Annotated in this window: 56 protein-coding genes, 8 tRNA genes and 2 pseudogenes (1 of these 66 running past the window's edge); 21 read left to right on the top strand and 45 right to left on the bottom strand. The window is 42.6% G+C overall.

Features of this window, described 5'->3' with window-relative positions; genetic code table 11:
- Both GPK88_RS05185 and GPK88_RS05180 read right to left on the bottom strand, forming a co-directional pair.
- Nucleotides 1–480, bottom strand: partial view of an AraC family transcriptional regulator gene (locus GPK88_RS05185; protein WP_173762702.1) — the 5' portion only. It extends 387 nt beyond the left edge of the window; the window shows 480 of its 867 coding nt (coding positions 1–480); its start codon is at nt 478–480; its stop codon lies beyond the left edge, outside the window.
- Nucleotides 464–1444: a bile acid:sodium symporter family protein gene (locus GPK88_RS05180; protein WP_148445061.1), complete on the bottom strand. Its 981-nt coding sequence runs from the start codon at nt 1442–1444 to the stop codon at nt 464–466. The genes GPK88_RS05185 and GPK88_RS05180 overlap by 17 nt, the downstream gene beginning before the upstream one ends.
- 217 nt (nt 1445–1661) lie before the next feature.
- Between GPK88_RS05180 and GPK88_RS05175 the strand changes: the two genes are divergently transcribed.
- The gene (locus GPK88_RS05175) at nt 1662–2603 is read left to right on the top strand and encodes a glycosyltransferase family 2 protein (RefSeq protein WP_148445062.1); all 942 of its coding nucleotides are present in this window, start codon (nt 1662–1664) and stop codon (nt 2601–2603) included.
- A 6-nt stretch (nt 2604–2609) separates the two neighbouring features.
- Here the strand turns inward: GPK88_RS05175 and GPK88_RS05170 are convergent, their stop codons facing one another.
- Together GPK88_RS05170 and crcB are read right to left on the bottom strand one after the other, a co-directional pair.
- A complete protein-coding gene (locus tag GPK88_RS05170; RefSeq protein WP_173771097.1) occupies nt 2610–3173 on the bottom strand; it encodes a prolyl-tRNA synthetase associated domain-containing protein in 564 nt (187 codons plus the stop codon).
- 47 nt (nt 3174–3220) lie between these two features.
- Nucleotides 3221–3586, bottom strand: a complete 366-nt coding sequence (crcB, locus tag GPK88_RS05165; RefSeq protein WP_148445064.1) for a fluoride efflux transporter CrcB — start codon at nt 3584–3586, stop codon at nt 3221–3223.
- A gap of 176 nt (nt 3587–3762) precedes the next feature.
- On the opposite strand from crcB, the gene GPK88_RS05160 reads away from it, so the two are divergent.
- Complete coding sequence (locus GPK88_RS05160; RefSeq protein WP_173771096.1) at nt 3763–4842, top strand: acyltransferase family protein; 1080 nt, start codon at nt 3763–3765, stop codon at nt 4840–4842.
- 6 nt (nt 4843–4848) lie between these two features.
- Complete coding sequence (locus GPK88_RS05155) at nt 4849–5295, top strand: transporter (protein ID WP_215707577.1); 447 nt, start codon at nt 4849–4851, stop codon at nt 5293–5295.
- A gap of 86 nt (nt 5296–5381) precedes the next feature.
- Here the strand turns inward: GPK88_RS05155 and GPK88_RS05150 are convergent, their stop codons facing one another.
- Nucleotides 5382–6947 (bottom strand): alpha-L-rhamnosidase-related protein, encoded by a 1566-nt coding sequence (locus GPK88_RS05150; protein WP_215707576.1) that lies wholly within the window; start codon nt 6945–6947, stop codon nt 5382–5384.
- Between the two features lie 216 nt (nt 6948–7163).
- On the opposite strand from GPK88_RS05150, the gene GPK88_RS05145 reads away from it, so the two are divergent.
- On the top strand, nt 7164–8219 hold the full coding sequence (locus GPK88_RS05145) for an AraC family transcriptional regulator (protein ID WP_173762696.1): 1056 nt from the start codon (nt 7164–7166) through the stop codon (nt 8217–8219).
- A gap of 12 nt (nt 8220–8231) precedes the next feature.
- On the opposite strand, the gene GPK88_RS05140 is transcribed toward GPK88_RS05145, so the two are convergent.
- The 9 genes from GPK88_RS05140 to GPK88_RS05100 all read right to left on the bottom strand — a co-directional run bounded on the left by GPK88_RS05140 (nt 8232) and on the right by GPK88_RS05100 (nt 15427).
- Complete coding sequence (locus GPK88_RS05140) at nt 8232–8975, bottom strand: copper homeostasis protein CutC (protein ID WP_173771088.1); 744 nt, start codon at nt 8973–8975, stop codon at nt 8232–8234.
- Between the two features lie 181 nt (nt 8976–9156).
- Nucleotides 9157–9369 carry a hypothetical protein gene (locus GPK88_RS05135; RefSeq protein WP_215707575.1) on the bottom strand — a complete coding sequence of 71 codons (213 nt, stop codon included), beginning with the start codon at nt 9367–9369 and terminating at the stop codon, nt 9157–9159.
- A 205-nt stretch (nt 9370–9574) separates the two neighbouring features.
- Nucleotides 9575–10582, bottom strand: coding sequence for a calcium/sodium antiporter (locus GPK88_RS05130; protein WP_022427049.1), 1008 nt, complete (start codon nt 10580–10582; stop codon nt 9575–9577).
- Between the two features lie 340 nt (nt 10583–10922).
- Nucleotides 10923–11732: a Cof-type HAD-IIB family hydrolase gene (locus GPK88_RS05125; protein ID WP_215707574.1), complete on the bottom strand. Its 810-nt coding sequence runs from the start codon at nt 11730–11732 to the stop codon at nt 10923–10925.
- Nucleotides 11733–11739: 7 nt separating this feature from the next.
- On the bottom strand, nt 11740–12342 hold the full coding sequence (locus GPK88_RS05120; RefSeq protein WP_022427051.1) for a class I SAM-dependent methyltransferase: 603 nt from the start codon (nt 12340–12342) through the stop codon (nt 11740–11742).
- Nucleotides 12343–12363: 21 nt separating this feature from the next.
- The gene (locus GPK88_RS05115) at nt 12364–12594 is read right to left on the bottom strand and encodes a purine biosynthesis protein PurH (protein ID WP_118062052.1); all 231 of its coding nucleotides are present in this window, start codon (nt 12592–12594) and stop codon (nt 12364–12366) included.
- A gap of 286 nt (nt 12595–12880) precedes the next feature.
- Nucleotides 12881–13435, bottom strand: a complete 555-nt coding sequence (locus GPK88_RS05110) for a Type 1 glutamine amidotransferase-like domain-containing protein (RefSeq protein ID WP_148445073.1) — start codon at nt 13433–13435, stop codon at nt 12881–12883.
- A 26-nt stretch (nt 13436–13461) separates the two neighbouring features.
- Entirely contained in the window at nt 13462–13815 is a 354-nt protein-coding gene (locus GPK88_RS05105; RefSeq protein WP_173762693.1) for a TatD family hydrolase, read from the bottom strand.
- Between the two features lie 310 nt (nt 13816–14125).
- Nucleotides 14126–15427, bottom strand: a complete 1302-nt coding sequence (locus GPK88_RS05100; protein ID WP_173762692.1) for a PBECR4 domain-containing protein — start codon at nt 15425–15427, stop codon at nt 14126–14128.
- 331 nt (nt 15428–15758) lie between these two features.
- On the opposite strand from GPK88_RS05100, the gene GPK88_RS05095 reads away from it, so the two are divergent.
- Nucleotides 15759–16925, top strand: coding sequence for a hypothetical protein (locus tag GPK88_RS05095; protein WP_174095522.1), 1167 nt, complete (start codon nt 15759–15761; stop codon nt 16923–16925).
- A 112-nt stretch (nt 16926–17037) separates the two neighbouring features.
- On the opposite strand, the gene GPK88_RS05090 is transcribed toward GPK88_RS05095, so the two are convergent.
- Nucleotides 17038–17475 (bottom strand): RNA-guided endonuclease InsQ/TnpB family protein, encoded by a 438-nt coding sequence (locus GPK88_RS05090; RefSeq protein WP_005424217.1) that lies wholly within the window; start codon nt 17473–17475, stop codon nt 17038–17040.
- Between the two features lie 24 nt (nt 17476–17499).
- Between GPK88_RS05090 and GPK88_RS05085 the strand changes: the two are divergent.
- A pseudogene (locus tag GPK88_RS05085) lies at nt 17500–17838 on the top strand (PTS sugar transporter subunit IIB); the annotation flags it as partial.
- A 105-nt stretch (nt 17839–17943) separates the two neighbouring features.
- Here the strand turns inward: GPK88_RS05085 and GPK88_RS05080 are convergent.
- The 8 genes from GPK88_RS05080 to GPK88_RS05045 all read right to left on the bottom strand — a co-directional run bounded on the left by GPK88_RS05080 (nt 17944) and on the right by GPK88_RS05045 (nt 27128).
- Nucleotides 17944–19152: a DVU_1553 family AMP-dependent CoA ligase gene (locus GPK88_RS05080; protein WP_294411302.1), complete on the bottom strand. Its 1209-nt coding sequence runs from the start codon at nt 19150–19152 to the stop codon at nt 17944–17946.
- Nucleotides 19149–20474 carry a radical SAM (seleno)protein TrsS gene (trsS, locus tag GPK88_RS05075; protein WP_118699511.1) on the bottom strand — a complete coding sequence of 442 codons (1326 nt, stop codon included), beginning with the start codon at nt 20472–20474 and terminating at the stop codon, nt 19149–19151. The genes GPK88_RS05080 and trsS overlap by 4 nt, the downstream gene beginning before the upstream one ends.
- Nucleotides 20471–20902 carry a DVU_1555 family C-GCAxxG-C-C protein gene (locus tag GPK88_RS05070; protein ID WP_173762690.1) on the bottom strand — a complete coding sequence of 144 codons (432 nt, stop codon included), beginning with the start codon at nt 20900–20902 and terminating at the stop codon, nt 20471–20473. The genes trsS and GPK88_RS05070 overlap by 4 nt, the downstream gene beginning before the upstream one ends.
- 3 nt (nt 20903–20905) lie before the next feature.
- The gene (locus GPK88_RS05065) at nt 20906–21439 is read right to left on the bottom strand and encodes a class I SAM-dependent methyltransferase (protein ID WP_118699509.1); all 534 of its coding nucleotides are present in this window, start codon (nt 21437–21439) and stop codon (nt 20906–20908) included.
- Complete coding sequence (locus GPK88_RS05060) at nt 21440–21661, bottom strand: DVU_1557 family redox protein (protein WP_148445077.1); 222 nt, start codon at nt 21659–21661, stop codon at nt 21440–21442. It abuts the gene before it with no gap.
- Nucleotides 21661–23952 carry a pyridine nucleotide-disulfide oxidoreductase/dicluster-binding protein gene (locus GPK88_RS05055; RefSeq protein ID WP_215707573.1) on the bottom strand — a complete coding sequence of 764 codons (2292 nt, stop codon included), beginning with the start codon at nt 23950–23952 and terminating at the stop codon, nt 21661–21663. Before GPK88_RS05055 ends, GPK88_RS05060 begins: the two co-directional genes overlap by 1 nt.
- Nucleotides 23953–24067: 115 nt before the next feature.
- Complete coding sequence (locus tag GPK88_RS05050) at nt 24068–26830, bottom strand: molybdopterin-dependent aldehyde oxidoreductase (RefSeq protein WP_118699506.1); 2763 nt, start codon at nt 26828–26830, stop codon at nt 24068–24070.
- A 37-nt stretch (nt 26831–26867) separates the two neighbouring features.
- Nucleotides 26868–27128 carry a hypothetical protein gene (locus GPK88_RS05045; RefSeq protein ID WP_173762689.1) on the bottom strand — a complete coding sequence of 87 codons (261 nt, stop codon included), beginning with the start codon at nt 27126–27128 and terminating at the stop codon, nt 26868–26870.
- A gap of 167 nt (nt 27129–27295) precedes the next feature.
- On the opposite strand from GPK88_RS05045, the gene GPK88_RS05040 reads away from it, so the two are divergent.
- From GPK88_RS05040 to GPK88_RS05025, 4 genes are read left to right on the top strand one after another with little or no spacing between them, the layout of a single operon-like run.
- Nucleotides 27296–28225: an NTP transferase domain-containing protein gene (locus GPK88_RS05040; protein ID WP_173762688.1), complete on the top strand. Its 930-nt coding sequence runs from the start codon at nt 27296–27298 to the stop codon at nt 28223–28225.
- Nucleotides 28218–29291: a histidine phosphatase family protein gene (locus tag GPK88_RS05035; RefSeq protein WP_148445079.1), complete on the top strand. Its 1074-nt coding sequence runs from the start codon at nt 28218–28220 to the stop codon at nt 29289–29291. The genes GPK88_RS05040 and GPK88_RS05035 overlap by 8 nt, the downstream gene beginning before the upstream one ends.
- Before the next feature lie 27 nt (nt 29292–29318).
- Nucleotides 29319–30344, top strand: coding sequence for an XdhC family protein (locus GPK88_RS05030; protein ID WP_118699502.1), 1026 nt, complete (start codon nt 29319–29321; stop codon nt 30342–30344).
- Nucleotides 30341–31201: a TylF/MycF/NovP-related O-methyltransferase gene (locus GPK88_RS05025; RefSeq protein WP_118699501.1), complete on the top strand. Its 861-nt coding sequence runs from the start codon at nt 30341–30343 to the stop codon at nt 31199–31201. Before GPK88_RS05030 ends, GPK88_RS05025 begins: the two co-directional genes overlap by 4 nt.
- Before the next feature lie 90 nt (nt 31202–31291).
- Here the strand turns inward: GPK88_RS05025 and GPK88_RS05020 are convergent, their stop codons facing one another.
- A complete protein-coding gene (locus GPK88_RS05020; RefSeq protein WP_148445082.1) occupies nt 31292–32419 on the bottom strand; it encodes an ABC transporter substrate-binding protein in 1128 nt (375 codons plus the stop codon).
- Between the two features lie 171 nt (nt 32420–32590).
- Between GPK88_RS05020 and GPK88_RS05015 the strand changes: the two genes are divergently transcribed.
- The 5 genes from GPK88_RS05015 to GPK88_RS19575 all read left to right on the top strand — a co-directional run bounded on the left by GPK88_RS05015 (nt 32591) and on the right by GPK88_RS19575 (nt 36239).
- A complete protein-coding gene (locus GPK88_RS05015; protein ID WP_148445083.1) occupies nt 32591–33634 on the top strand; it encodes a FecCD family ABC transporter permease in 1044 nt (347 codons plus the stop codon).
- Between the two features lie 3 nt (nt 33635–33637).
- Entirely contained in the window at nt 33638–34423 is a 786-nt protein-coding gene (locus tag GPK88_RS05010) for an ABC transporter ATP-binding protein (RefSeq protein WP_118699498.1), read from the top strand.
- A 24-nt stretch (nt 34424–34447) separates the two neighbouring features.
- The gene (locus GPK88_RS05005) at nt 34448–35347 is read left to right on the top strand and encodes a class I SAM-dependent methyltransferase (protein ID WP_173762686.1); all 900 of its coding nucleotides are present in this window, start codon (nt 34448–34450) and stop codon (nt 35345–35347) included.
- A gap of 34 nt (nt 35348–35381) precedes the next feature.
- Entirely contained in the window at nt 35382–35891 is a 510-nt protein-coding gene (locus GPK88_RS05000; RefSeq protein ID WP_227190589.1) for a nucleoside-triphosphatase, read from the top strand.
- A gap of 129 nt (nt 35892–36020) precedes the next feature.
- A complete protein-coding gene (locus GPK88_RS19575; protein ID WP_243111665.1) occupies nt 36021–36239 on the top strand; it encodes an ATP-binding protein in 219 nt (72 codons plus the stop codon).
- 58 nt (nt 36240–36297) lie between these two features.
- Here GPK88_RS19575 and GPK88_RS04990 read toward each other — a convergent pair whose 3' ends face one another.
- A complete protein-coding gene (locus GPK88_RS04990; RefSeq protein ID WP_148445085.1) occupies nt 36298–37617 on the bottom strand; it encodes a sensor histidine kinase in 1320 nt (439 codons plus the stop codon).
- Nucleotides 37618–37628: 11 nt separating this feature from the next.
- A complete protein-coding gene (locus GPK88_RS04985; protein ID WP_148445086.1) occupies nt 37629–38336 on the bottom strand; it encodes a LytR/AlgR family response regulator transcription factor in 708 nt (235 codons plus the stop codon).
- A 225-nt stretch (nt 38337–38561) separates the two neighbouring features.
- Between GPK88_RS04985 and GPK88_RS04980 the strand changes: the two genes are divergently transcribed.
- The 3 genes and pseudogenes from GPK88_RS04980 to GPK88_RS19570 all read left to right on the top strand — a co-directional run.
- Nucleotides 38562–38939 (top strand): response regulator, encoded by a 378-nt coding sequence (locus GPK88_RS04980; RefSeq protein WP_294411316.1) that lies wholly within the window; start codon nt 38562–38564, stop codon nt 38937–38939.
- A gap of 26 nt (nt 38940–38965) precedes the next feature.
- Complete coding sequence (locus GPK88_RS04975; protein ID WP_173762684.1) at nt 38966–41023, top strand: hypothetical protein; 2058 nt, start codon at nt 38966–38968, stop codon at nt 41021–41023.
- Nucleotides 41024–41048: 25 nt separating this feature from the next.
- Nucleotides 41049–41165, top strand: a pseudogene (locus tag GPK88_RS19570) (lactate utilization protein); the annotation flags it as partial.
- 105 nt (nt 41166–41270) lie between these two features.
- Here the strand turns inward: GPK88_RS19570 and GPK88_RS04970 are convergent.
- Both GPK88_RS04970 and GPK88_RS19565 read right to left on the bottom strand, forming a co-directional pair.
- On the bottom strand, nt 41271–42377 hold the full coding sequence (locus GPK88_RS04970) for a DUF4179 domain-containing protein (RefSeq protein WP_173762683.1): 1107 nt from the start codon (nt 42375–42377) through the stop codon (nt 41271–41273).
- Nucleotides 42371–42535 (bottom strand): hypothetical protein, encoded by a 165-nt coding sequence (locus tag GPK88_RS19565; protein ID WP_148445175.1) that lies wholly within the window; start codon nt 42533–42535, stop codon nt 42371–42373. The genes GPK88_RS04970 and GPK88_RS19565 overlap by 7 nt, the downstream gene beginning before the upstream one ends.
- A 121-nt stretch (nt 42536–42656) precedes the next feature.
- On the opposite strand from GPK88_RS19565, the gene GPK88_RS04960 reads away from it, so the two are divergent.
- Entirely contained in the window at nt 42657–43724 is a 1068-nt protein-coding gene (locus tag GPK88_RS04960; RefSeq protein WP_252197684.1) for a site-specific integrase, read from the top strand.
- A gap of 112 nt (nt 43725–43836) precedes the next feature.
- Here GPK88_RS04960 and GPK88_RS04955 read toward each other — a convergent pair.
- The 5 genes from GPK88_RS04955 to GPK88_RS04935 form a co-directional block, all read right to left on the bottom strand.
- Nucleotides 43837–43910 (bottom strand) — tRNA-Arg (locus GPK88_RS04955).
- A gap of 158 nt (nt 43911–44068) precedes the next feature.
- Nucleotides 44069–45301, bottom strand: a complete 1233-nt coding sequence (locus GPK88_RS04950; RefSeq protein WP_173763174.1) for an ABC transporter permease — start codon at nt 45299–45301, stop codon at nt 44069–44071.
- Complete coding sequence (locus GPK88_RS04945; protein WP_195567700.1) at nt 45294–47081, bottom strand: efflux RND transporter periplasmic adaptor subunit; 1788 nt, start codon at nt 47079–47081, stop codon at nt 45294–45296. Before GPK88_RS04945 ends, GPK88_RS04950 begins: the two co-directional genes overlap by 8 nt.
- 5 nt (nt 47082–47086) lie before the next feature.
- The gene (locus tag GPK88_RS04940; RefSeq protein ID WP_148445137.1) at nt 47087–47794 is read right to left on the bottom strand and encodes an ABC transporter ATP-binding protein; all 708 of its coding nucleotides are present in this window, start codon (nt 47792–47794) and stop codon (nt 47087–47089) included.
- A 259-nt stretch (nt 47795–48053) separates the two neighbouring features.
- The gene (locus GPK88_RS04935) at nt 48054–49448 is read right to left on the bottom strand and encodes an aminopeptidase (RefSeq protein WP_195567699.1); all 1395 of its coding nucleotides are present in this window, start codon (nt 49446–49448) and stop codon (nt 48054–48056) included.
- A 199-nt stretch (nt 49449–49647) separates the two neighbouring features.
- On the opposite strand from GPK88_RS04935, the gene GPK88_RS04930 reads away from it, so the two are divergent.
- Entirely contained in the window at nt 49648–51360 is a 1713-nt protein-coding gene (locus tag GPK88_RS04930) for an ABC-ATPase domain-containing protein (protein ID WP_195567698.1), read from the top strand.
- Nucleotides 51361–51638: 278 nt separating this feature from the next.
- Here GPK88_RS04930 and GPK88_RS04925 read toward each other — a convergent pair whose 3' ends face one another.
- From GPK88_RS04925 to GPK88_RS04875, 11 genes are all read right to left on the bottom strand, one after another.
- A complete protein-coding gene (locus GPK88_RS04925; protein WP_148445140.1) occupies nt 51639–52370 on the bottom strand; it encodes a histidine phosphatase family protein in 732 nt (243 codons plus the stop codon).
- Between the two features lie 99 nt (nt 52371–52469).
- Entirely contained in the window at nt 52470–52880 is a 411-nt protein-coding gene (locus tag GPK88_RS04920) for a metal-dependent transcriptional regulator (RefSeq protein ID WP_148445141.1), read from the bottom strand.
- 117 nt (nt 52881–52997) lie between these two features.
- The gene (locus tag GPK88_RS04915; protein WP_195567697.1) at nt 52998–53582 is read right to left on the bottom strand and encodes a TetR/AcrR family transcriptional regulator; all 585 of its coding nucleotides are present in this window, start codon (nt 53580–53582) and stop codon (nt 52998–53000) included.
- Nucleotides 53583–53751: 169 nt separating this feature from the next.
- Nucleotides 53752–54795, bottom strand: a complete 1044-nt coding sequence (gene hydE, locus GPK88_RS04910) for a [FeFe] hydrogenase H-cluster radical SAM maturase HydE (protein WP_173763169.1) — start codon at nt 54793–54795, stop codon at nt 53752–53754.
- Between the two features lie 174 nt (nt 54796–54969).
- Nucleotides 54970–55722 (bottom strand): tRNA threonylcarbamoyladenosine dehydratase, encoded by a 753-nt coding sequence (locus GPK88_RS04905; RefSeq protein ID WP_118062057.1) that lies wholly within the window; start codon nt 55720–55722, stop codon nt 54970–54972.
- Between the two features lie 217 nt (nt 55723–55939).
- Nucleotides 55940–56023 (bottom strand) — tRNA-Leu (locus tag GPK88_RS04900).
- Between the two features lie 24 nt (nt 56024–56047).
- Nucleotides 56048–56120, bottom strand: a tRNA-Val gene (locus GPK88_RS04895).
- A 9-nt stretch (nt 56121–56129) separates the two neighbouring features.
- Nucleotides 56130–56203: transfer RNA gene (locus GPK88_RS04890), tRNA-Asp, on the bottom strand.
- Between the two features lie 24 nt (nt 56204–56227).
- Nucleotides 56228–56301, bottom strand: a tRNA-Ile gene (locus GPK88_RS04885).
- Nucleotides 56302–56305: 4 nt separating this feature from the next.
- Nucleotides 56306–56378, bottom strand: a tRNA-Thr gene (locus tag GPK88_RS04880).
- Nucleotides 56379–56431: 53 nt separating this feature from the next.
- Nucleotides 56432–56503: transfer RNA gene (locus tag GPK88_RS04875), tRNA-Glu, on the bottom strand.
- Between the two features lie 314 nt (nt 56504–56817).
- Between GPK88_RS04875 and GPK88_RS04870 the strand changes: the two genes are divergently transcribed.
- Nucleotides 56818–57384 (top strand): flavodoxin family protein, encoded by a 567-nt coding sequence (locus GPK88_RS04870; RefSeq protein WP_173763168.1) that lies wholly within the window; start codon nt 56818–56820, stop codon nt 57382–57384.
- A 208-nt stretch (nt 57385–57592) separates the two neighbouring features.
- Here GPK88_RS04870 and GPK88_RS04865 read toward each other — a convergent pair.
- Nucleotides 57593–57665: transfer RNA gene (locus GPK88_RS04865), tRNA-Asn, on the bottom strand.
- Nucleotides 57666–57671 lie beyond the last annotated feature (6 nt).

The following is a 57671-nucleotide window of genomic DNA, read 5'->3' as shown; positions in this document are numbered from 1 at the left end:
GATCTCATAAAACACAGCCCGGATCCGAAATTCATATCCAGTCTCCTTCGACAGATAAATCCTGTACAGATCCTGAATCAGAGAAACCATTCTTTTATCCGTCTCTGATGGTTCTGATACCACAGGAGCATAAACGTCTTCTCTCTGCCTTGCATTTCTGCCGTGAAACCGAATAAACCGCTGTGCGGTAAAATAATCTGTAAACTGTTTCAGAGGGATCTGTAAGACAATAGTCTCATTCCGCACAGGTGCCTGAATGGAATGAACTTCATTGGAATTGATAATCAGAAACTCTCCTGCCTTCAAAGGATACTCTACCTCATCAATATAGAAGAAAAGGCTTCCTTCCATTACCGTAAAGATCTCTATAGATGTATGCCAGTGTTTTTCCCTGACATAATTCCCGTTTCTTCCTTCAAAGAGAAAAAGTTTGAAGGGAAGTCCCTCATTTGGAATGATCAGTTCATGCTGAAACTCCATAATTTTCCTCCTTTTCCCTCTTTCGCTGGGCCGTCTGCACACGGCGGACCATACTGCCGTAAAAAGCTGCCAGAATCTGCTGGAACAAAGTTCCGATCATAACCGGAAACAATACCTCCGCCGGAAAATATGCTCCCGCAATTACGGCTCCTGCACTGATATTACGCATTCCCGATCCGTAAATCATGGAAACCGTAGCCTCCTTATTCTGCTTTGTAAGAATGGCAATTACCCAGCCAATGGCATATCCCCCTGCTGCCAGAAGCAGAATTACCGCAGCTACTTCCAGCCGCTCCCCGTTAAGATGTTTCATATAGGGAGAAACCTTGGAAGAATTGGAGGTCACCACGAAGATCAGACATATCTTTGAAAAAGGTGCGAGTTTTTTTGGCCAGGTCTCCATGACTTTTCCATGACTGAACTCATTAAGACACATCGCCAGAACTGCCGGAAGTGCAATCATAAAAACCAGTTCTTTCATCATTCCCATGGTATCCATCTTCACGCTGGAACCAACCAGAATTTTCAGAGCCACCGGAATCAGAAACGGAGCCAGAATTGTGTCGATAACAACCAGTGAAAGTGACAGTGGGCTGTTTCCATTATAAATAGACACCCACATCAGACTGATCACTGCGGTAGGCACAGAAAATTCCAGAACCATCCCTGTGATATAATTCATATTCTGTGGAAATAAAAGATGTCCCAGGCCACAGGCAATCACCGGCACCAGTACATGGAGAACCAGCAGCATCAGAATCAGCGGAAGCGGCTTCTTAAATACGTCCGCAACATCCCGGAACCTGGATTTCAGCGCACCTATAAAGGTCATAAAAGCAAACGCATAAGTTACATAAGGCACGCCATGTTTTGCGATATCCGGAAACAGCACGCCCATAAGGAGGCAGGCAGGCGTTACAAATGCCATCCATTTTTCAATAAAACTGTTAAATTTCCCCAGCATATTCCACCTCTTATCCTTCTTTTTTCAATTCTTTCTATCAGTTTAACACAAAAACTTCCCCTTGCAAGAAAAATATAAGCGGTTTTATAGCCGATTTCCGTCAGATATGATATGATATGATAATACCCATCCTTAAGTAACATAAAGACAAGGCGGAATTTCTTCTCTGCCTGAACGGTCCTCCTTATGACCGTGTACTTAGAAAACGAGGTAAAAAATGATTTCTTTAATTATACCATGCTTCAATGAGGAAGAATCCCTTCCGCTTTTTTATCCGGAAGTTACTTCTGTCCTCCAGGAAATGAACTGCGATTATGAACTGATTTTTGTGAATGACGGTTCCAGAGACAGAACCCTTGAGATTTTAAAAGAACTTTCAGAAAAAGATCCCCACGTCATCTATCTTTCCTTTTCCAGAAATTTCGGAAAGGAAGCAGCCATGTATGCCGGTTTCTGTAATGCCCGTGGTGACTATGTTGCGGTCATGGATGCTGATCTTCAGGACCCGCCGGCCCTTCTTCCGGAAATGCTTCAGAAACTGGAATCCGGAGAATATGACAGTGTTGCCACCAGACGTGTCAGCCGTGATGGGGAGCCTCCCATCCGCAGCTTTTTTGCCCGGAAATTTTACCAGCTGATTAACAGAATTTCCGATGCGGATATCGTAGACGGAGCCAGAGATTTCCGTCTGATGAAACGCAGTATGGTAGACGCTATCATCTCTATGAGCGAATACAACCGTTTCTCCAAGGGAATCTTCGGATGGATCGGTTTCAAAACCCTCTGGCTTCCCTACAAAAACATCGAACGTGTTGCCGGTGAAACCAAGTGGAATTTCTGGAAGCTGTTTAAATATGCCATCAGCGGAATCATTAATTTCTCCCAGGCTCCACTGACCATTGCTTCCTGGTTTGGAACCAGCATGACTGGTGTTTCCTTCCTGGCCCTGATCGTTATCGTACTGCGTAAGCTGATCTTTGATGATCCGGTCGACGGATGGGCCTCCACTATCTGCGTGATTATTTTCATCGGCGGCCTGCAGCTTTTCTGCCTTGGCATCATGGGACAGTACATAGCAAAAACCTATATGGAAGTCAAGCACCGTCCCCATTACATTATATCAGAGTCCAATAAAAAGGACTTTAATCCCATCCGTTAATTTTATTTACTCTGTCGGCAGCTCTACCACCTGATATTCGTGGCCCAGCGCCGGCAGAATTTTTTCTTTTACATCACTGGTTTTCATTAACAAAGTGGAAGTATTGATACACGGATGGCATCCGAAGTATTCTTCATCCAGAACTTCTCTGTCGATCACCAGATGTACTTTCTTATCTTTGTCAAAGATCAGTCCCATCAGACTTAAGGATCCTGGCGTAATATTCAGATAGTCCTCCATCTGTTCTCCCTCTGCAAAGGAAAGCCTGGCTGTTCCAATCTGCTTGGACAGAAATTTCGTTTTAAACGGTTTCTCCCCCGGCATCAGCAGAAGATAAAAATCCGTTTTCTGACGGTTACAGAGAAATAGATTCTTACATATCTGAGCTCCCAGAAGCTGATCCACTGCCTCACATGCCTCCATTGTCATCAATGCCTCATGATCCGCCCTTTTATATTCCACTCCCAGACTGTCCAGAAAATCGTACACTGCAATCTCCTTCTCCAGACGGCCCGCCGGATTTTCCGGTCTTCCTGTATAGATAGTTTTGTCAATTCTTGGTTCTCCCATATTTTCCCTTTCCTCCTGATCTTTCATTTCACACTTTTATCTTATCCTTATCTCACAAGCATCTGTCCGGCAAAAACAGCCAGCACACCGAAAACAGCACTTAAAATCACATAAAGAAGTGCCAATCCAATCTGGCCTTTTTCCATCATCGCCCCTGTCTCATATGCAAAAGTAGAAAATGTGGTAAACCCGCCACAGATTCCTACTTTAAGAAACAGTACAAGCCCTGGATTCAGCGATGTATTTTTTGCCGCAGATGCAGCGATAATCCCAATTACAAATGCGCCTGTTACATTTATAATCAATGTTTTTACCGGAAAGCCCTGACTGTTTTCCACTGGCAGTAATCCCAGAAGATATCTGCATACAGAACCTATAAAGCCTCCCATTCCCACAAATAAACAGTTTATCATTGTTTTTTCCTCCCACCTGATTATATCAGTCCAAAAAAATATCCGCAACCTTGCCGTAATTGCTTTCCACCCGGTGTTTTCCCTTTGCATTCCCACCGGTTCATGATATACTGAATTTATCTCTGTCTGTCCTGTCAGATTGCGGGGCAGACGTATTTATTTTGAAAGGAATTACCATGAAACGAATCAAAAATATTGATCTGCTTCGGGCCGGAGCAATTCTCTACATTATGCTGTATCACTGTTATACGCTGTCCGGGAAGCCCTGGCATGCACACACTGCCATCCATACATTTCTTTCCTTTGGCGGAGAAGTTGGTGTAACTCTGTTTTTCCTTCTCAGTGGATATGGAATCTATCTTTCCCTGGCTTCTGCCGAGGAAAGAGGGCACCTCCCAAACTGGGGTTCTTTTATGAAAAAAAGATGCCGCCGCATTATGCCCCAGTATTACGTCTGTGTTACCGTGCTGCTGATCTTTATGTCAACCCGTCTGATTGGCAGTGATGGATTCCGGCATCTCTTTGCCTACTATACTTTTACAGAAAATCTCTCCCCGGTTACACATGGTTCCATTAACGGTGCCCTATGGACTATGGGCGTAATCTTCCAGTTTTACCTGATTGCCCCGCTTCTCTACCGTGCAGTCAAAAAAAACTGGCTTATCTCTTCCATTGCGGCGATTCTGTTTACCGTTTTCTGCAGAATCTTAATTGTCCGGTATCTCCGCGCAGGAGGGATTTCTGATACTTCCATATATTTTGTATACGAACGGCAGGTATTCTCCTCTCTGGATAATTTTGTCCTGGGAATGGCTGCTGCCGCATTTTGGAAGCATGCCGGAAAAAAGATCCAGGAACACCGTCTGAAGCTTGGTCTTCCTACTTCCATTATCAGCATCGTGCTGATTCTGATATGGATTTTTTACTACAGCAATCACAGGCTTTATGGTGCCAGTGCAGTGGGATATCCCTCCCATTCCATCCTGGCGGTTCTCCTTTCTGTTCTGCTTGTCGGGTTTTCCATACTTCCGGAAATGGACTTTCCGTTTTTCCGTCCACTGTATTTTGTGGCCAGAAACCAGTATGGAATCTATCTGTGGCATATGCCCGTTATCATGACTCTTCAGGCTGGTTCTCCATGGTTCAATGCCTTAAGTCAGCAGCGCTTCTGGCTGTTCCTGCCCTGTATGCTTGTGATCGCCTGTACATTTGGCTATTTTTCAACCCGTTTTATCGACCATCCAAAGAAAGGATAATCTCACATGAATAACCGATCCGCAGTCAACCATAAAATCCGCAAACATTTTAATGAACTGATCTATAACGTAGCTCGTTACACTGAGGTTGTTTTGTCCATTGTAATTCTTATCGTTATCGCCCTGTCTGGTCTCCGGCTGATTCTTACAACCGCCGGCACTTCTGTCATGCATATGGACACCGATTTTTTTACAACTTTTCTTGCCCAGGCACTTTCCCTTGTGGTCGGTGTTGAGTTTGTAAAAATGCTCTGCCGCCATTCCGCCCAGACAGTTGTGGAAGTTCTCCTTTTCGCCACAGCAAGACAGATGGTGGTAGAACATCTTCAGCCTACCCAGACCCTGATCGGTATTCTCGGTATTGCCATTCTTTTTGCAGTCCGGAAATATCTCATGACAGACAGCGATGATATGTCCCCGAAACACCATTCCACAGATAATTCAGAAAAATAAAAGAAGTTCGTACCAGACATTTCACTGATGTTCCGGTACGGACTTCTTTCTTTTTTATTTCTATATATTTATGGTACGATTCGTTCTCAGAAATATTTTCTCAGAAGATAAGTCGGTGTACAGCTCCATGCATGGCAGTAACTGTTTACAATGCTGGAACCATATGGGGACTCTGCCGGATTTTCCGGATTGTAAAGTTCCCAGAATGTATCTGCACCGTGGCCGATCATTCCTCCCCAGTAATATTTCATGTAATCCATTGCCTGATCTTTCTTTCCTGTAAGAAGAAGCGCTTCTACAAAATGATGGTTCATATACGGAGAAACCATGCCTTTTTCCGGCTTCAGCGCAATGACTCTGTCAAGGATGGCACTGCATGTATCCACATCTGCAACTTCGGCAAGGATCATCCATACCTGGTTTGCATAGTTAACCTGGCGCTCTTTTCCGCTTACAAAAAGTCCCTGTTTCTCATCATAGAGATACTTCCAGGAAGCTTCTGTTTTCAGACGGATTTCCTCAGAAAGTCTGGATACCTCTTCCTCATCTCCAAGGATCTCGGCAATTTTCTTTACACGTTTTGCACAGTAAATATAAACACCCTGAACTCCACACTGTTTGTCCAGTCCTTCTGTCCAGTCGATGAATCCCCAGAAGCCATCCTGCTCTTTCAGAATGTGTTTCTCATCAAACTGCTCTGCGGCAACTTCCATCTGACGATACGCACATCTGCTGAGTTCTTTCAGCGTTTCCATATCTCCGGATGCCTGATAATAGTCATACAGAGTTGCTCCGAAGAACATGGAATAATCCAGAAGGAACGTATCATCCGCAATGACCTCTGGCTCTGTAAACAAGCAGGCGCTTACCTGTCCGTTATCTTTTGTCTGACCTGCAAACAGATACAGGCAGCGTTTTACAAGGTCATAGTTTTTGAATGTTTCATAGTTTGCCAGAGCCTGCAGTCTCAGATCTCCAAGCCACAGACGGCGATCTCTCTTCGGTCCGTCCTCAAAAACATCCTGCATGCAGTTATGAAGGGTACGAAGGCTGACACGGTCCAGTTTCTTCACCATCTCATCCTCAGTCTCAACCGGTTTTACATCAGACATGCTTACAGAGGAAACGCTGCGGCATACAACATCCTCTACTACCAGCTGCCATTTCATGGAAGTATCAATGGTTTCAATCTCCAGATAACGGAAAGCATATCTTCTTGGAAGTACCAGTGTTGCAGGAAGTACATCAATGTGGAACCATTCCTCCTGAATCCAGCCACGGCTGATCCAGCCATCATAATCCTCGGATTTCTCAGTCATCTCTTTTGCGATCTCGCCGAATTTCAGTTTAAAAAATGCCGGTGCATCCTGCGGGCTTCCCACAGAGGCAAGTTTCAGTGTCACATATCCAACCTGATGATCTCCAAAATCCAGGCAAAGCTTATCGCCTTTTTTCATATGATAATTTTTCAGGTTATCCACAGAATCTCTGTGAAGCACCTCCGGATATACACCGTCATTCTCACGGATATCCACAATTTCAACCGGGCGTACCAGAGTTTCTTTTAACTGTGGCGCGCAGTCTGCTGCTTTTTTCAGAAACTCTTCATTGGAAACGCGTACCATATTTAAATCAATGCTTACTTCTGCCATGTTTTTTCTCCTCTCACACATTGATAATCTGCTGTTTTCTATTTCTCTCAGCCCCCTGTTACCGGGCCTTTGTTTCTTTCTGCTTTTTATCTTAACGTTTCGGACACCTGTTCTTCAAGTGTCATTTTTACGGAAAAATACTGACATTTTTTTCGTTCTCAGGATTTGGATATGATATACTGAACAAAAGACTTTTTAACTGGAAAGGAAAACTTTATGCAGATCTCCAAAAAAGATTTTCATCGATATCTCTCAGAATATACGGAAGATGAAATTTTTTACAGAAATACATACCTTCAAAGAACAGAACATCCGGAAACATTCCGGGAGTATCTGAAGAGTCTGGATCCTGCTTATATTCAGGACCGGCGTCTGTATGTGCCGGAACTCCAGGAGGAGCCCTGGTTTCCATCTATGGGAGAAAACGATGTTTTTGCCAATATTCCGGAAAATATCGTGATCAGCAAACATTTCCGCTACACACCGGAGTTTACACATAAACATGACTTTTTTGAGATTCTCTGTGTCTATGACGGAACTGTCAGCAATCAGATTCAGGGAATCCATCATACCCTGCACACCGGAGATATCTGTATTATCCCTCCAAATACCAGCCACAGCCTGGGTGTTTTTGATGACAGCCTGGCCTTTAATATTATTGTCCGGTCTTCCACTTTCCAGAGTACTTTCTTTCAGTCAATGGCCGCAGACAGTGCCTTGGCGAAATTTTTCTCCCATGTGCTGTATCAGAAAACAGAAGGAAATTTCCTGATCTTTCATGCCGGTGAAGATGAACGGATTCTTTCCACCCTGGAGGATCTCTACATTGAATATATGCTTCATGCCAGGTATCGTTCCGCCTTTCTCAATGCGGAACTGATGATGCTCTGGGCACAGCTGCTCCGTTATCACGAGAATGATATCGAATCCATCCTCACCAAAACCGCAGGCAACAGCAGTATTCCGGAAATCCTGAATTATCTCAGTCAGAATTACCGTACCGCTACCCTTCATGATACCGCTGCCCATTTCGGATACAGTACCTCTCACTTCAGCACCTTGATTAAGGAAGGCACCGGCCGTACTTTCCTTACCATCATAAAAGAGCTGAAACTAAGCCAGGCCAGCCGCGCACTGCGGGAGACCTCGCTCAGTATCAACTCCATCTGCGAACTGACCGGATACGAAAATCCGGAACATTTTATGCGATTGTTTAAGAAAACTTATAGTATAACACCCGGAGAATACCGGAAGGAACACAGAGGGAAATGATTTTGCCCAAAATTATCTGTCCAAAACATTTCTTGCTGCCCGCACAGCCGCTTCACTGGTTCTGTAAATGGTATATTCACTGAGAGACGGCAACCCCATGTTGACTCCCTCTTTCCGATACTCCATTTTGCTGTCCAGTTCTGTTTTTCCGGACATATGATATGCAGTTACTCCACAGAGCGGATAAAGTTTTTCGATTACTTCCGCACAGATTCCTCCGCCTGCCTGGATCTGAATTCTTCCGGTTGCCTGCTCTTTCAGTTCTTTTAACAAGGGCGCACCTTTTAACGCACTGTTTTGCTGTCCGGATGTAAGAATGGTCTGAATTCCAAGTTCCGTGGCCTGCTTAAGAGCTGCTTTCGGATCTTTGCAAACATCAAATGCCCGATGAAGAGTAACTGGCATTCCCTCTGCCGCTTCCATCAGTTTTTCCATGCGCCGGATATCAAGGGTTCCCTCCGGCAAAAGCATGCCGATTACCACACCTTCCGCTCCCAGTTTACGGTACATGGTAACTTCCTCACGGAGCATTTCAAATTCATATTGTGTATAACAGAAATCTCCGAAACGTGGCCGCAGCAGAACATGAATTGGAATTTTACTGTATCTCCGGATTGTTTCGAATAATTTCGGGCTGGGTGTTGTTCCTCCGATCACCAGATTCTGACAAAGTTCCAGCCTGTCTGCTCCGCCTCTTTCTGCCGCAAGTGCAGACTCCACAGAATCCACACAAACTTCCAGGATTTTTTGTTTCATTTCAGTACCCCTTTTCCAAATCGTACTCTCTGCTTTTTTTACTTATTCTGACATAGAAATTCATACCCGTCAATCATATTGATCTCCCATCCCTTCTTTCAGTATATTAATGATACACAGATGCATCGCCCATCTGTAACTTGTCCCGTTATAAATAATGACCTCAAACCCTGGCAGAAAATTATGCATCTACTGCAAGTCCCATAAGTGTGGAATGGAGCTTTTCAAGTCCTACATTGTATTTCTCACACAGATCGTAAAGTTCCCCCTGGATCGTTGTGATCACATGGATTCCTTCCTCCTCATTTTCCATGTAGCACGCACATTCCTGACACTTAAGTCCGCTCTTTCGATTTCGTTCTCCTGTTTTTGTATAACCTGTTACTTTCCACATAAAAGTTCTCCTTTATACCGCATCTTCCACATATAACACTTTGCATGGACTTCCTATTAAATAAATATACCCGCAAAAAAAGGAAGCTCTTCCGGATAAAAAGAGCTTCCTTTTTCTGTATTTTCTATATTTTGTGTATTCTTATCTTCTGTACCCTCTATAAAATTCCCGTACAGTCTTTCTCTCTTATCCTCGTTCCGGTATTTTATCTCCAGATAATATACCCCGCATAGATCAGGTACATACACACCATGGAAATTCCCTCTTTCCGGCTGATTCTCTGCTTTGTGGCCGCATAGATCCACACGATCAGCGAGAACACGATAAGTATGACAATATCAATAATATTTTCCCGGATCAGTGCCACCGGATTGATGGCAGATGCAACTCCGAGAACCATCAGGATATTAAAAATATTGGAGCCTACCGCATTTCCCACAGCCATATCCACTTCGTTCTTTCTGGCTGCAACCACGGAAGTCACCAGCTCCGGAAGGGAAGTTCCGATAGAAACAATGGTCAGTCCCACCAGTGTCTGGCTCATTCCAAGATCAATGGCAATGCGGCTGGCAGCATCCACAGTAAGATCTCCGCCAAAGGCAATGGCAAGTGCGCCTCCCACAATAAAAAGGATGCTCTTCGGCCAGGAAAGGATGCCAATTTCTTCTTCCAGCTCTTCCATTCCTTCCATGTCCACATTTTTTCCTGCTGCCCTGGCCTTCATGGCACTTTGGATCATTACCACAATATAGCCTGCAAAAAATCCCAGCAGGATCATTCCATCCAGATGACCAAGTCTCATTCCGATCGTATCTCCTGCTGCCAGGATCCCCAGCCCCAGAAGAAGGAGCGCACAGATCATGGAAAACGGAATATCCCTCCTGATGGTTTCCTTCTGTACAAGGATCGGCGTCAGGATGGAACAGACTCCAACAACTACCATCAGATTAAAAATATTGGAACCTACCACATTGCTGACCGCAAGCTCATTGTTATTAACCAGTGACGCTGTAACGCTGACTGCGGTTTCCGGAAGAGATGTTCCCATTGCCACAATAGTAAGACCGATGATGATCGGCGGCACCTTCAGCCTTTTTGCGATACTGGAGCTTCCTTCTACAAAGAAATCCGCACCCTTCATCAGGAACACAAAGCCGATCACAAGAAAAACTAACACAAGGATCAGCGGTGAACTGTTTACCAGATTTTCCATTTTTCTTCTCACTTTCTGTTTTTATTTCCCACAACCTGGAGATTCATTGTCGCACGCCCTGCTGAAAAAATTCTTTCCGGCATTCTTTTGTTACATAAAAAAGACCCATGTATGCCCTGCTGCAATAAAATATAACAAAGCATACATGAGTCTCATTCTTTAAGATTTGCCAGGTTTTTCAGAAAAAACCGGGTCTGTTGACAAATCACACTTACGTGCGAACTACTCCCTCATGGAATTAAAATTTTCAATTTTTTTCAATTTAACAGAATTGTTTTTAAAAGTCAACCCCTGGCCGGTGACTTTTCTTTATCGAAAGCACATATTTTATGTATCTTTATTATTTTCCGCTTTCAGAAACAATCCCTTTCAGGATCTGTAAAACTCCATCTTCACTGTATGACGGACATACTTCCCTGGCTGCTGCCTGCACTTCCGCTCTGGCGTTAGCTACCGCATAACTCCTTCCCGCTTTCTGAAGCATGGCAATATCGTTGAGGTTATCTCCGAATGTACAGGTTTCCTCCGGAGAAATTCCTAACTGTTGCTGGATAAATTCAACAGCTGTACTTTTTTCGCCCTCCGGCGGTGTACTGTCCATCCATTCTTTTCCGGCAGCCGCCAGCGTTACCTTATCCCTCCATGCCGGTGTAAAATACGGGGCACAAAGCTCCTCGCACCGTTCCGGGTGATAGACAGAGAATTTCAGCACCTGTTTTCCCTGAAGAGAAGAAAGATCATCCACTTTTCTCATATCATAGCCATAGGAATCCCGCAACCACCGGAACATCCTTCCATTCTCATTCTCCGCATAGCAGCACTCCGGTGTGGCAATAAAGCAGTCACATTCCAGCATTTTTTCTTTCACCATATGATGCATGCGTTTCCAAACCTCATCCGGAAGTGTATGTACCTTCAGGATCTTATCATTCTTCCGGATCACCGTACCGCCATCTGACACAAAATACACCAGATCCTTCACCGGCTCAAATAGCTTCCTCTCACTGTCATACTGCCGCCCGGAACACACCACAAAGGTGATTCCCAGCTCAGTCAGCTTCCGGATTACTGTCATATATTCCGGATTGATAGTCATGGTCCCGTCTTTTACAAAAGTTCCGTCTACGTCTGTTGCGATCAGTTTTATCATGTTGTTTTTACTCCTCTCCCATCTGAAATACCAATATCCTCTCCCTGGGATTTTTTCCGTCGAAAAGATCCTGACAGTCGATCTCGTCTAGGAATTCCAGTTCCTCTACGGTCATCAGATATGAAATATATTCGTCAGATGGATAATAGAAAAACAGTAGCATTTCTCTTGTTTTTTCATACCAGGATTCCCGGATGCGGCCGATGACGCTTCTCAGTATTTCCACAGAAAAGGGATTGAAAAAATAAAATCTGTCTGCGGATTCCGGTACCTGAAAAAGGGCCGCATTCTCCAGTATAAATGATGTTTTTGTCCCGGAAACAGCCCGCTGCCTGTTTTCTTCTGCGGCTTTTGTCATACGTTCATCGTACTCCACGCCTGTAGTCCGGCATCTGACCTGCCACGCCAGAAAAAAATCCACTCTGCCTTTTCCACATCCGTAGTCGATCAGATGATTCTTTTTCCCCAGATATCCACAATAAGCCAGCCGTTCCAGCACCCCGTACGGCGTTGGCTCGTATGGATAACAGTACTGATCCGATCTGGAATCGTCACGACCGGTGGTTTTGATCTTCAGCAACTTATCATATTTTACTTCATTTTGGTCCATGGTACTGTCAATCTCCGTTCCCTACATCGGGCAGCTTTTTTTCTCCTCTTTGTCCATATCTCCACGGACATATCTGGCATTGAATTCCATATTGATCTCACGGATCTCCTTCTTCCCATCAATATAATCCTGATACATATCCGCGAGTCTCGCCATACAGCCATCACAGTTCGCAGAAATATTTCCAAGAGATTCCTCCACGATCTGTTTACGTTCCTCTTTTGTTGTATCTTTGATCAGATATCCTGGCATTGTTTTTTCCTCCTGATAGGTTCACCTGTGTTTCAGGTATTCTATATTTTTGTTATTGTTCACTTTTTCTTTTGAAAAAAGCTGCTTGTATCAAACAAACAGCTTTACAAAAATTTTTCTTTTCTGTTTTTTTATTCTACTCTGGCCCACTACCAGTGTCAATACAATTTTTCGCCTATTTCCGAAGATAAAAAACCACCTCAAAACCCGTATTTAAAAAATCGGCCGTTTTCGCCAATAAACTGTGGAGCTGCATTTAAAAGTTCCACAGTTATTTAATAATAGATCATCTGGTAATAGAAAATCTCTGAAAATCAACATTTCTATTTTTTTCAAATTCACCAATCAGAGCTTCATTATCATTCACTGAATATATTTTGTCATATCCTGCAAGAACATCAGAATCTGTATTTTTAATGTAACGTCTGAGATCTGCTTTTGAATAATGAGGAATAACTGTCCCATTAAATAAGGACAATGCCCTATAATCATCAAGATCCTCCGTATCTCTGTCAAAATCCAATGCCAGGCGAACATCGATTCTGGCAAGCATTGCACCGGCGCTGCTGCCGATATAAGTTGCATTATTTTCTAACATACTTCTTTTTATTAAACCTGAAAGTTTTTTAATCCTTATCTCCTTTAAAATTTCAAATGTATTTCCTGCTGTAACATAGTAATACTCGAAAAAATCCGAAAAATCTTCTGCTTCAGCCTCTGAAGTCACAAATATGTTACTTTTTTCAAACCCCATTGATATACATGCATCTTTTAGTTTCTCAGTAATTCTATATTTCTTTATGTCCACAAGCAAAATCTTTTTGTTTTCTCTGTCTCCCATAACTTATCCTCTCTCTTCTCATCACATTACACATCACCATATCCAGTATCAAATAATCGCTCTGCATTCCTTGTCGTCAGTTCAATTATTTTTTCTGTTGTAGTTCCTCGAACAAGCGCTATCCGCTCTGCAATATCCCATAATGAAAGCGATGTATTTGGTCCTTTCATATCTGGAATCCTGATATACGGAGCATCCGTCTCAAGTACAAGGCTATCTTCCGGCATAAAACGAACTGTCTCTTTCAGCTCATTTTCATAAAATATTTTCCCACCAATTCCAAAATATTTTACTCCAACATCACAATACCTTTTTATTGTTTCAACATCTCCGCAAAAACAATGATATACAGCACCAAACTTCGGATAACTGTAATCCAATCCTGTTTTGCCAACTGCAATACACTTTTGGTTACTAAAATCACTTCAGATAAGGAAATCACAGGTTCGAACTTAAATTAACAAGCACAAAAAAGGCCGGAAACCATTGATTTTTCAAGGTTTCCAGCCTTTCGACATAGCGTGCGTTAGAGGATTCGAACTTTCACCCCTGCCCCTGAACCCGCATAGAAAGGAGGTTTCCGCTACCGTTTTTTCCCTTGTCACAGGTAAGTCACAGGTTTTTTCACGTCTAATAAAAAACAAATACGTATCAGGTCCTAATTTTTCTATTTTATTGCTTATGTAGTCATCAAAAAGATTCTTCAGGATTTACACTTGCTGCAATTTCTTCATAGACTATTTCCATCCCATCTTTGTAATTATTATAATATTCTTTAAACTTTTCTGGATTCAAGGTTTTCTGATATATTTTCTCGTCTCTAATCATTTGAGATACAATCTCATACTCTATCTTAAATTCTGGTAAATATTGTTGATATATATATTTAACTTCTTCGAATTCAAGCAATCGTAATTCTGGAAGAAACTGCTTAAATTTAGACATTTTATTCTCCAATGAGGAGGCTTTATGTTCAATTCTATCCAATTGTTCTTTTACTTTGCCTGCATCTTTCTCTATATACTCAACAATTTCTTCTTCAACTTCTGCATCTATGTCATATTCCATTAATTCTAAAATTGCATGTTCTTTTGTATCCTTTCCATTTAAATCTTTTATCAATTCTAATATGTGATATAAGCGCTGTAATTTCTTCTTTTCTTTATCATATTTCTTCAACATTTTCTGCTGCTCATCTATATTATATTCTACATCTATTGTTTGAATATGAGGACTATTAATCCAGGTTTTTAAACGACGTTGTGCTCGATAACATGGTAACTCAAGCAATTCTTTTCGGACATTCTCCCATTTAATCATAAAATCTTCAGTTTCATTGTTCGTCGTATTAATTATTCTTCTGGATAATATATATATAACTGATTGTGGAGTTCCATCCTTTTTTATCTTAAATTTGTCAGCTATCATTTCAAGAAAGAATGTAGAAATAAAATGCTGATTTTTCTGTGCATCAAAGCCCACGAATAAATTTAAGTTTCGCATTTTTTCTTTATGTAATTTAAAGAAAATTTTATCTGAATCATCAAAGTCTATTACTGGATCACTTAACAGCAATTCTAATATATTTTTTTCACTAAAAACGGCAAGACGATTTGCTTTTATCTCTCCTAAGTCTGATTTCTTTTTGGTATCACAAATATTAACTATAATATCACTATCTACAATATTCTTATCGGTCTTATCTAAACCGATTCTTCCAGATAGTACATATTCAAAAAAAGTTTCTCTTTTCATTTGATGAGTTTCCACCATTCTCACTACTGTCACATCTGTTAATTTATGAAACCCAAGTAAATGATAAAAATTTTCTTTCTTAAATTGGAAATCCACTTTCAAATTTCCCTGAAATAAATAAGAGAATTTTTTATGCAGAAGTTTTTCATACTCTTTTGCAATTTTCTGTAGATCAATATCAAGCGGCTTATTTTTTCTACTTTTGGCTAACCGCAAATATTTTTCATTTTTTGGCATAACTCCTCATATGAGAAAAGGTCTAAGGTAATATCCTCAGACCTTTCCATAATATCTTCTTTTATTGACTACGTTCTTTTTCGTTTTCACTCTCAGGTACAGGTGCAGACTTCCTGAATAAATCCCCGCTTTACGCCTCTTCTTGCATACCTGATATAACAAGCGTCTTGGGAATAATGTTTCACCACAAAACATTTATATTATTATATTAGCAAAACACTTTATATATGTCAAGAATTTTGAAAAAACATATCATTTTTTATAGATAATATTCCCCTTAAAAGCTATAATATGAATAAAAAACATGTACATATCAGGAGTGACTTTTTCTTTGAGATACTATGGCTTAAAACACAAAGAACAAATAGAAAAATATACCTATTTTTATGCATATAGCAGAGCTAAATTATTATCTTTATTACCCGGAAAGAAAGGGAAATTTCAAAAACAATATTTTGATTATGTTTTTAAAAATTATCATAACCTGGATAAACACGATAATTCAATACCACAAAATAAAATGTTCAATTTATATTTTGTCACTATTTCAGATTTGATTAGAAGAGAAGATATTCACAAATTGCAATCTGGTGTAAAATATCTTTTAAAAAATAGAACATCAAACCGTTTTTTGACTGCCCCAAATGGATTAGAAGAACTATGTAAAAAAATAGATCAAATGGATTCAACATTATTATGTTGGTACGAAACTACTGATTGTGGTATTTTTGAATTCCAAAATCACCCTCTCGAAAAAAGCATAGATTATTTTACATTGAAAATATGTAATATTAATTCAGGCTATTTGTCTCTACAATTTAATATTTATTTGTCAGAGCTCAAAATGAAAGAACTTAATTCTTTAATCTCATGTAATTATAAAGACAAACGTGGATTCGCTGTTCAATCTTTAACAAAAAAAAGTAACGCCTCCGGTGCTTACAAAAATTATTCAATAACGCATTATAACGATAACTATCTAAAGGCAGACAAAATATATGAATTTATAAGTAAAATAGAATGGGAATTCTTACAAGAATTAAGCCACTATTTTCCGCTAGTACTCCATAATAAAGAAATACTTCCTCCAAGAATCGAAGTATATCGTACTGACATTGATTATCATGACAATAATGAATTCTTTTGGGAATCTATAGGTATATCTGCTTATCAGGGACAATTCATTGATAAACGACACAAAATGTTTTTTTCCAATAACAGATCGGGACGATATGATGCCACTTTATCAAATAATAGATTAATTTATATATTTAAGGACGATGATATAGAAGTTGGGCAATTACGTTCTATAAAGGACCATGTATACTCTCATATCAATGAATATGCCAATGACTATTTTCTTTTCAAGTTTCTTGACATTCTGTCTATCGAGACTGGAAAAGTCGTAATTAAATATAAGCATAACTTGGATAAAATTAAGCTAAAACAAAATCATCTGAAGGGCTTAGTGACATGCTCCCACCACTTAAATCTCTGATTTTGAAGTGGGGGCTTCTTGCTCAATGGCTCTACAGAGCCAAGTATCTACAAGCTATCCTCGCGTGCCCCGCGATTTTTATTAGTCCGGTTACGGACTTCTTATTGTGCTGTCATGCACATTCTGCAAAGATTCTTTTTCCCTCATTCATGATATTAACTGCTGCATTTGCATCGCGGTCCATTCTGTTACCGCATTCACAGTAATAAATCCTATCAGATAAAGACAATTCTTCTTTTTTATTTCCGCATACACTGCAAATCTTACTGGATGCAAAATAACGGTCTACTTTGATCAGATATTTTCCTCGTTCCTCCAGTTTATATTCCAGCATAGACAGAAACAGGCCATATCCATTATCATGTACACCTTTTCCAAGATGAAGTCCTCCTGCCATCCCTTTCAGATTCAGATCTTCCACGCATACTGCATCGAAGCTCTCAGCAAGACTGGCAAAGTATTTTCCGGATGGCTCCCTGCTGACTGTCACAGATTTCAGTTTCCATTTTTCTGATATCGGACGGTGAAGCTTCATTCTGACAGCCGTCATCTTAGGCAGTTTCAAATATTTTCCTTCCAGTTTGCAATCAAGAAATTCGATCTGAAAACTCCTGGTAGAGAAGATGACGACGATCTTGAAGCAGAGAAAAAAGTTGAATTAGGAAGCAACGATTACACAGCAATCGCAGCAAAAATCCTCGAAGGCTGTGGCGGAAAAGAAAACATCACAAGCATTGACAACTGCATCACAAGATTAAGACTTGAAGTAAAAGATATTACTGCAGTCAGTGATAAAGTAATCAAATCTGCTGGTGTTGCTGGTGTTATCAAACCTGGCAAAACTTCCGTACAGGTAATCATTGGACCAAAAGTTCAGTTTGTAGCTGACGAATTTTCCAAACTTTGTGAATAATTAGAATTTAAAAATACCGGACTGTCCTGATGGATAGCCCGGTATTTTTTCCTTGGGAGGTAAGATGATGGAGCATACAAATAATTCCTGTTGTGGTGGTCCATATTATCCGGTATAATAGAGTATCACGCGTTTTGCAGAATATAAGGCTGTATCTTTCCATTCTGCTTTTCTGCAATTCAGAGATATGGTATCTCCGTCTGTCAGAACATTCCTGAGTGATTCCATTCCTTTGTCTGATGTGAGAAGTGCTGTAATTTCTTTTTTGTCTTCTGTGATCCTGACACTGTAATCTACCAGTTCCGGAATCTGAAACAACACATCATCCATCTCTCTGATCGTTCCGGGCTGACTGATCCGCTTCACAAAATCCAGGCGCTTTACTTCACTTCCACAGATACATCTTCCCGGAATAATACGTGTACAGTCTCCGGTCCGGTACCGGATCAGAGGCTGTGCCTCCATTCCAATGGTTGTGATCACCAGTTCTCCCCATTCTCCATCAGGAAGTACGTTTCCCTTTTCATCTATGATTTCCATAATACAATGATTTTCCCGCATATGCATGCCATCATGAGCAGCACAGCAAATGGCTCCGCCAAGCCCCATCTCTCTGGAACCATAATGCGGCCAGAGCTGTGTTTCCAGAATTTTTTCTATCGCATTCATCACTGTTTCCGGACAGGCATCGCCAGATACCAGAGCTCTTTTTATACTGCCTTTTCCACACATTCTGAGCATGGAAAGCAGTGCCACCGGCATACCGACATAAGTATCCGGCTGCTCTTTTTCCAGAATTGTTTTTAGTTCGCCGTAAGTTCTGCCAGTTCCGGTCAGGAGAGGTTTTGCGCCTATACGCCTGATGGCCTCCGCGATCAGTTCTCCAAGACCGAAGGGACCGGAAAACGGCATGGCAACCATAGTCGTACTTCCAGGATAAATAAACTCACCAAGTCCCGCCATAAAAAGCTCTATCGTATGTTCACAGTCTCTTTCTGTGTAAAATACACGTTTACCGGCACCGGTTGTTCCACTCGTCTGTTCTGAGATTACTCTCTGGACTTCTCCCTGTGAACACAGAAGCATCCTTCCACTGTTTTTCGCCAGCTCCGACTCTGTCGTAAACGGAAATGTTTTCAAAGCATCCAGATTTTCCAGTTTTTCCGGCAGATTCCTGTAAAATCCCTCTCGTTCTTTTTCTCTTTTCAGAACAGCATTCAGTTTAGCAAGCTGTATTTTATTTAGTGCTTCTCTCGTAACTTCTACAATACCTTCCTGCTTACAGATCATTTCATCAATATTGGTTCGTTTCACTTTCTGTATAAATATGTTCCTTTCGAATTAGTCAGGTTGTAGGCACAAAACGGTACCATACCATATTCCGAATCCACTTCACAGATATAGCAGCGTTTCAGACGGTCAAGTTCCAGATTCCAGGCATCCTGAAAAAGCATTCCTGATACTGCAAAGGTCTCATTATGAACCCGATTCAGAAACTCATCCAGTGCGTCTGTCTGCGTCATCTCACCCTCATCATAAGTTTTTGTACTGTAGCTCCACTGGTTCTCAACATACTGTCTGGAATCATCACTGGTTGTACAACAACATCCTTTTCCGGATTTCTTTTCAAGAAGCTTTAATTTTCTCTCACCTTTTCTCAGATAACTCGCATGAAAAGAACAGTATGGATTCTCAGCTCCGCCTCCGGCAAAATCCTCTGCTTTCATGAGTCCCTCTGTCTGTTCCTCGATCAGCTTCAACATCCTCGGTATCGTGATCGGATTTTGCGGGCGTTCCTGTGAACACCTGCCAAAATAACTGATTGGCTGAAAATGTACCCCTCGTACGAATGGCATATGATCCAGAGCAAACTTCAGGATATCCCCTGCCTGCATATCATTCACTCCGGGGGCAATGACCGGTACCAGAGCAATTCCAAGCTCCGCCTCGGAACAGTTCCGGACAGCTTTCTTCTTCACTTCCATCATATCCTGTCCACGAAGCGTCCGATAAACATCATCACTCACTCCGTCAAACTGAAGAAACACCGTGTTCAGTCCCGCTTTTTTCAGTTTTCTGGCATATTCCTCTTCCTCTGCAAGGCGGATCCCATTAGTATTCAGCTGAAAAAATGTAAAACCTTTTTCTCTTCCCATACGTATGATTTCAGGAAGATCATCTCTCATCGTCGGCTCACCGCCTGAAAGCTGTATATTAAACGGACCTCCATGCTCCATCAGAAAATCAAACTGTTTTTCTATTTCACAGATAGAAGGATCTCCTTTCTCCTGACTTTCACCTGCCGAAGCAAAACAGACCGGACAATGAAGATTGCAGCGCTTTGTAACTTCCAGAACCATACAGCAGCCTTTTCGTTCATGTTCCTCGCAGAGCCCGCAATTATTCGGACAGGCCTTTTCTTTACTCTTTGGATTTACAGGAGTCTCAGCAGACAGATTTTCTCTTCCCCAGGAGAGGTAATCTGCTACACTTCCCTCCCAGATCAGTGTCCGGAATTTCCCATGAAGATCACATTCCTTTGTCAGATAAATCCCCTCTTCACCTATACATTTTTTAGCCGGAAGTACCTTCATACATACCGGACAGACGCTTTTCGTTTTACCAATTGTAATCAAACTTCAATTATCCCCCGTTCTGTCAGTATTTCCATAACTTTCATGTATGTCTCTGCGATGAGTGCAGGACATCTCTCCATGATCACTCCCCAGTCCAGATGTGTGATATCTTTACAATAAAACACTCCGAATTCTTCTTCCGTCTTTTCACGGAACCACTGATACAGTTCCTGCACAGCCGGTTTCATCTGAACATCTTCTTTCTCCTCCGGTGCCAGGTTGCCAAGGAAATATCCTATCGCACAGGCACCTCCTGTCAGACATCCGCATATATCTCCACAATAACCGATTCCTCCGCCAAGACCACCCAGAGCTTTTACAAGCTGTGGATTTTCTTCACCTATGGTTTCCAGCGTCATGATCATCATCATCTGCGAACAATGATATCCCATGCTCCCAAGTTCCGCTATTCTTTCATAAAGGTCCATATGCTACTCCTTTCTGCCAATCACTGCCGTATAACTTAGCTTTTTTCCTTTATACTGCTTCTGCAGAAGCTTATACTCCTCGCAGCAGAATGAATCATTCCAGATTGCTTCCAGATAATATTCCCTCCAGAGAGCCGTCTGGTCTTCCTGGTGAAGAATGCAGAATCCTGTACATTTAACAACCTCTACAAGATTTCCCTGATCCAGATCTGACAACACGAGTAATCCGCCTTTTTTCAATACACGCCAACATTCTGAAACAGCTTTTTGCTGATCTCCGCTGACAAAAAATGCACACTGGCTGATGCAAAGATCCATACTCTCTGCTGTGTAGTCAAGGTTCAGAAAATCTCCTTTCTGTACATCCCTGCTCCGTGGTGAAAGATCCACTCCATGTGCATTTATTCCCAGGGATTTCAGGATTCGCACGGTCTCACCTTCACCCGCTCCAAGATCAAGGGCTTCCATTCCTTTCCTGAATTTGACATATTCCAGAAGATGGAGTGTCTGTGCCTCACCACCCGGATGTCTGTTCATTTATTTGTCCTCCAGTGCACGTTCCACTGCCAGAACTTTTCCAAGAGCCAGTTCCTCCGGAACATAGACAAAACCACACTTTGGACAGACCGGCATCTCAACCGGAAAACCGTTTTCCAGATACATGAATTTTGCTTTTCCTTTTACCAGTGGAACCTTGCATTTGTTGCAGGTCAGCTTTCCTTCCGGATCAATCGTATAATAGTTTCTCTCAACTGCCATTATTGTCCCACCCTTTTCATAATATTCATTCGATGACTGTATGCTCTGCGTACCAGATACCCTTCTTCTGTTTCTATAAAACGCACCCAGAATGTTACATTTCCAAGTCGACTTCTTGCTACCAGTTCTTTTGTTTCTTCATCAAGGACTGCTTCCTGACTTTCTCGGTAATCTGCCAGCACTCTCTCAACGTCACTCTTAAGGATCATACGTTCATCCATCATTCGGATCGCATCTTCTGTATAGGTCACGGTATAATCTTTTTTTTCCATCATCAGTTCCTCATTCCAGATATTTTTCAGAAGTTTTTCTTTCAGCATAAGCCTGTTGTATCGTTTCTCGCTGATATCCGGCATACTGCAGGCATGATCTCCATACAGTAGTTCCAGAATATGTCTGGACTCTCTTCCTTCTCTGACAAATCGATCTCTGCATGCCATGCAATATGTCACATATGGTGCATCTGAACGTTCCAGACATTTTGCTGCCATTTTGGCTGCCATATCCTTATTCGCATATGCCGTCAGGCCGCCATACCCACAACAGGGAGACAGATCTCTGGAATATTCTGTATTTTCAACTGTACATCCCATTTCGGTCAGAAGCTCTCTTATCGTATCCTGTGTATGTACATCTCCTCTGGCACCGCAGGCATCATGTATTGCAACCGGTACTTCCAGTCCCCTGGCCGTCTCGGGAAGTCCGATTTCCTTCAGAATTTCCCAGACTCCTGTGACCACTGCACCAGTACTCTCTTTTAACTGTTTCATACAGCTCGGACAACCTGCTATGATTGCAGGATCGCCAAGCTTTGCAAGCTCCTGTTTCAGCTGCTCATTTACTTTTTCTGTCATTTCATAACGACCTGCCCATTCACTGATTGCACCACAGCACCCCAGAATCAGTGCAACCCCGCCTTCAACTCTTCTGCACAGGTCTTCATATACATCCATGACTACATCCGGCGCAATCGCTCCGGCCTGACATCCTGGAAAAAACACATATCTGCAGATATCAAATCCAGGCTGAGGTTTACATAAAAAAGCTTCTGAATTTGAAAACAACATGTCCATCAACGCAAACTCATGCGGCGCCAATGGCATCTTATCCGTGGATACCATGTTTTCTCTTGCGGATCTGCAAACCTGACTCATATCAAATCCGTTCGGACATGTCACCGTACACTGTCCGCAGAGTGAACAGGAATTCATCGCTTTATTCATTGGATGATCTCCCATAATAATCTGGGTATTATTATAAATTTCACGGGCCAGAAGCCCCGGATGCTTTTTATATTCACTTAAGTAAACACAGCTTTTTATACACTCATCACAATGACACTGTATGCATCTCTTTGCTTCCTCAACAGCCTCTTCTTTCGAATATCCCTCTGCACCACAGGGGATTCTTTCTGACCCTTTGATGCCTTCTATATTCGTATAAAGCCTGGTAGTAACTGCTCCTTCACTGCCTCTGTTGCTGTACGGAGAAAGATTCTGCACGAGAAGATCTACCGTCAGGGCGGCTCTCTTTGCAGAAAAAGCAGCATCCATCACTGATTGTGTTGATCCGCTGACGATCCTGGCCTGTTCTCTCAGCATGATTTCTATATCTGCTTCTTCCTGTGGTGCCAGCTTTTGTGCAATCTCTTCTGATGCACAAACCACATCTGCCAGTTCCATCTTTTCTCTGATAAATACAGGATCAAGACTGCATCCGAATTCAAAAACAAGATCCATGGATTTCAGACGTTTCGCTTCATTCCGACAATCAGATTCCGACAGATGTGCAGCTGCTGCAATATACTCTTCATAATTTTCTTCCTGACAGTAAATAGTTGTAGGATACATTTTCCGCTCCAGTTCCCCTGCCAGAAACAGTGGAAATAATCCTGACCCGAAAATTACTGCCTTTTTCTTTTTTCTTATACGAAAAACACTGCTCCGTTTTCCGGATTCCCCATATCGGACAATTGCGCGCTCTACTTCACGTATGGATACACCGTCGCCAATTTCACAAAGCTTACATTTCTCTTCACAGGGAGCCGTGCATCCGTCGCAGAGAATCATCGGAAATGGAGTGATCTTTTCATAGATTGCCAGAGCCTTCTTAAAATTTCCTTTTGCAGCATAAAACAGCATCTCTTTTGTATCTACTTTGAAGGGACAGGCCGCAACACAGTACACCGGCTGATCATGGACGCAGAGACTGATCATATGATCCATCTCTTCCTTTGACATTCGATTTACATGATACACATGAGTAGAACCTCTTTCCTGTATATATGTCATAGCCTGCACTCCTTTCGTTGCTGTGAACCGGATCAATACAATTCTTTCGTCTCTAAAGGGGAGACAGTTTACCGTCTCCCCTCATTATATCACATGATAAAATCAGATTTATGATTTATTTCTCAAGTTCCTTCAATGCTGCAAGAACTCTTTCCGGACGGGCAGGAACACGTGTAATACGTGCACCTGTCGCGTTGTAGATTGCATTCAGGATTGCAGGATGCGGAGCATCCAGTGGAGCCTCACCACAGCCGGCAGCGCCATAAGGGCCACTTGGACGATAGGTTTCATTGAAATGAAGTTCAATATCATCCGGCGCATCCTTCGGGTATGGGATACCACAATTTTTCAGAGTGGTATCGTGGTTCAAATCTTCAAAGTCTTCTGTCAGAGCAAGACCCACACCCTGTACAAGGCCACCATAGAAGTTGCCTTCTACAAGAAGTCTGTTCATGATCGTACCTACATCGGCAACACATGTAAATTTCTCAACAGTAACCTTGCCGGTTTCTGTATTAACTGCAACTTCCGGAAGGAAAATCGTGTACATATAAGTTGCAAACGGATCACCCTGTGCCGTATCCTGATCGATCGGATGATCTGCACAGAAGGTTGTTACCCAGTTACCTTCATATTTTGTTTCAAGACCTTCCGCTACCATTTCGTCATAAGTACGGAACGTTCCATCTTCTTTCTTCATTGCTGCAACAAGGTTTTCTGCTGCCAGACGGCATGCATTGCCTGACATAACCTGTGAACGAGAACCACCTGCCGGACCTGCATTCGGACATGTCTTAGTATCATTCATAACAAGTTTGATCTGCTCAGGTCTGATTCCGGCCTGACGAAGTGTTTCATGAGATGATACAAGAACGCCCATATCCGCACCCTGTCCATGATCTTCCCATGCAGCATACATTGTAACAGTTCCATCCGGATTCAGTTCTGCAAAAGCATTGGATGTATCAACACCATCAAGTCCGCAGCCATAAACACCAAGAGATACACCGATACCATATTTTATCTTGCCATCAGAAGCTGCATTCTTCTCGGCAACACGTTTCTTAGCTGCTTCATACAACGGACGTGCAGTCTTGAACAGTGCTTCCTCACAATATACTTCCGGCGGATAACCTGTCGGGATCGTGGTTCCTTCAGATTCCTTGTAACAGTTCATTTCACGCATATCAAACGGATCGATTCCCATCTTTGCTGCCAGAACATCAATTGCGATCTCAGATCCCATATAGGACTGCGGAGAACCGTAAGCACGGAAAGCAGATCCCCATGCATGGTTAGTAAATACTGTTGTAGATTTGTTACGGATAGAATTGATTCCATAACCAGCGCCTGTGAACTGAGAAAGTCTCATGGTAAGCAGATCACCAAATTCTGAATATGGACCATGATCCACATAATTGTTGCCCCAGAGAGCAAGGAGTTTACCATTTTCATCTGCCGCAAGTTTAATATTCATAAATGCAGGAGATCTCTTTCCTGTATAAGTAATGTTCTGGAACTGATTGAATACCAGAGATACAGGACGCTCAAGAATTTTTACAGCTGCACCGATCAGGGCTTCATTTGTCGGAGAGAACTTGTAACCAAAGGTTCCTCCCGCATGGTTCTGAACAATTCTTAAATTCTCCATCGGAACGCCGATACCATCAGCGATCATCGGCATATGGAGATGAATACCGATAGATTTGGAATGCACTGTTATCATACCATCTTCATCAATGTAGCCATAACCACAGTCCGGTTCAAGATGGAGATGTGGCTGACGTGAACAGTAGGATTCGATCTCTACCTGCTGTGAATCCGGAATGCTGTCCCAGTCAAAATCAGGTCCCTTGATACAGTTTGTCTCAAAGAATGCATTTGGAACACCTGGATGGATTTCTGCCGCATCCGGTGCGATCGCATCCATTGCATTCATATATGCAGGAAGTTCTTCAATCTCAACTTTAACTGCATCTGCCGCTGCACGTGCATGTTCTTCTGTATCAGCTGCTACGATTGCAATCGCATCACCAAACTGGAAAATCTTCTCATCGCAGAGTACCGGACGTTCAAATCCATCTGTCTTATTGTGTTTCGGAAGCATTACAAGACCATTAATCTTGTTTGTTCCGCCGGCTGCTTTAATGTCTTTTGCAGTGATAACACGGAAAACCCCCGGCATGCCTTCTGCTTCTGTTGTATCAATGCTGAGGATGTTCGCATGAGAAACTTTTGCCTGTGTAAGTGCCAGACGAAGAGTTCCCTCCGGCATCTTTAAGGCATCATCTGCACCAAAATCCCAGGTACCTGTTACCTTCTGTGCTGCTGATGGACGAATATAATTTGTACCAACAATAGAATCACCGGTCTGTTTAAAAACAAGATCCTCTTTTGTCATCTCGCCACGCATAACTTTTGCTGCTGCCATAGTTGCATCGATGAGCGGCTTGTAACCGGTACAGCGACAAAGGTTACGCTGTTTGTTAAACCATTCTCTTACTTCTTCTCGAGTCGGGCTTGGATTATTGTCAAGAAGAACCTTCGCTGAGATAATGAAACCTGGAGAACAGAAACCACACTGTGCACATCCGTATGCCATCCAGGCAACCTGGATCGGATGCATATCAGAAATTGTTCCCACACCTTCAATGGTTGTAATCTCTGCATTATCCGGAACACGACTCATCTTATAGATACAGGATCTTGTAACTTTTCCGTTCATAATTACGTTACAAGCTCCACAATGGCCCTCACCGCAGCCAATCTTACATCCCGTAAGAAGAAGATGATTACGGAGAACCTGTGCCAGTGTTTCATCCTTATCAAGAATAAGGATTCTCTCAACACCATTGATCTTCAATGTCTTTTTGATCATCTTGCATCCCTCCTGTTAAAAAAATGTCCCTATTATGTTACTGATCTTCCGGCTTATGTGTTCCGCATGTATCATGATCCGCACCCTTGCCCGTCAGATCTTTGAGTCTTTCCATTCCTCTGGCAGAATAGAAAACAATGGAAGAACTGCTTCCATCCAGATTCTCACCGCTGAGTTTTAATACATTTGCATTTTCGTAATAATCCATCGGAAGTGTCCGGCTGTATTCAACTCCCGTACGCTCATCTTTTACCTGTATGGTAACTTCTTTTGCGGTAATTTCAAAAATCTTATCCATGAAAAAGTTCTCCTGTCCACATCATTATGTATATATTCATTCTATCATGCTTTTTTACAATATTGCAAATTACAATTAAATAAAATTTGGCTATTTTCACACAATTTTCTTTTTTTTATGATATAATAGTACTAATTTTATACAATGCCTTTAAGGAGGTGACTATCATGCAGACAGGTGCCTTGATTGTTGCTGCCGGAAAATCATCACGAATGGGAGACTTTAAACCCATGCTTCAGCTTGGATCCATTTCCATTGCCCAGCGAGTGATCAATAATTTCCGGCAGGCCGGGATTTCTAAAGTAGTTGTGGTAACAGGATATAAGGCAGATGTGCTGGAGCGCCATCTTGCCTCCAATAATGTAATCTTTCTTCGAAACGAAGACTATGCAACAACTCATATGTTTGATTCTGTCCGGATCGGACTGGAGTATCTGAAAGACAAGGTTGATACAGTGCTCTTTACCCCTGTGGACGTTCCACTGTTTACAGCCCGGACTGTCACTCAAATGCTCTCCGCAGACCATCCTCTTGTAACTCCGGTCTGTGAGGGTAAACCCGGTCACCCGATCCTGCTCCGTTCCTCACTTATTGATTCCATCCTGAAAGATGACGGCAATTCAGGTCTTGAAGGTGCTGTAGAGCACTGCGGCACACCCATGTATTTTCTGAATGTGGAGGATCCCGGAATCATTCACGATGCCGACACACCAGAGGATTATGCCGAGCTTCTCCATGCACACAACCAGAGTCTGATCCGTTCAGAAATCCACATTCAGCTGGCTCGCGAAAAAGTATTCTTTGATGAACAGCTTTATTCGCTTCTGACGCTGATCCATGAAACAGGCTCTGTCCGCGATGCCTGTGAGCATATGCACATTTCCTATTCCACCAGCTGGAATCTGATCCGTACATTGGAATCGCAACTTCACGAACCATTGATCAGCAGAAGCCAGGGCGGTGTAAACGGAAGTCACAGTGAACTGACACCATACGGTGAAGAGTTTCTGAAACGATATGCGCGTTTTTCAGAAGAAACACGAAACTGTTCAGAAAAAATATTTGAAAATTGTTTCAGAGGATTTTTTAATGCGTGATCTTTATCTGATACGACACGGAAAGCCACAATATCCGGATGAACATTCTTATTGTATCGGACAGACTGACCTGCCTTTATCCATGCTTGGACACTTACAGGCAGTCCTTTTGCACGAGGAACTGTCCGATAAGATCTCTGCAATATACTGCAGTCCTTTATCAAGGGCTGTCGATACAGCCAGTCATATAGCACCTGCCCTTCCACATCTGACTGTTTCCGAACTGTCAGAACGAAATCTTGGATCGTGGGACGGCCTTTCTTTTGATAAAATACGTCAAAAATGGCCGGCGATTTATGAGGCACGTGGCAAAAATCCGGAATGTCCGATTCCAGGAGCAGAGACTCCTCTGGAATCCGGTACACGCTTTTCACAGGCGATTTCCAGGATTCTTCATTCTTCGGACAGTAATATTGCGGTTGTCGCTCATACGGATGTGATCTCTTTTTATTTATGGATGCTTTATCCGGAAATATCTGACATACAGAAGTTCCGGCTTCCATGCGGCTCTTATTATCATCTAAGAGTAGATGCAGAGGGAAATGCTGCCTTATCTGATTCACATTACATATTGCCGCATCCTGTTTTGAATGATGAATTATGTCGGATGCTCAGGAATTCTGTTGATCTCCCGCAGCATGTACAGGCTCACAGCGATGCCGTTACGGAACTGGCCTGCCGTTTATGTGATATACTTAAAGTTCATGGATATCTTTTTGATCAGCAGCTCATCCGCTCCGGTGCGCTTCTGCATGATATTGCAAGACTTCAGAAACATCACACAAAAACAGGCGGTGACCTTTTCTTACAATTAGGTTATCCCGAAATCAGCCAGATCATTTCACAGCATCATGGTTTAAAAGAAACAAAACTGGATGAAACGGCTATTGTTTTTCTGGCTGATAAACTGATTGAGGAAACACAGCGTGTATCTATCGAAAAAAGATTTGCTGACAATCTGCATAAATGCAAAAGTCCGGAAGCGATGAAATCACACGAACGCCAGTTAAAGCAGGCTCGCGCGCTGCAGGATATGATACAATCCATCTGTTACATAACACTTTAACATACAAAATTACCGGAGGTTTTTTATATGAGAACATTATTTCAGACAATAAAACAGCAATTTCTGGAGGGAAATGACCTTGTGCTTGCTTCCATCACAGCATCATCAGGATCGACTCCACGAGGTGCCGGATCCCGCATGCTGATCGGAAAAAGCGGTAGAATTGCAGGCACTATCGGCGGCGGCGCTGTCGAGTATCGTGCTGAACTTATGGCTCAGGATATTCTTGAGAAAAAAGAATCCTGCGAACATGAATTCCGACTGAACCGTAAGGATGTTGAGAATATCGGTATGATCTGTGGTGGTGATGTTACCGTCTTTTTCCAGTATCTTGATCATAATGATCCGGTTATTTCAGAGATTACAGAAACTGCCGCAAAATCATACGAGGAACGAAAGGATTTCTGGCTGATCTGTGATCTTAAGACAACCTCCGGCATGAGTCTTTACAGCCCTTCTTATGGCCTGATCGGAAATGCCGCTGTTCCTTCATCCATATTATCGTCCTTATCTGCACAGCCATGCCGTTATCGCGGTGATGATTATGATTTGTTTTCAGAACAAATAGGCACATCCGGAACTGTCTATGTATTTGGTGGTGGACATGTTTCGCAAAAGCTTGTACCAATATTAGCAAGTGTTGATTTCCGCTGTGTCGTTCTGGACGACCGCCCGGAATTTATTGATCCTGTGCTTTTCCCGGATGCAGTTGAAACGATACTTTGTGATTTTAATCATCTGGACCAGAGTATCTCTGTCACAGATGCAGATTACTGCTGCGTGATGACACGTGGGCATGCTTATGACACAATCGTACAGGCACAGCTTCTTGCCACACCAGCATGTTATATCGGGGTTATCGGAAGCCGTGCAAAAAAAGCTGCTGTTTTCCGCAAGCTTGTGGAAGAGTACGATGTTACTGAACAAGAACTGGAACGGATTGTCTCTCCTGTAGGACTTGAGATTAAAGCAGAAACACCGGCTGAAATAGCAATCTCCATCACAGGACAGATGATCGAGGTTCGTGCCGACAGAAAGGCTGCCGCAAAATGATGACAAAACCTGTATATCGAACTGTAATCTTTGGTGCCGGACAGATTGGACAGATGACTGCAAGACTACTTGGCAGTTCCTGTAAACTTTTGTGCTTTGCCGATAATGATTCCCGGAAGCATGGACAGCATATTGGCCATGTTCCTGTCTGTTCGCCAGATGATGCAGCTGCACTTCTTCCGGATCTGATCATCCTGGGTGTATTAGATGAAGAACGACGTAACTCTATGAGAAAACAGATGGAAAGCTTAGGTTATCACGGACCATTTTGTGATCCATCTGCCCTTCGCATGTTCGATGCACGGATTGCTGTTATGCGTCTCTTATCAGAGCAGATCTATCAGTTAAATATTTCGGGAGATGTTGCCGAACTCGGTGTTTTTCAGGGTGAATTTTCTTCCCTGATCAGTGCTGCCTTTCCAGATCGCAAAATCCATCTTTTTGATACTTTTGAGGGATTTTCAGAAAAAGATGTGGCAATAGAGACCTCCTGTAATCTGTCCCGTGCCAGAACAGGTGATTTCTCTTCTACTGATGTTGACTCTGTTCTTCGCATTATGCCTGATCCTGCACGGACTGTAATCCATAAAGGATGGTTTCCGGATACTTTTGCCGATATTACAGATGCAGATTTCTGTTTCGTATCTCTGGATGCTGATCTCTACGCTCCGACTGCCGCTGCGCTTCCACTGTTTTATGAACGCCTTTCTACAGGCGGAGTTCTCCTGATCCATGATGTGTACAGCACACAGTTCTCCGGCTGCAAAAAAGCTGTTGATGAATTCTGTCAGAAAAACCATCTCTTCGCAGATCCTGTATGTGATCTGCATGGAAGTGCAATACTTCGTAAGATATGACTTTTCTTAATATGCCAAAATCTCCGGTTCACTCTGAACCGGAGATTTTTATCTCATTGTATAGTCTTATTCCACGTCTCTGCCTGACATTTATAAAGTTCCTTTAAGAACATTTTCCAACTGTTCATCAGATAGATCAACATGATAGAAAAGATTAAAAAACTCACGTATTTCTTCATTAACATCACATTTGATGTATTCTGGATAAACCACTGCGGAGAGCCAACGCATACCAATCAGACGATTGGGTCCGGCCGGACGATCCACCCAGCTGAACGGTGCATTTGGAGTTCCATAAACTTTGTTATCCTGTACCGCTTTTAACGAAGCGTAGTCTGGATTGCTCAGAATATCTTCTGCTGCAGAGTTTCCGCTTTTGTCTGCTTTTGGTTCACCATTTACAACGATCACATCTGGATTCCACGCAAGAAGCTGTTCAGCTGAAATCTGAACGCGAGATCCGTCTCCAAGTTCCAGATCTGCAACATTGGTTACATTGACCGCATCAAGGATCTGTGCATGCTGAGATCCTCTAGGTGCAGTTTCCAGAGAATCCTCTCCATTGCCAAAATATACACTGACCTTCTCGTCTTCCGGGATATCCGCAAGTGAAGCAATATCTGTAAATATCTTCTCTGAATACTCAGCAAGCTCTTCTGCATGATCCTCTACGCCAAGAAGTTCACCCATAAATCGAAACGCCTCTGCCGAATTATTGAGTTCGTTATCCACTGCAATAACCGGGATTCCCAGACTTTTCGATAACGTATCACAGTCAGAAACCATTGCATCATTGATTTTGCCACAATTAAGTGCAATTGTAGGATTAGCAGCAATTACAGCTTCATAATTGATCGCATCTCCCATTCCAAAATTCGGAAGATCATGATATTTTTCCAGAATAATTGACTTCTCAACGTCATTTAATTCATAATTCCATCCCAGAAGTTTATCAGGTGCAACCATATACATAAAAATTGCAGCAACCGGGCCTGTCGAAAAAACAGATTCTATATCTTCTGCTGCCGGGACAGTAACCTTTCTTCCAGCCATATCTGTGATCTCACGTGTTTCCCCGGTTTCCTGTGTTTCAGTCTGCTCCTCACTCTGTGTTGTCTCTTCCGAAGCCGCTTTTGTTTCCGAATAACCTGCAAAAAGGCTGACTGTCATCACGAAGCATAACAGCAACGCCAAAAGATGTCTGTGCTTTTTGTTCATAAATTCTCTCCCTTCTTTTCTCCATATTCAGTCAGATTTGACGTTTATTAAATTGACTATACAACTTTTTCGCATTATAATATATATGCGAATAGTTTTCAAAAGCAATTCGCTTTTTTCTGAGTATAGCGCCATAAACTCAGTTAGTCAAGTTACACAAGGTGAGTGATCATGAATTTGACAGATAACGCTAAAGAAATAAATACCACCCAGCGAAAACATCATCGTCTGTTACTGACAGTTATGCTGGTAATTTTATTTATAATTATAATACTTTCCTTTGGAGTCGGATATTATCCGCTTACGCCTTCTCAGGTACTGAAAGCATTTTTATCAAAATTTGGTTATAAGGGAGATATTTTGCCGCAGGCAGCTACCATATTCTGGAATATCCGTCTGCCGCGTATCCTCTCCGCTTTATTTATTGGAGTTTCCCTTTCAGTAGCAGGTTCCACTTATCAGGGAATGTTTCGCAATCCGCTGGTATCTCCGGACATCCTTGGTGTTTCATCCGGTGCCAGTCTTGGTGCTGCTTTTGCTATTTTAAACGGAGCTTCAAACTGGGTGATTCAGCTTTCTGCTTTTGCAGGCGGTGTGATTGCAGTTGCCGCATCCTACCTCATCAGCCGAAAGTCTGCACACTCTCACACACTCAGTCTTGTACTGACAGGAACTATGATCATGTCACTCTGCAATGCGGGCGTAACCATGATCAAATACATTGCAGATCCCAATGACGTTCTTCAACAGATCACCTTCTGGCTCATGGGCAGTCTGACCAAGACTACTATGAATTCTTTTGTATGGAGTGTCATTCCAATGATCATTGGACTAAGTATGATCTTTATTTTTCGCTGGCAGATCAATCTGCTCACTTTAGATGAAGAAGAAGCCAGAAGTCTTGGAATAAATATTCGTAAATATCGTCTGATTTTTATCATTGCTTCAACCCTACTCAGTGCTGCAGCTGTTTGCCTTGGCGGCCTGATCGGATGGGTGGGATTAATGATTCCACATCTGGCACGCGCACTGGTAGGCGTGGATTATAACCGACTGATACCTGCAAGCGCTATGCTTGGCGGCGGATATCTGATACTGGTTGATGACATTGCCCGCTCCATTTTATCCATGGAACTTCCACTTGGTGTTGTTACAAGCATCATGGGTGCTCCATTTTTTATCTATCTTATTATCAAACGAAGGGAGCGTGCATAGTTTATGCTTCTGACAATAGAAAATGTTTTTGGCGGTTACGGAAATGGAGATGTTTTAAAAGGTATCAGCTGCAATGCCGACTATGGTGATGTACTTTGCCTGCTTGGCCCTAATGGCTGCGGAAAAACAACTCTCTTCCGCATGATGCTGGGAACCCTTCCTGTTACTGATGGAAAAATAGCCATTGACGGAAAAAACATTCATGACTTTACAACGAAGGCACTGGCAAATATGATCGCCTATATTCCTCAATACCATTCCCCCGTATTTGCCTATACCGTTCTTGATGTCGTAATTATGGGACGTGCTTCCCATTTTTCGGCTTTTGAAACCCCAAAAGAACCTGACCGTGAGGCTGCTTTCTCTGCATTGGAAAAAGTAAATGCACTGCATCTTGCCAACAAGAAATATACATCTTTAAGTGGCGGACAGCGACAATTGGTTTTAATTGCCCGGGCCATCTGTCAGTCTGCAAAAATCTTTATCATGGATGAGCCGGCAGCAAATCTGGATTATGCAAATCATCAGCTTCTCATGAATGTAATTTCAGGACTTGCCCGTCAGGGATACTGCATTATCATGTCGACACACAGCCCTGAGCACCCTTTTTCTGTCGGTACTAAGGTTCTCCTCATGAAAACAGGAAAAGTCGTTGGATTCGGCACTCCCAAGGAGGTCATTACATCTGAAACACTACAATCCGTATATGATATTGAAATGGATGTTATAACAGCACATGACCGTTACGGATGTGAACGGACCATCTGTTTACCTGTAAATAATTCATGAAGCAGTTTTCAGGGAGGAGCTTAAATGAATTCTGTATTGGATTACTTTATTTCTCTGCAGGAATCTCAGTCTGCAGATATGAATGAGCAGTCGGTAGAAATGTGGAACAGACGTGCAGAATTTTGGGAAAATGCACGCAAAAAGAATCAAAAAGGAAATGAACGTGTTGTCAGTGCAATAAATTATCTCGAACAAAAGGGACTTCTTGACAAAAATTATGATGTGGCAGATATCGGATGCGGACCCGGCCGTTTTGTTGCTGCCTTTGCCAGGCACGTACATAAAGTAGTCGGACTTGATATCTCCGACAAAATGATCTCACACGGAATGGAACATATTCAAAAAGAAGGATTAAGTAATGCCTGTCTTTATGTATGTGACTTTCAAAAATTAGATATCGAAAAAGCAGGTTATAAACATGCCTTTGATCTTGTATTCAGTTCAATGACCCCCGCACTCCATGGTATGAACGGACTGATGAAGTCCATTGAAATGAGCCGGGCATGGTGCTGTAACACCACACATCTTGAAAGACGGAACTTACTCCGGGAACAGATCATGCAGGATGTATTTGGCCGACAACTAACGCCTCAGTGGAATGGTCGATGGTTTTTCTCTCTTTTTAATATATTATTTTTACTTGGCTATGATCCTGAAACAAGCTATGAAAAATCTCACCGCGAAACCTGGGTAACTCCGGACGAACAATACATTGACTTTCTTATGGAACACATGCTTCCATCTGAGGAACACACACTGGAAAATGTACATAAGATCACCGACTGGATTCACACCCATTTAAATGAAGACGGACAAATCAAAGAAGTCACACATTCCGCTTATGGAAGAATTCTCTGGGATGTTCGAAACAAAACAGTTCGACCTGATTACAGAACTGTCATAAATGATAGCATGGCAAAATAATCGGTATTACTACAAAATAAAAAGGAATTCTGATATGGCTCGACATATATTTTTAACCGGAAAAAAACAGATTGGTAAATCTACGTTGCTTCAAAAAATATTAAAGAATTACCAGGGAACTGCAGACGGATTTCTGACCGTACGGACAAAAGAATATCTGGGAGATCAGTATTCTGTCCATATGTATCATCTGACAGAATCCAGAGATCCAAATGAACAGAATCTTCTGTTTGTGTGCGGAAAAGCCAATGAGCATACTGCAGATACTTTCAATTGTCTTGGTTGCAGGATTCTTTCCATGTGTTCTGACTGTTCCCTGCTCATTATGGATGAGCTTGGTCCACATGAGGCAAAAGCTGCTTTATTCCGTGAGGAAATCTTACATCTTCTTGATGGACAGATTCCTGTTCTTGGCGTCTTACAGGAACCTGCAGAAGCCTGCTGGCCTGAAATAGTAAATCATCCAAATGTCGAGATAATTACACTTTCCGAAAGCAACCGAAATAATTCCTCTTTGTGTGAGCATATTCTGTCGGATTTTTGAGCCTTCAGGATCACTGTTTCATTCAGGCTGTCCAGATTACTGGTCGGTTCATCCAGCAGAATAAGCAGAGCATCATGCGAAAGTGTTCTGACCAAACTGGAGCTGCTTGTGATTGATGATTTCGGTCTTATGGAACTCGATCTTGATAAATACCGGGATCTCTTTGAAGTCCTTGATACCAGGGATGGCAGGAAATCAACTGTAGGTATCTCGCAATTTCCAGCCAGTACATGGTTCGATATGTTTGCCGATAACACCTACGCTGATGCGTGCCTTACATGTATCACCAATAAGCACCATATGTGTCGTCTAGAGATGAACGGTATAAATATGCGTGAAACAGAATGAATATATTCCTGTGTTTTTTGCATTACTCACAAACTCAATCCAATCGATAATCTTTCTTTTATATTCGGATCATGATTTTTGCCATAAATTCACCATCCTTATATGTAAAGCTGCTGGCACCACCATTTCTTTCTGTGATATGGCGTATGGATTGAATTCCTATTCCATTTCCCGAATGTTTTGTAGACTGAAAAACACCATTCTTTTCCAGTATCTTTGCATCGAAATTATTTTCAGCCTGAATCAGAAGAATATGTGTATGATGCAAATACATCTTTATAACAATCTTTCTTCTGGAATCTTCTGTCTTCAGACTTGCCTCTATTGCGTTTTCCAGAAGGTTTGAGAGCACCAGACATATATCCATCTCATCCCCGGCAAAATTCTCTGGAATATCAATCTGTGCCAGAAAAGGAATACCTTCTTGTTTTGCATGATCCGAATAATATCCAAGTATACTGTCTACGGCCTGATTATCGCAGAAATGGAAATCAAAACTTGGCATTTTTCTGTCGGCACTGGAAAGATATTCTTTAATTTTTTCCATATCACCTTTTTCTGCCAATGCAGCCAGCTGAAGATAATGATGCCGGATATCGTGACGTACCTGTCTTGTCTCTTCAATAGCCGCACAAAGATTGTCATATCTGGAGCGCTGCAGAGAAAGGAAATGATTTTCCTGCTGAAGCCTTGCATTTTTATTCAGACTTAATGCCATCATAAGAAATATCGCATAAAAGAGAGTCAGAATTATTAAAAGAACAATACTGACTACTATGTAAATCTGTAAAATCTGCCCTGTATATAAAGTACTCTGATATTTTGGGACCATGAATTGATTTAATCCGATAAAAATCAACGGCAGGATCCAGAATATATACCACGTCTGAGCGAAATTTTCATCTGCTATCAGAATCCGTACCATATGCGTGGCAGGATACCATGCAATCAATACAAAGCTCAGACAGATGAGATTATAAAAAATCCCTGCTTTCACACATAACCATAATTGTTTTTCTGCGATATCAGGTTCAAAGATCATAATAGCATTTACTGCCCTGGACAGACTTTTTACGCACGCAAAAACAGCACAGACTGCCAGAAAAATACTACTGGATTTCCAAATGGAGATCTGAAGAGTTTTATGATAAAGCAGCATGAGAAACAGCAATACAGGAATCAAAAACAAAGTAGTCATAATCTGAAAATAATAACAGACAATACCTCCTGACAGGCTGATTCCCAAAAGCAGCGGAAACATCCATAATCCAAGTTTAAAAGGAGCCTGCCTCAGGCAGGCCTTTACCGGCAGATATGCAAGAAGCATACCCGGAATAATTACAGCAATTTCCAATATCGGACGCATTATTTCACTCATTTTTATTTTCCTCACTGAAACAAAAATTCCATAAAAGTCTGCCTTGCATTTTTAAGCAGCTTACGACTGACAGGAATATTATTATCATCATCCATAAGAAACATACTTCCATCAAAATCAACCGCATGCTCCAAATTGATAACAATCCCTCTATTGCATGAATAAAAGCGAGAATCCATTTTCAGCGAAGCCGTAAATGCCTCAAAAGACTGACGGGTGAGCATCTCCTTTCCACCCGTAGTGTGTATATGGATCATGTGTGAAAAATGTTCTGCGTAAATAATATTTTTAAAAGGGATCTGTATGTTACTTCCATTCACTTTTACATCAATGTACTTTCCAGAATCTGGAATTCTGGAGAGTATTTCATCAAGCAGTGTTGAAATTTCTTTTTCGTTATATGGTTTTACAAGATAATGCAGTGCCCTGACTCTGAATCCTTCCAATGCATGATCTGTGGATGTGGTAGTGAAAATCAGGAAACAATCTGAATCTGACATTCTAAGTTCTCTTGCAATTTCAATTCCATTTGCGCCATTCATATAAATATCCAAAAACACTACGGTAAAAGGGCGTTCTTTTGCTGCCGCCAGAAATTCTTCTCCTGATTCAAACTCAACGAAATCACCAGGAATATTCCTTTTTGAAAGCTGGTTACTAAGCCATCCATACAATACCGCACGCTCTTCTTTTATATCATCGACAATCGCAATTCTCATAGTCGCTCCCCCTTCATGTTTCTGAAACATATAAAGAGTATAGCATAATTTTTTTATCCAATCCATGAAAGTGTTTTTGCAATTCGTGCCATTTTCTGCTGTTTCGTGACAGAATTCTTGAAATTCTTCTTACTTTTCATATAATAAAACAAACGAATATCCCTCACAATAACTTACTTGATTCCACTAAATATGCTTTTAAATATAGGTGAAAGGAGGAGATTTGTGTATCGTATTGCAGTATTAACTGATTTAAAACATGAAGGGGAACATTACGCAAAAGTAATTAATGATTACTGCATAAATCAAAAGCTTTTTCCATTACTTGAAACTTATCAGAATCAGGAAGTTTTTTTTAAAGAGATACAAACACATGTACCAGATATTGTACTTCTTGTACTACCTGGAATAGATGGACTCAATGCGGCAGAACATCTGCGCTCCTTATTTCCTGGCTGTGGAATTATCTGGTGCAGCAATTTAGATTTTTCACTTCATGCTTTCAGGCTTCGTGTAGAATACTTTTTTCTGGAACCAGTGAGGGACGATGAAATCCAGGAAGGTCTCAGAGCCTGGTTCAGATTGAAAAAAACAATCATTTAAACAATATAATTTCAGGAGGAAAATGAATGAAGAAAAGAACTTTATTCCTTGCAATGACAGCATTAATGATCACTATGACATCTGGAGGCAGCCTGACTGCCGTATATGCCGATGAAATACCAACAGAAGCAGCCGAAACCTCTGAATCAACAGAATTACCAATAAAATCTCTGACAGCCAAAATAGTGGATGAAAATCCTTATATGGCAAAAAGTGATTCCAATATTCACCATGACTGCTACAATACTGACTCTACAGATGAAGTGCTTCCTGTTGATATCTATTCAGAAATCAATGTTTCTTATGAGAAGACAAATCCAAATGCTTCTCCTGCAATCTTTTTTGACACTTACGGACATGCCGTAGTTCCGTTCCTTGGCGGGCTCGCCATTCGCGACATCAATGCTGATGAAACTCAGACACTGGGCTGCTTTTCTCCAAAACAGCATGATGGTGGTGGTTATATGATCCAGAGTTCCTATTCCTTTGTCGATGAGAGCAACCGTCTGGTATGTCCTACCAGCAACAATCATGTTCTTATGCTGAAGGCAACTGATGACGAAGGTAATGTCCTTCCTGAATTTGAAAAGGTACTTGATATTGATATAAAAGCAGCTGCCGAAGAAAAACTTGGAAAAACACTGGATCAGAATCTTCTTTCTGTCGTATTTGATTATGATGGAAATCTGTGGTTTGCAACAGGTGGATTCCGTATTTATCCTGATCGAAAACAGCAAGGGGCAGTTGGTTATATTTCCCGGGCGGCCATTGATTCTATTCTGAACGGTGAAGAAATAAACCTGTCAGATGCCGTATTTGTATACGAATTAACTCCTGGTGAAGGTGCAGAAAACGGAATTTCTGCTTCAAAAGATGGCGCTGTAATCCTTACAAATACAAACTGTTATCTGTTCCAGGCAGATAATGGAATAAATAAAGTATGGCAGACTGCTTATGAAAGTGTCGGTGCCAAAGAGAGCAAAGAAGGAGATTCTACAACCGGTGGCTGTCTTGCATGGGGAAGTGGATGTTCCCCATCTTTGACAAAGGATCTTGTTATGTTTACAGACAACCAGAACCCGGTAAATCTGCTTGCACTGGACATGAAAACCGGTGAAACAATGGCAACCATGCCAGTCATCGATGAACTTCCTGAGGATGTACAGGTATCTGTTGAAAACTCAGCAATCGTATACGATAACGGATCCGGAACAGTAAGTACGATCGTGTGCAACTGGTTTGGTGCTGGAAGTGCCAACCTTGGGAAAGAAGACAGCGACTCATCCATACAGAGCTATGAAAATATTTATGATGTAAACTGGTTAAGACAGGGAAACAGCATGATTGCTCCTGGTGTGGAACGCGTAGATACAATAAAAACAGATGATGGTTATGAAATGAAGAGCATCTGGTGCAGAAGTGATCTCTCTGACACTTCTATGCTGAAGCTTTCTACCGCGACCGGATACATTTACGGTTATGTTCAGGATATGGAAACCAGCATGTGGCAGTATATTATGCTTGATTTTGAGACCGGTAAAACTGTGTTCACGATGAATGTATCAAATAAACCTGGATATAATAACATGGCGATTGGCATGTATGCAGGAAACAGTGGAAATGCCCTCTATTGTCCAACCGGATATCTTGAACTTCTGAGATTACAGGATCGATTTGTATATCTTCCGGAAATGCCTTATCGTAAAGTCAATCTGGACAAGGCTAACCGAAACGTTTTAAGTCAGGATAAGTTTGAGGCTGATGGCGGACAGGGAACTGTAACAGGATGGCTGAATACTGTCACAGTTGAAAATGTTCATCCAAATACTACGGTTGCTCTGCGTATGAAGGGTATATCCGGAGAAACTGGAAGTCTTAAACTTTATTCCTATGAAACAGATGGTTCTTTAAAAGAGGTCCCTGCAGAATTGTGGCATATTCAGACAGAAGCTGGTGAAACACCAGATACTTTATCTGACAATATATTATACGAAGTTCACTTTACCGTACAGGATAATGAAGCGTTTGATCTTTGCGAAGAGGAAAAAGAAATTAAAATCTCAGCTGTACTTGGAAACGCATAAACAAAACTTGTATCGGGAGTATCCCAAATGCTTTGACTGCAAATCCATGGATACTATCTGCTGCCAGTTCCTGATTACCAGATTCTCCAGACACACTGACAGAATCCACGTGATCCTCGTTAACGACACACTTGGATATTGATTTGACAACTACAAGAAGCCGGAAAATCAGTAATGAAAAACTGATTTTCCGGCTTCTTATCATATGTTGTTGACTCCTTAAATTTCAGTGGTTATCAGCACATTCCTATTCCCGCACTTCAAGCCACTGGTCAATGTTCCCAAAATGTACCGCCTGCAGGTTATCTACATCAACCAGTTGCGGAAAGCTGTTTCTGATGATCAGGACACCATTTTCCTTATCCTGTTTTTCTCCACCGCCAGCGATGCCTCCCATGGTCCTATCAAGTGTTAAAACCGTTCCATCTTTATAACGCACCTGGTCAATACTAGTTCTGGCATAAAGATCCATGCCATAGTCCGTACCTGCGTACTCAAATTTGTTTTTTTCATCTTCATACACCTTCATAGCTTCATCATAATCAAGATATAATGACCATAAAAGGGGCGTTACTTCCATTTTTTTCACTGTGATTTCATAACCTCCAAAATCACATTTCCGGTTCACTTCCAGAGTTGTCTGAGGCTTTACTGCACCCAAGGTCCATTTAAAGTCCCATGTTCCATCTGTAATGACTGTCTTATCATAATCTTCTTCCTCCGTAAGATTCTTTAATGTGATTTCTACTGTTTTATTACTCAGATCATAATCACTGTCATAAGATATATAGGCGTTAAAATGTTTAAGATGCGCAGAATTTTGATCTGTTTTCAGTAATTCATCCTGTCCTACCCCAGTATTGAAACTTCCAAATCTGTTATCGTCCACTGCATATACTTCTTTTCCATCGATCTTAAAATGTGTCATCTCCTCAAAAGAAGTATGATCAGTCATAGAAATACTGTCCTCTGTTTTCACTTCAAAAAAAACATACAGGAATCCCTGATCCTGAACAGAATCTGTCAGGGTAACCGTCACACCATTTTGTGTTACAGACTGGTCTATATTCTGAATATAAGTTGATTCCTGCAGTGTCTCCTGCTGTTCCTCCGATGGATCTAGTCTTTTCACCAGGTAATCATTCCATTTAAAGAACTCTTTTGCAGCCACAGTAACAGCCATAGCAGCACAGATCACCGCTGCCACAATTAATACACGGCCACGTATCTTCTTTCTCTTATATCTTTTACCTGCAACATCTGCTTCATCAATCTGCTGCAGCGTCTCTTCAAACTTTTCGTGAAAATCATACGGTACTTCTGGTGCTATATCTTTCCATTTATTTTCTAACATGGCATTTTCCCCTTTCCTGTCACTTTATCCGACATTTTACTGTTCTTCCTGGCAGTTGGTGGTTTTTCCTCATTAGAAAGCTGTTCTTTTAAAGAATCTCTTGCCCTGGAAAGTTTGCTTTTGATCGTTCCTGTCGGGATCTCCAGAATTTCACTAATCTCTTTTTGCGAAAAAAGACTTCACAAGTACAATATCTTATACAACCCTAAAAGAGATGCCTGGTACACTGCCAATCCCCAGAACTATGACAAACGAATTCAACGAAAAACCCGCGGTGAATTGTTGGATGCATTAAAGCCATACTATATAGAAGCCACTTCCACTTGCCTACAGGATATCTTTGAGGAATGGCTGAACTACAAAAGAACTATCACTGACAGTCCTAACACTATCTGTGCCCACAGAAAACACTGGAAAAGATTTTTTGACGGAACTGATTTCTTTCAGATTCCCTTACAGGAAATCAAGGTCTCGGATATCAATTCCTGGGCCAACCAGTTGATCAAAAAATATAATTTATCCAGTCACGCCTGGCAGACGATAAAAACCATTCCAAAACAGATGTTTGAGTATGCGAAAGACCATGGATATATTGCCAGTAATCCATTTCCTGAACTCAAGGTAACCGTTAAATTCCGTCAGGTGTCTAAACCAACCAGTGAAACTCAAGTTTACAATACCAACGAATATCATAATATCATTGAGGATCTCTGGAAATCATACGACAAGAAACATGAAGCACGCTTTTTGTCCATCGTTTGCAATTTTCTGATGGGATTACGTGCCGGAGAATTGTGTGCCCTTCGCTGGCGAGATCTGAACATGGACAAGTGGGAAATATCAATTATCCAGGAAATGGTACATATGGATGCTACAGAGCTGAGTAATCCTTATTATGATGTGTATAAGACTTCCGGACAAATTGTTATTCTTCCTGGTCAGGAAGGTAGAAAAGGTGTGTATGTATTGCTTGATCATACCAAGACTCATACAGAGCGTGTCATTCCTGTTGTACACAAAGCTCAGGAGATTTTTCAATTATTAAGATCAAATGCTCCTGATGCCCAACCTGATGACTTCATCTTCGGATATGGCAGCAAATATTTAAATCTCCGTTCAATTAACAGTATGCTGGAATACGCCTGCAAGCATATTTGTACCGACGTAAAGCGCAGTCACAAGCTGAGAAAGACTTACGCAAGCCGACTGAACGCAGCCGGTCTGCCTCTGGATCAGATCCGTGCCTGCCTCGGCCACAGCAACACCGCAACAACATTAGGATACATCTATAATCCACTGACTCCGGAGGAAAGTCTGAGTATCATGGAGAAGGCATTTGCAAACTGATTTCACCCGAATTTTCCTTGTCACAGGAAGTCACAGGTTCGAGCTCAAATTCACAAACACAAAAAAAGCCGGAAACCATTGATTTTTCAAGGTTTCCAGCCTTTCGACATAGCGTGCGTTAGAGGATTCGAACCCCCGACCTTTTGGTCCGTAGCCAAACGCTCTATCCAGCTGAGCTAAACGCACATCTTTGTTGCTTTTCCTTTGTGATATTTCGTATCACCGCTGCAACAATATGTATGATACTCTAAGGCCTGTAAAATGTCAAGGGTTTTTTGAAAGTTTTTTTATTTTTTTTTAAAAATATTTTTTATTGCTATTTTTGATGCAAAAGCAACAGTTTTCTAGTTTCTTCTGAGTGCCTCAATAGGACTGAGTTTGGCTGCTTTTCTTGCCGGATAGATTCCGAAGAATACACCTACTGCACAGGAGAATAATGTTGCCGCCAGGATGGTTCCCAGACTGATCCCTGGTGTGATGGTGGTTCCCATACTGTTTCCGATCACCGCACAGATCACATGACCCCCTGCGATGCCAAGCACAATGCCGATCAGGCCACCCATGATGGTCAGGATCGCTGCCTCAGCAAGGAACTGAAGCATAATGGAAGAAGTCTTTGCCCCAAGGGATTTACGGATGCCGATCTCCCTAGTACGCTCTGTGACGGACACCAGCATGATATTCATAACACCAATACCGCCTACCAGAAGGGAAATTCCCGCAACAAAAGAAATAAATGCGGTGACCATTCCAAGCATCTGGTTCATGGATTTCATGATATCCTGGAAGCTCTGTACCTGGAAATAATCGTCTCCGGCACACTGATGGCGTCTCTCCAGAAGATTTACGATCTTATCTGCCACCACCTGGGAATCCAGATTTTTATCTGCCTGGACTGTGATCTGATAAAACTCACCGGTACTTCCTGTAAAGTCATCCATGGCCGTATAAGGCACGTTAATGGACACAGGCATGCCATCATAGGTATAGCTGACAAAAGTGCCGTTCTCCTTCTGTGTGGTAACTCCGCAGATGCGGAACGTTTTGGTCAGATCATAGCAGGTGACATCCAGAGTCATTCCCACTACATCGTCCGTTCCAAAAAGCCGCTTCGCATCAGCATCGGAGATTACGCAGACATTTTTTCCCTCTTCCACCTCTTTCTGCCCGAAATAGCTTCCGTACTTCATAGAAGCATTGTCCACCAGTTTTGCATCCTGAGCCTCTCCGGTCACAGTCAGATTAAAATCACCTTTTCCGGTTACAGTCTCACCGATATAGGAATCTGAAACATTGACACCTTCCACGCCATCCAGTTCCCGGACTGCATCAATATCCTCCGGCTGGATCCAGACATCATCTGCAGTGGCATCATCGCTGCAGTAAACCGCGATCTGACCGCCGCCGATATCATTGATCTCACTGTTCATCTGATTCTTGGTTCCCTCACCAATGGAAACAATGGCGATCACCGACGCGATACCGATGATGATACCCAGCATGGTAAGAAACGATCTTCCCTTATTGGCCATAATATTGTGGATCGCCATTTTGATATATTCATAAATATTACTCATTGGCAGTCTCCCCTGTCTCTGCTGCACTGTCAACATCCGCTGGCGCTGCCTCTGCGGTCATTCCCTCTTCCAGGGAACCCAGATCCTCGATGACCTCGTCTCCTGCCCTGATTCCATCTGTAATTTCAACAAAATCCTCGGAGCTGATTCCCGTTGTGATATCCTGTTTTGTGATCACACCATCTTTCAGCACATAGCAGAAAGAACCATCTTTACCGATATTTACCACACCTGCCGGAAGCGTAACTACATCTTCAGCCTTTTCCGCATAGATCTTCACCTTTGCGTCAACACCGAGGAAAATATCTTTATCCGGTTTGTCAATGCTGACGGTAGCTGCGATCAGAGTAGAACCTTTCTCATTGGTTATCGCAATGTGGCTGATCTTTGTCACTTTACCAGTATATTTCTTATCACCAATGGTGATATCCGCAGTCTGGCCTTCTTTTACCTTTGCATAATCATACTTGGATACATTGATATCCACGCTGACTTTATCTGTATTCTGCAGGGTAAAAAGTTCCATTCCCTGTGTCACTGCCGCGCCCTGCTGCACTGCAGACTTGGAAATAACGCCATTAAAATCTGCCGTGATGCCTTTTTTTCCTTCTGCAACAAGTTCTTTTGCGGATTTGGCATCCAGTTCTGTAAGATTATTGCTGACACGCAACTTCTCTTTTTCCTCCTTTGTAAGGCTGGTGGAATCTGCCTCTGCAATGGATTTCTGTGTCGCAAGATCAGACTGAAGATCTGCCAGATCAGAACTTGCCTGCTCAATGGCATTCTCAATTCCTGAAGTATCCACAGATGAACCTGTGGAAGCAGCGGATACACTTCCCTGGTCTGTCAGATCCTGTCCATCGTCCTGTGTTCCGTCTGTAACAAAATCTTCCCCTCCTGCACTGCTGTAATCCGAATATTCCGGCATTTTCGGCTGAGCCGCCTTTTTATCCTCGTAAGCTTCTTTCGCCGCCTGACAGTCGATCTCAGCCTGGCTTCTTGTACTCTCCGCTTCATCCAGTGCCTGAGCATTCTCATCACTCTGGTCTACCTGCCACTGGGCAAAAGCCATCTGGTAATTATTATCCGCCTGGTTATACTCGCTCTGCGCCTTAATATAGGCAGCATTCAGCTCGCCCAGTTCTTTCTGATACTGGGGAAGCGTTTCATTCTGATATGTAGTAAGCGCTGCCGCATATGCTCTCTGGATTTCTGCCTCCTGGGCTGCCTGAGCATCGGCTTTTGCCTGGGCTTCCGCCTGAGCCTGGGCCTGTGCGTCTGCTGCTGCCTGCGCCTGTACAGATGCCAGCTGAGATTTCAGTGATGCCAGATAGTTCTGCTTATCTTTCACCTGCTGTTCCAGACTGGAAGCTTTTGATTTGGCGTCATTCTGTTTCTGCTGTGCCTCATCGGATTTATTGATGGAATTTTTGTAATCATACTCTCCGGATTTCACATTCAGTTCTGCCTTCTGATTATCTCTCTCCAGATCTTTCAGCTCAAATTCCACAAGTTTTGTGCCCTTTGAGACAGAATCACCTTCTGCAAAAGATACGTTTTTTATCTGCGCGTTTACCGGTGAATAAAAAGTTTTCTGTTCATCACTGACCACCGTTCCGGTTGCGTCCACGATTTCTTCCACATCTCCGGTTTCCGCCTTTGTAACTGAAACCTGAGGAATCTGTGCCTCACCGCGGCTTCCTCCCGCTACTGCGTAAACACCGCCTGCTACAACAGCAACTGCCGCCACACCGATCACAAACTTTTTCCCTTTTTTCATTTCTGTTAAGCCTCCTCGATGAATTCCTCATTAATCATATCTGATTCAATTTTTCCATCCATGATCCGGACCACTCGTTTGGCCTGAGCCGCAATTCCATTATCATGGGTGATCAGAATCAAAGTTTCTCCGGATCTGTGCATTCCCTTCAGAATTTCCATAATTTCCCGGCTGGATGCAGAGTCCAGATTTCCGGTTGGTTCATCCGCCAGAATCACCGGCGGCTTGGCAGCAATGGCTCTTGCAATGGCCACACGCTGCTGCTGTCCTCCTGACATTTCGTTTGGTTTATGATCCATACGCTTCTCAAGTCCGACTTTTTTGAGGGATTCCACAGCAAGTTTTCTTCTTGTTTTCCGGTCAATCCCACGATAGATCAGAGGAAGCTCCACATTTTCTATTGCAGTAAGATTTGCAATCAGGTTAAAACCCTGAAAGATAAAACCGATCTCCTTATTTCGTACCACCGAAAGATCATTATCTTTCATTGTGGATACGTCTGTTCCATTCAGATAATATTTCCCGGAGGTGGGAACATCCAGACAGCCCAGCATGTTCATAAATGTAGATTTTCCGGATCCGGACTGTCCGATGATAGCCACAAATTCACCTTTATGGATCTCCAGGTTCACATGATCCAGCGCCCGCACCTCATTTTCTCCGGGATTGTAGACCTTGCACAGATCCACTACCCGTACCAATGCTTCTTCCATAATTAAAGTACTCCTTCTAAAGTAAACCAGACTCAGGAAAGCCACACTCACTGCTTATTACTTTTCGCAACCCCGCAGGGGACTTACTTGATTTGGTTAAAAAATACAGAGCGAAGTCTGCAGGGGATACTGCTGTTTATGGTCGGAACAATCCGCACCAAAACAGCAGCAGGCAGACTGCTCTGTCATTTCCGGGAAAACCCCGCTCATTAATCTGTAACGAAAAGATCACCTGAATGTCTTCAGAACTGACACATTTTTATGCATCAAGTAAAAATGCTTTATATGCTTTGTATGCCTCATACACATCCGCCTTGCTGGTAACTTCCCACGGAGCATGCATACTCAGCACAGCCACACCGCTGTCAATGACTTCCATTCCGTAAAGTGCCGCAATATAAGCGATGGTTCCGCCGCCACCAAAATCGACTTTTCCAAGCTCCGCTGTCTGGAAAGCAACATCATGATCATCAAAGATCCTGCGTACTCTTGCCACATACTCTGCGTTGGCATCGTTGGAACCGGATTTTCCTCTTGCTCCGGTGAACTTGTTAAGAACAATGCCGCGTCCCAGATATGCCGCATTCTTTTTCTCAAAAGCCTCTGCATAAGCCGGATCATAACCTGCGCTTACGTCAGAAGAAAGCATGCTGGAATTGCGAAGTGCACGTCTTAAGGCAAGCTCGGAATAGCAGCCCATTCCATCCAGAAGCTCTGCCACACTGTTCTCAAAAAATCTGGACTGCATACCGGTGGCACCAACGCTTCCGATCTCTTCCTTATCTACAAGGAGACAGCATCCGGTACGTTTCGGTGTCTCTTTCATCTCCAGCATTGCCGCAAGAGAAGTATAGGCGCATACACGGTCATCCTGTCCATATGCCGCGATCATGCTGCGGTCAAGTCCACAGTCTCTGGCTTTTCCTGCCGGAACGATCTCCAGCTCTGCGGAAAGAAAATCTTCCTCTTCAATACCATATTTTTCATTCAGGATATTCAGAACGTTTTGTTTTACAGCATCTTTTTTCTTATCATCCGGAAGGTCCGCAAGAGGTCTGCTGCCGATCAGGATATCCAGCTTCTCACCCTCAATAACCTCAGCAGCCTTTTTCTGGAGCTGTTTTCCGGAAAGGTGGATCAGAAGATCTGTGATGTAAAGTACCGGATCTTCCTCATCCTCACCAATGCTGACCTCCACAACACTGCCGTCCTTCTTTGCAACAACACCATGCATGGCAAGTGGAAGTGTCACCCACTGATATTTTTTCACACCGCCGTAATAATGGGTATCCAGATAAGCAAGGTCTGTATCCTCATACAGTGGATTCTGCTTCACATCCAGCCTCGGTGAGTCAATATGTGCACAGAGGATACTCATGCCTCTGGAAAGTTCTTCGCATCCTACATGGAACAGGGCGACGATCTTCTTCATTCCTACTGCATAAACCTTGTCACCGGCTTTGATCTTCTCGCCTTTTTCGATCTTGGACTCAAGGGATTCGTATCCGGCAGCTTCTGCTTCCTTCACGATCTCTGTAACGCATTCACGCTCTGTTTTTCCTTTATCCAGAAATTCTCTGTAGGCTTTTGCAAGATTCTCCATTTCTGTCTCTTCTGCTTCCTTGTAGGAGAGCCACGCATTTCTTCTTTCCATCTTCATGTTCCACCTTTCTTTATAACTTCTGACAGATACCGTTTCTCATCATATTATCTGCAATCTGTCTACTATTATAGGTCAAACACTTATGAATTTCCACCGCAATTGACATTCTTTACAAAATCTTTATGATTCGTTATAGTAGTTCTTAAGAATTAGCCCTGTCTGACTTTACCAGGGCAAAGGAGGAATCAACATGCAATCATCTGCTCAGTTAAAAGAGCTTCTTCACAGCATCAACCGCAAAAGTTATCCCGCATACAAGTCCCTGCGGGGTGCATACCAGTTTGACCGTTACATTTTGTCTATTGACCACGTACAGGGAGATCCTTTTGCATCTCCGTCTCATATCAGCGTGAAACTTTCCCACCGTGACACCGGATTTCCGGGAGAATATTACAAGGATTCCCTGACCCGTATCACACTGGGAGATTTCCTGAACCGACAGTTTGAACAGCAGGTAAATCATTATACCTTCCGTGCAAAAGGCTCCGGAAAAAGTGGCCTTATCTCCGTCAGTCACTGTGGTCAGGAAGTTCTTGCGCGTACTGCCTGCGAGATTACGGAAAAAGGCATCACTGCCCGGTTTTTTATCGGTTTCCCGGCCAATGGCAGAACCATCAACTCCCCCGAACTGGAAAAAATCCTCTTCGATTTTCTCCCGGTCTGCGTGCATAAAGCGTTCTTTTACCGGAACCTTGACGTCAGCCGTCTGAAAGAAGCCATCGAGCTCGCCGAAGACCAGGAATATATCCGCCAGGAACTTGCGAAGCGTTCCCTGGCTGCTTTTGTAAACGATGGAGCCATCCTTCCCAGGGAAAGCGGCATCTCTTCCCGCCCGATGAAAAATTCCGTTCCTTTTGTTTCTCCGGAAAACCTGCGGATTTCCATGGATCTGCCCCACAGAGGAACCATCACAGGCATGGGCATTCCCTGCGGCATCACATTGATCGTAGGCGGCGGCTACCACGGCAAGTCTACCTTGCTTAACGCACTGGAACTGGGTATTTACAACCATATTTCCGGTGATGGCCGTGAATATGTTATTACCGATTCCTCTGCCCAGAAACTCCGCTCTGAAGATGGCCGTTTTATCAAAGATGTAGATATTTCTCTTTTTATCAACGATCTTCCAAACAAAAAAGACACCCTCTGCTTTTCTACAGAGGATGCCAGCGGCAGCACTTCCCAGGCTGCCGGGATCGTGGAAAGTATGGAAGCCGGAAGTAAAGTTTTTCTTCTTGACGAGGATACTTCTGCCACCAATTTTATGGTGCGGGATTCCTTCATGCAGCGCGTGATCTGCCGGGAAAAAGAGCCCATCACTCCATTTCTGGAACGTGCACGGGATCTCTATGAAAAGGCTGGGATCTCCACCATTCTGGTTGCCGGAAGCTCCGGAGCATTTTTCCACATTGCGGATACTGTGATCCAGATGGATAATTATCATCCTGTAGATATCACAGCAGTTACCAGAAAACTCTGTCAGGAATATCCGCTCTCAGACGTTGAAACACCAGCGTTTTGCCTGCCGGAAAGCCATCGTGTCATGACCAGAGCCAAAGCAGCTCCATCCCGCCACAGCCGCCCGGGCCAGCCGGAAAGACTGAAAACCAAAGTTCACGGCAAAGACGGCTTCTCTATTGGAAAAACGGAAATGGACCTCCGCTATGTGGAGCAACTGATCGACTCCGAGCAGACAGCTTCTCTGGCATTGCTTCTGAAGTATGCCTGTGAACATCTCATTGACGGAAAACGTACTCTGCCGGAGATCGTCACTTATCTGGATTCCCAGCTGAAAAAACAGGGCCTGGATTTCTTCTCTGAGGGAAGCTATATTCCATGTGGTTATGCCATGCCAAGGATCCAGGAGATCTATTCCTGTTTCAACCGTTACAGAAGACCGTAAATCAAAACCACCGTCCTGTCGGCTCTGTCTTGCCAACGGAACGGTGGTTTATCTTCATACATATTTTAGGGAAAGGAAAGAGTTTTTCTTAAGAGCTTCTGTTCTCTTAAGATGTTTATATCATACAGGATAAATGTGAGAGAAATTTGTACAATTTCTAATAAATTTATAAATTTTATTAACGAAGTCTAACCATTTCCCAAAATAATCCTGTTGACCTTTATTTTCTGTTGTATTCCGGAAAATTCCCGGGATATTACGGCCTTTTCTTTCTCTCTTTAATCATGTCTCTGCTCTTTATTATCATAGGTCTCACAGAATCTGGCAGCAAAGGCCGGTGGCTCCTGATGGGCATACAGATGTGAGATATCCCCAAAAGAACTCATACGGAAGGATGCGATTCCTTTTCTTCTCTCCTCCGTTACGATGGTGCTCACCGATGACGGCGCCGCACAGAAATTCTGCAGCATGACCAGTGGAGAAATGCTGAGAAGATAACTGATCAACACACAGCTTACTCCGAAATGGCAGAAGAACACAAGGGTATCCTCGTTGGCTTTCTCCGCTCTGTAGTAATGTCCCTCACGCACATAACCATGTTCTGCCAGAACTTTATCAAAATTCTGTGTAACCCAGTCATACTCTTCTTTCATTTTTCCTTCTCTCAGGATATCATTATCCCACCAACGGTCAAAACTGTAGAAGTTCTCAATCTTCGTCCAGTCCTGGGGGAGCCAGTCCCAGGGAATGATCTTCTCCCCGTTCATATCCGGTCTTTTGATCTTTACGTCAAATTCTCTGAGCCACTTACATTCTGTGGCTGTTCTTCCGGTTTTCTTCAATGTGCAGGATGCAGTATCCTTTGCTCTTCCAAGTGGTGAGACATAAAAATCCCTGACATCAAGAGCAGCGATCTTCTCGGAAAGGAATTCCGCCTCTTTCCAGCCCTTTTCGGTCAGGGAATCTATTGTGTAATCCGGGTCGCCATGTCGTATAAAAAGTAATTTCATCTTTTGGTATCCTCCATTTTATAACCTGGATTTCCATTATATTCTTATTTTTTCAGTTGTCAATTCCTGATATACTCTGTGACACTGTGAAAGATCCTCTTAAGCCTGATCTGCAGCATCCTCTTTTGCAGATTCCTGCTGTTCTCTCAGCTCATGTACCGCTCTCTTCAGTGCCTGGAAACTCTCTTCACTGATAATGTGCTCAATCCTGCAGGCATCATGAAGTGCTGTCTTTTCCTGTACTCCCAGCATCATCAGCCAGGAAGAGATCAGCTGGTGACGTTCGTATACCTTGTCCGCGATCTTATGCCCTTCTTCTGTCAGACGGATATCTCCGTTGTCTGCTACTGTGATGAGATTTTTCTGGCGAAGATTCTTCATGGCAACGCTGACACTTGGTTTCTTAAAGCCCATTTCTGATGCAATATCCACAGCTCTTACAAGCGAACTCTTATTTCCCAGAATCAGGATCGTCTCCAGATAATCTTCCGATGATTCATTTGATCTCATGCTGTTTACACCTCCCTCGGTTTGTTGAAACTAACCAAGTTAATCATAGCATACTTCCGGAAAATGAGCAATGGTTTTCACAGAAAAAAAGCCTGACAGCCCAAAGCTGCCAGGTCTTTACTGATTCCTGTTTATTTCCGCTGCAACTGCAAGGAAACTCTGGCTGGAACAGATCTTTAACATTCTGAAAATCTCCAGGAACTTTTCTCTCGAATAATCACCTCTGAGCAATTCACTGTATCCCTGCAATTTCGTTTCTGCCAGAATATGTACCAGATCACCATCTGCTTCTTTTCCACATTTTTCCCTGAAATTTTCCTGAAGAAACTGCTCCATTTTGGTGCAGGTATCTTCCCGGAAATTATCATATCTGGTTCCTTCCGCCCCATCTATAAGGATTCTTGCGATATCCCGGTTTTCCCAGATAAATTCCATAAGAATCCTGTCATTTTCTTCTGGCTGCAACTGTTTTTCCTGATTGGAAAAATCCCCGGTAATCTCTTTGAGCTTTTCCACCGTTTCTTCCACGATCTCCTCAAAAAGAGCCGACTTGCTTTCAAAAAAGAAATATAGCGCTCCCGTAGTCACATCTGCTTTTTTGCAGATCGCCCGAAGAGAAGCCTTCAGAAATCCCCTGTCTCTGAATTCTTCCATTCCAGCTTCCAGAAGTCTGCTCCGCACAGCATTTTCTGTTTTTTCCATATTGTACGCACTCCATAATTTTTCCTGTTTTATCCGCATACAGGAAAATTCCGCTTGTTTCTGATCAGCTGTTAATTTTTTAGCAATCTGATCTTACTGGTATTTTACCGTAAATTACCCAAAAAAGAAAGTATTGATATATAAAATATTTAACCGAATCAGGGAAGTATCAGGCCATCATCGGGGAATCTCCACGGTCTGTGACGATCTCATATCCTACCGACTCCACACGTCTGGAAAGACATCCTCTGCACTCTGCCGCTTCCTCTCCCGTACAGATTTTGTTATCATAAAGTTCGTACTGTTTCCGGTTCTTCACAGGAGAAAGATTTGGCATTACCACATTGGCGCCTGCCTGGAAACCTTTTTCCCGACCTCTGGGATCCAGGGTTCCAAGTGCTGTGGTCGCCGGAAGAAGTACCTGTGGCAGCATAATCCGGATCACAGACAAAAGGAACAGCGTCAGATCCACACTTCCCGCAGGTTCCTCTGCAAATTTCGTATCATGATGTGGGATAAACGGTCCGATCCCCACCATATGCGGGTTCAGCTCTTTCAGAAAAACAAGATCCTCCGCCAGATGCTCCATGGTCTGTCCCGGGGCCCCTACCATAAAACCTGCTCCGATCTGATATCCAAGATCCTTCAGATCATAAAGACACTGTTTCCGGTTTGTAAGGCTTAAATTCTCCGGATGGAGATAGCGGTAATGTTCCTCATTGGCTGTCTCATGGCGGAGTAAATAACGGTCTGCGCCGGCTTCTTTGAACTTCTGATAACTTTCTTTTGATTTCTCCCCAATGGACAACGTAATGGCACAGTCCGGATATCCCTGTTTGATGGACTGGATGATATCCACCATTCGGTCATCGTTAAACCATGGATCTTCTCCGCCCTGGAGCACAAATGTCCGAAATCCCAACTCATAACCATTCTCACAGCACTTAAGGATTTCTTCCTTTGTAAGACGGTAACGGATGGCATTTTTGTTAGAACGGCGAATTCCGCAGTAATAACAGTCATTTCTGCAATAATTGGTAAATTCGATCAGACCTCTTGTATAGATTTTATTTCCAAAATATTTCTTCTGAATACGGACAGCTTCTTCCCGAAGCAGACGAACCGCATCTACATCCTGATATAACCGCAGAAGTTCCGGATATTCTTCCTTTGTCAGCTGTCCCTCTTTTATAAATTTTTCAACGATCCCCATACTTTATCTGTCCTTCTCTTTTATTTACAGAATTATCTATAGAAAATATTTTATCATAAAAAATCTGAACATTCTATAAAAAGAACTGTTTTTGCGGAGACAATTAAAAACAGATACTGCACAGTATAAGTAACTTGCAATATCTGTTCTTGCGGAATATCCAAATTTTAGATTTTATTTGATCAGATCTTTTACAACTTCGCCGGCAATAATCAGACCCACTACTGATGGCACAAAAGCGTTGCTTCCCGGTACCTGACGGCGCTGGGTACATTTTCTTTTCGTTCCCGGAGGACAGATGCAGTGAGATTTGCAGCTGATCGCCATGTCATCAATGGGAGTCATCGGTTTCTCCTGTGAATAAACAACTTTCAGTTTTTTGATCCCTCGTTTTTTCAGCTCACGACGCATGACCTTTGCCAGCGGGCAGACAGATGTCTTATAAATATCTGTCACCATAAAGCCGGTAGGGTCCATCTTATTTCCGGCGCCCATGGAGCTGATGATTGGTGTTCCTGAAGCTTTTGCCTGCTCTACAAGCATCAGTTTTCCAGTTACCGTGTCAATGGCATCGACCACATAATCATACTGGGAGAAATCAAAGGAATCTGCTGTCTCCGGCACATAAAATGTCTTATGGATATTTACAACTGCATCTGGATTGATTTCAAGGATACGGTCTCTGGCCACATCAACTTTATATTTTCCTACCGTTTTTCTTGTTGCATAAATCTGGCGGTTGATATTGGTAAGGCATACTTTGTCATCATCGATCAGATCCAGGGTTCCCACACCACTTCTCACCAGTGCTTCCACTGTATATCCGCCAACGCCGCCAATTCCGAATACTGCAACTCTGGAATTTTTCAGCTTTTCCATTCCTTCTTTTCCAATTAATAATTCTGTTCTTGAAAACTGATTCAGCATTTTCTGATTTCTCCTTATATTCTTTCCATATATATTTCTGCAGTTAACAGACTGATTTTATCCATGTCTGTCTGATTCGTTTTATAACTGTCAGGATTCTATCATGGGAAAATAACCTTGTCAATATCCCTACCAACACACTAGGAATATTTTCCTATTTCTGCAAACAAATCTTATGACACAAAAAAAGATTCCTGAAAAGGAATCTTACTGATACTGCGGGTAGCCGGACTTGAACCGGCACGGAGTTGCCCCCGAGAGATTTTAAGTCTCTTGTGTCTGCCTATTCCACCATACCCGCATATTCAATTAAATTGTTCAAAAATGGGGCCTATAGGGCTCGAACCTATGACCCTCTGCTTGTAAGGCAGATGCTCTCCCAGCTGAGCTAAGACCCCAAATATGAACGACCCAGAAGAGACTCGAACTCTCGACCTCCGCCGTGACAGGGCGGCGCTCTAACCAACTGAGCCACTGGGCCATGCAAAATATAAAACTTATAAAATGGACCTTCGGGGACTCGAACCCAGGACCGACCGGTTATGAGCCGGTTGCTCTAACCAACTGAGCTAAAGGTCCAAAAAGCCGATGATCGGACTCGAACCGATAACCTGCTGATTACAAATCAGCTGCTCTGCCAATTGAGCCACATCGGCGTATTAACACCAAATGTTGAATCGAGTCAATGAATATCCAATTTAGTTTTAAGTGACTCCAAGGGGATTTGAACCCCTGTTACCGCCGTGAAAGGGCGGTGTCTTAACCGCTTGACCATGGAGCCATATTTCGTATTTGTTTTTCGCTGTTTCGTATTTCCCTCAGCGACGAGTTAAATAATACCATACCTTTTTCATAATTGCAAGCTTTTTTTTGAAAAATTTCATTTTTTTTTACAAAGCTGTAAAACAGGCCGAAAACCCTTATAAAATAAGGCTTTTCGAGGGTTCTCCGTTACTCTTCGAAGCATCATCCTAAAAAATTTTTTCTGTTTTTTTCCAACATTGACATTATTTTTTCCCTGTATATAATTGAAAGTACAGCGACTTCTATCATAGTCAGTCGCCGAAAATTCATATGAAAGGATGACACTCAATAATGAAAGTTTTATTACTGAACGGCAGTCCGAGAAAAGAAGGCTGCACTTATACAGCACTTACAGAAATCGCAGAAACCTTAAAGAAGAATGGTGTGGAGGCTGAGATCTTCCAGGCTGGCGACCCTGCCCCTGAGAACGTTGCTGCCGCAGCTGCCATTATGAAAGAGGCTGATGCCCTTGTTGTTGGCTCTCCTGTTTACTGGGCTTCTCCTTCCGGCCAGATCATTGAATTTATGGATAAATTCGCTTCCAAAGCCGGAAAAGACATGATCCACAAACCAGCTGCAGCAGTTGCTTCCGCAAGACGTGCCGGTACTACTGCAACTCTGGATGTACTGATCAAATACTTTACCTACCATCAGATGCCAGTTGTATCCGGAAACTACTGGCCAATGGTTCACGGCAACACTCCGGATGACGTCAGAAAAGACGCCGAGGGCCTTCAGATCATGCGTACAGTAGGCAATAATATGGCATGGCTCTTAAAATGCATTGAAGCCGGTAAAAAGGCCGGTATCGAGGCTCCTGAGACAGAGCAGAAGATCATGACAAACTTCATTCGATAAATTGCGATCTCATTTTCCTTTGATTACAACAAGTAAAGCTCCTGTATAAGTACAAAAGCAGCAAATACTGAGCGGAAACTTGTCCAAAAAAGTAACGCCTGTGTATACAAATATTTTTCTGTATACGCAGGCGTTGTTTATATATCTACAATTTCTTTTATAAAATAAAAAAATCCCATAAACTTCACGTTTACAGGCAATAAAAAAGCTCCCCCTGTTGGACTCGAACCAACGACACTGCGGTTAACAGCCGCATGCTCTACCGACTGAGCTAAGGAGGAATACTT

The sequence above is a fragment of the Blautia sp. MCC269 genome (genome assembly GCF_018785655.1).
Lineage (GTDB): Bacteria > Bacillota > Clostridia > Lachnospirales > Lachnospiraceae > Blautia_A.
Note: the sequence above shows the minus strand (reverse complement) of the source record. Positions and strands in the feature narration are given on the sequence as shown.

What these genes read in the sequence shown, in the direction of transcription:
- GPK88_RS05180 (WP_148445061.1), bottom strand. Translation starts at nt 1,444, where the DNA reads ATGCTGGGGAAATTTAACAGTTTTATTGAAAAATGGATGGCATTTGTA.
- GPK88_RS05175 (WP_148445062.1), top strand. Translation starts at nt 1,662, where the DNA reads ATGATTTCTTTAATTATACCATGCTTCAATGAGGAAGAATCCCTTCCG.
- GPK88_RS05170 (WP_173771097.1), bottom strand. Translation starts at nt 3,173, where the DNA reads ATGGGAGAACCAAGAATTGACAAAACTATCTATACAGGAAGACCGGAA.
- crcB (WP_148445064.1), bottom strand. Translation starts at nt 3,586, where the DNA reads ATGATAAACTGTTTATTTGTGGGAATGGGAGGCTTTATAGGTTCTGTA.
- GPK88_RS05160 (WP_173771096.1), top strand. Translation starts at nt 3,763, where the DNA reads ATGAAACGAATCAAAAATATTGATCTGCTTCGGGCCGGAGCAATTCTC.
- GPK88_RS05155 (WP_215707577.1), top strand. Translation starts at nt 4,849, where the DNA reads ATGAATAACCGATCCGCAGTCAACCATAAAATCCGCAAACATTTTAAT.
- GPK88_RS05150 (WP_215707576.1), bottom strand. Translation starts at nt 6,947, where the DNA reads ATGGCAGAAGTAAGCATTGATTTAAATATGGTACGCGTTTCCAATGAA.
- GPK88_RS05145 (WP_173762696.1), top strand. Translation starts at nt 7,164, where the DNA reads ATGCAGATCTCCAAAAAAGATTTTCATCGATATCTCTCAGAATATACG.
- GPK88_RS05140 (WP_173771088.1), bottom strand. Translation starts at nt 8,975, where the DNA reads ATGAAACAAAAAATCCTGGAAGTTTGTGTGGATTCTGTGGAGTCTGCA.
- GPK88_RS05135 (WP_215707575.1), bottom strand. Translation starts at nt 9,369, where the DNA reads ATGTGGAAAGTAACAGGTTATACAAAAACAGGAGAACGAAATCGAAAG.
- GPK88_RS05130 (WP_022427049.1), bottom strand. Translation starts at nt 10,582, where the DNA reads ATGGAAAATCTGGTAAACAGTTCACCGCTGATCCTTGTGTTAGTTTTT.
- GPK88_RS05125 (WP_215707574.1), bottom strand. Translation starts at nt 11,732, where the DNA reads ATGATAAAACTGATCGCAACAGACGTAGACGGAACTTTTGTAAAAGAC.
- GPK88_RS05120 (WP_022427051.1), bottom strand. Translation starts at nt 12,342, where the DNA reads ATGGACCAAAATGAAGTAAAATATGATAAGTTGCTGAAGATCAAAACC.
- GPK88_RS05115 (WP_118062052.1), bottom strand. Translation starts at nt 12,594, where the DNA reads ATGCCAGGATATCTGATCAAAGATACAACAAAAGAGGAACGTAAACAG.
- GPK88_RS05110 (WP_148445073.1), bottom strand. Translation starts at nt 13,435, where the DNA reads ATGGGAGACAGAGAAAACAAAAAGATTTTGCTTGTGGACATAAAGAAA.
- GPK88_RS05100 (WP_173762692.1), bottom strand. Translation starts at nt 15,427, where the DNA reads ATGCCAAAAAATGAAAAATATTTGCGGTTAGCCAAAAGTAGAAAAAAT.
- GPK88_RS05090 (WP_005424217.1), bottom strand. Translation starts at nt 17,475, where the DNA reads ATGACGGCTGTCAGAATGAAGCTTCACCGTCCGATATCAGAAAAATGG.
- GPK88_RS05070 (WP_173762690.1), bottom strand. Translation starts at nt 20,902, where the DNA reads ATGGACCTTTATGAAAGAATAGCGGAACTTGGGAGCATGGGATATCAT.
- GPK88_RS05065 (WP_118699509.1), bottom strand. Translation starts at nt 21,439, where the DNA reads ATGAACAGACATCCGGGTGGTGAGGCACAGACACTCCATCTTCTGGAA.
- GPK88_RS05060 (WP_148445077.1), bottom strand. Translation starts at nt 21,661, where the DNA reads ATGGCAGTTGAGAGAAACTATTATACGATTGATCCGGAAGGAAAGCTG.
- GPK88_RS05055 (WP_215707573.1), bottom strand. Translation starts at nt 23,952, where the DNA reads ATGACATATATACAGGAAAGAGGTTCTACTCATGTGTATCATGTAAAT.
- GPK88_RS05050 (WP_118699506.1), bottom strand. Translation starts at nt 26,830, where the DNA reads ATGATCAAAAAGACATTGAAGATCAATGGTGTTGAGAGAATCCTTATT.
- GPK88_RS05045 (WP_173762689.1), bottom strand. Translation starts at nt 27,128, where the DNA reads ATGGATAAGATTTTTGAAATTACCGCAAAAGAAGTTACCATACAGGTA.
- GPK88_RS05040 (WP_173762688.1), top strand. Translation starts at nt 27,296, where the DNA reads ATGCAGACAGGTGCCTTGATTGTTGCTGCCGGAAAATCATCACGAATG.
- GPK88_RS05035 (WP_148445079.1), top strand. Translation starts at nt 28,218, where the DNA reads ATGCGTGATCTTTATCTGATACGACACGGAAAGCCACAATATCCGGAT.
- GPK88_RS05030 (WP_118699502.1), top strand. Translation starts at nt 29,319, where the DNA reads ATGAGAACATTATTTCAGACAATAAAACAGCAATTTCTGGAGGGAAAT.
- GPK88_RS05025 (WP_118699501.1), top strand. Translation starts at nt 30,341, where the DNA reads ATGATGACAAAACCTGTATATCGAACTGTAATCTTTGGTGCCGGACAG.
- GPK88_RS05020 (WP_148445082.1), bottom strand. Translation starts at nt 32,419, where the DNA reads ATGAACAAAAAGCACAGACATCTTTTGGCGTTGCTGTTATGCTTCGTG.
- GPK88_RS05015 (WP_148445083.1), top strand. Translation starts at nt 32,591, where the DNA reads ATGAATTTGACAGATAACGCTAAAGAAATAAATACCACCCAGCGAAAA.
- GPK88_RS05010 (WP_118699498.1), top strand. Translation starts at nt 33,638, where the DNA reads ATGCTTCTGACAATAGAAAATGTTTTTGGCGGTTACGGAAATGGAGAT.
- GPK88_RS05005 (WP_173762686.1), top strand. Translation starts at nt 34,448, where the DNA reads ATGAATTCTGTATTGGATTACTTTATTTCTCTGCAGGAATCTCAGTCT.
- GPK88_RS05000 (WP_227190589.1), top strand. Translation starts at nt 35,382, where the DNA reads ATGGCTCGACATATATTTTTAACCGGAAAAAAACAGATTGGTAAATCT.
- GPK88_RS19575 (WP_243111665.1), top strand. Translation starts at nt 36,021, where the DNA reads ATGGAACTCGATCTTGATAAATACCGGGATCTCTTTGAAGTCCTTGAT.
- GPK88_RS04990 (WP_148445085.1), bottom strand. Translation starts at nt 37,617, where the DNA reads ATGAGTGAAATAATGCGTCCGATATTGGAAATTGCTGTAATTATTCCG.
- GPK88_RS04985 (WP_148445086.1), bottom strand. Translation starts at nt 38,336, where the DNA reads ATGAGAATTGCGATTGTCGATGATATAAAAGAAGAGCGTGCGGTATTG.
- GPK88_RS04975 (WP_173762684.1), top strand. Translation starts at nt 38,966, where the DNA reads ATGAAGAAAAGAACTTTATTCCTTGCAATGACAGCATTAATGATCACT.
- GPK88_RS04970 (WP_173762683.1), bottom strand. Translation starts at nt 42,377, where the DNA reads ATGTTAGAAAATAAATGGAAAGATATAGCACCAGAAGTACCGTATGAT.
- GPK88_RS04950 (WP_173763174.1), bottom strand. Translation starts at nt 45,301, where the DNA reads ATGAGTAATATTTATGAATATATCAAAATGGCGATCCACAATATTATG.
- GPK88_RS04945 (WP_195567700.1), bottom strand. Translation starts at nt 47,081, where the DNA reads ATGAAAAAAGGGAAAAAGTTTGTGATCGGTGTGGCGGCAGTTGCTGTT.
- GPK88_RS04940 (WP_148445137.1), bottom strand. Translation starts at nt 47,794, where the DNA reads ATGGAAGAAGCATTGGTACGGGTAGTGGATCTGTGCAAGGTCTACAAT.
- GPK88_RS04935 (WP_195567699.1), bottom strand. Translation starts at nt 49,448, where the DNA reads ATGGAAAGAAGAAATGCGTGGCTCTCCTACAAGGAAGCAGAAGAGACA.
- GPK88_RS04930 (WP_195567698.1), top strand. Translation starts at nt 49,648, where the DNA reads ATGCAATCATCTGCTCAGTTAAAAGAGCTTCTTCACAGCATCAACCGC.
- GPK88_RS04925 (WP_148445140.1), bottom strand. Translation starts at nt 52,370, where the DNA reads ATGAAATTACTTTTTATACGACATGGCGACCCGGATTACACAATAGAT.
- GPK88_RS04920 (WP_148445141.1), bottom strand. Translation starts at nt 52,880, where the DNA reads ATGAGATCAAATGAATCATCGGAAGATTATCTGGAGACGATCCTGATT.
- GPK88_RS04915 (WP_195567697.1), bottom strand. Translation starts at nt 53,582, where the DNA reads ATGGAAAAAACAGAAAATGCTGTGCGGAGCAGACTTCTGGAAGCTGGA.
- hydE (WP_173763169.1), bottom strand. Translation starts at nt 54,795, where the DNA reads ATGGGGATCGTTGAAAAATTTATAAAAGAGGGACAGCTGACAAAGGAA.
- GPK88_RS04905 (WP_118062057.1), bottom strand. Translation starts at nt 55,722, where the DNA reads ATGCTGAATCAGTTTTCAAGAACAGAATTATTAATTGGAAAAGAAGGA.
- GPK88_RS04870 (WP_173763168.1), top strand. Translation starts at nt 56,818, where the DNA reads ATGAAAGTTTTATTACTGAACGGCAGTCCGAGAAAAGAAGGCTGCACT.